At 70.3% G+C, this 49,845-nt stretch carries 40 protein-coding genes (1 of these 40 cut by a window edge); 17 read left to right on the forward strand and 23 right to left on the reverse strand.

Annotation, left to right across the window (positions count from 1 at the left end; genetic code table 11):
* The 3 genes from CS062_RS07220 to CS062_RS07230 all read left to right on the forward strand — a co-directional run.
* Positions 1-474: the 3' portion of an ABC transporter permease gene (locus CS062_RS07220; RefSeq protein WP_099860791.1), read on the forward strand. Its footprint begins 213 nt before the window's first position; the window shows 474 of its 687 coding nt (coding positions 214-687); its start codon lies beyond the left edge, outside the window; it ends in the stop codon at positions 472-474.
* Between the two features lie 79 nt (positions 475-553).
* Positions 554-1,681, forward strand: coding sequence for a succinylglutamate desuccinylase/aspartoacylase family protein (locus CS062_RS07225; protein ID WP_099860793.1), 1,128 nt, complete (start codon positions 554-556; stop codon positions 1,679-1,681).
* Entirely contained in the window at positions 1,681-2,451 is a 771-nt protein-coding gene (locus CS062_RS07230) for an ABC transporter ATP-binding protein (RefSeq protein ID WP_099860795.1), read from the forward strand. The genes CS062_RS07225 and CS062_RS07230 overlap by 1 nt, the downstream gene beginning before the upstream one ends.
* 83 nt (positions 2,452-2,534) lie before the next feature.
* Here CS062_RS07230 and CS062_RS07235 read toward each other — a convergent pair whose 3' ends face one another.
* Both CS062_RS07235 and CS062_RS07240 read right to left on the reverse strand, forming a co-directional pair.
* Positions 2,535-3,776, reverse strand: a complete 1,242-nt coding sequence (locus CS062_RS07235; RefSeq protein ID WP_099860796.1) for an NAD(P)/FAD-dependent oxidoreductase — start codon at positions 3,774-3,776, stop codon at positions 2,535-2,537.
* Positions 3,777-3,830: 54 nt separating this feature from the next.
* Entirely contained in the window at positions 3,831-4,247 is a 417-nt protein-coding gene (locus CS062_RS07240) for a nuclear transport factor 2 family protein (protein ID WP_099860798.1), read from the reverse strand.
* A 106-nt stretch (positions 4,248-4,353) separates the two neighbouring features.
* Between CS062_RS07240 and CS062_RS07245 the strand changes: the two genes are divergently transcribed.
* Positions 4,354-5,241 carry a LysR substrate-binding domain-containing protein gene (locus tag CS062_RS07245; RefSeq protein WP_158238696.1) on the forward strand — a complete coding sequence of 296 codons (888 nt, stop codon included), beginning with the start codon at positions 4,354-4,356 and terminating at the stop codon, positions 5,239-5,241.
* A 140-nt stretch (positions 5,242-5,381) separates the two neighbouring features.
* Here CS062_RS07245 and CS062_RS07250 read toward each other — a convergent pair whose 3' ends face one another.
* The 10 genes from CS062_RS07250 to orn all read right to left on the reverse strand — a co-directional run bounded on the left by CS062_RS07250 (position 5,382) and on the right by orn (position 20,005).
* Positions 5,382-5,735 carry a DUF1428 domain-containing protein gene (locus CS062_RS07250; protein WP_099860801.1) on the reverse strand — a complete coding sequence of 118 codons (354 nt, stop codon included), beginning with the start codon at positions 5,733-5,735 and terminating at the stop codon, positions 5,382-5,384.
* Positions 5,736-5,998: 263 nt separating this feature from the next.
* Entirely contained in the window at positions 5,999-8,818 is a 2,820-nt protein-coding gene (locus CS062_RS07255) for an ATP-binding protein (protein WP_099860803.1), read from the reverse strand.
* Complete coding sequence (locus CS062_RS07260) at positions 8,818-9,531, reverse strand: hypothetical protein (RefSeq protein WP_233217958.1); 714 nt, start codon at positions 9,529-9,531, stop codon at positions 8,818-8,820. Before CS062_RS07260 ends, CS062_RS07255 begins: the two co-directional genes overlap by 1 nt.
* Complete coding sequence (locus CS062_RS07265; protein ID WP_099860805.1) at positions 9,528-11,141, reverse strand: hypothetical protein; 1,614 nt, start codon at positions 11,139-11,141, stop codon at positions 9,528-9,530. The genes CS062_RS07260 and CS062_RS07265 overlap by 4 nt, the downstream gene beginning before the upstream one ends.
* A gap of 112 nt (positions 11,142-11,253) precedes the next feature.
* Positions 11,254-11,772 carry a GNAT family N-acetyltransferase gene (locus tag CS062_RS07270; protein ID WP_158238697.1) on the reverse strand — a complete coding sequence of 173 codons (519 nt, stop codon included), beginning with the start codon at positions 11,770-11,772 and terminating at the stop codon, positions 11,254-11,256.
* Complete coding sequence (locus tag CS062_RS07275) at positions 11,772-12,536, reverse strand: DUF1294 domain-containing protein (RefSeq protein WP_099860808.1); 765 nt, start codon at positions 12,534-12,536, stop codon at positions 11,772-11,774. The genes CS062_RS07270 and CS062_RS07275 overlap by 1 nt, the downstream gene beginning before the upstream one ends.
* A gap of 36 nt (positions 12,537-12,572) precedes the next feature.
* A complete protein-coding gene (locus tag CS062_RS07280; protein WP_233217959.1) occupies positions 12,573-14,528 on the reverse strand; it encodes a DEAD/DEAH box helicase in 1,956 nt (651 codons plus the stop codon).
* Positions 14,529-14,979: 451 nt separating this feature from the next.
* Positions 14,980-17,469 carry a hypothetical protein gene (locus CS062_RS07285; protein WP_099860809.1) on the reverse strand — a complete coding sequence of 830 codons (2,490 nt, stop codon included), beginning with the start codon at positions 17,467-17,469 and terminating at the stop codon, positions 14,980-14,982.
* A complete protein-coding gene (locus CS062_RS07290; RefSeq protein ID WP_099860810.1) occupies positions 17,414-19,375 on the reverse strand; it encodes a chorismate-binding protein in 1,962 nt (653 codons plus the stop codon). The genes CS062_RS07285 and CS062_RS07290 overlap by 56 nt, the downstream gene beginning before the upstream one ends.
* A gap of 63 nt (positions 19,376-19,438) precedes the next feature.
* Positions 19,439-20,005: an oligoribonuclease gene (gene orn, locus CS062_RS07295; RefSeq protein WP_099860812.1), complete on the reverse strand. Its 567-nt coding sequence runs from the start codon at positions 20,003-20,005 to the stop codon at positions 19,439-19,441.
* A gap of 173 nt (positions 20,006-20,178) precedes the next feature.
* Here orn and CS062_RS07300 point away from each other — a divergent pair, with 173 nt between their 5' ends.
* Complete coding sequence (locus CS062_RS07300) at positions 20,179-21,531, forward strand: M48 family metallopeptidase (protein WP_099860813.1); 1,353 nt, start codon at positions 20,179-20,181, stop codon at positions 21,529-21,531.
* On the forward strand, positions 21,528-22,433 hold the full coding sequence (gene rsgA, locus CS062_RS07305; RefSeq protein WP_099860815.1) for a ribosome small subunit-dependent GTPase A: 906 nt from the start codon (positions 21,528-21,530) through the stop codon (positions 22,431-22,433). Before CS062_RS07300 ends, rsgA begins: the two co-directional genes overlap by 4 nt.
* 11 nt (positions 22,434-22,444) lie before the next feature.
* Here the strand turns inward: rsgA and CS062_RS07310 are convergent, their stop codons facing one another.
* The 5 genes from CS062_RS07310 to CS062_RS07330 all read right to left on the reverse strand — a co-directional run bounded on the left by CS062_RS07310 (position 22,445) and on the right by CS062_RS07330 (position 27,095).
* On the reverse strand, positions 22,445-22,744 hold the full coding sequence (locus CS062_RS07310; protein ID WP_099860816.1) for a hypothetical protein: 300 nt from the start codon (positions 22,742-22,744) through the stop codon (positions 22,445-22,447).
* Between the two features lie 55 nt (positions 22,745-22,799).
* Positions 22,800-23,630 carry an SDR family oxidoreductase gene (locus tag CS062_RS07315; RefSeq protein WP_099860817.1) on the reverse strand — a complete coding sequence of 277 codons (831 nt, stop codon included), beginning with the start codon at positions 23,628-23,630 and terminating at the stop codon, positions 22,800-22,802.
* A gap of 172 nt (positions 23,631-23,802) precedes the next feature.
* Complete coding sequence (locus tag CS062_RS07320; protein ID WP_099860819.1) at positions 23,803-24,078, reverse strand: hypothetical protein; 276 nt, start codon at positions 24,076-24,078, stop codon at positions 23,803-23,805.
* Between the two features lie 206 nt (positions 24,079-24,284).
* Positions 24,285-26,348 carry a M3 family metallopeptidase gene (locus tag CS062_RS07325; protein ID WP_099860821.1) on the reverse strand — a complete coding sequence of 688 codons (2,064 nt, stop codon included), beginning with the start codon at positions 26,346-26,348 and terminating at the stop codon, positions 24,285-24,287.
* A gap of 99 nt (positions 26,349-26,447) precedes the next feature.
* Positions 26,448-27,095 carry a hypothetical protein gene (locus CS062_RS07330; RefSeq protein ID WP_099860822.1) on the reverse strand — a complete coding sequence of 216 codons (648 nt, stop codon included), beginning with the start codon at positions 27,093-27,095 and terminating at the stop codon, positions 26,448-26,450.
* Positions 27,096-27,325: 230 nt separating this feature from the next.
* On the opposite strand from CS062_RS07330, the gene CS062_RS07335 reads away from it, so the two are divergent.
* The 3 genes from CS062_RS07335 to CS062_RS07345 are packed head-to-tail and all read left to right on the forward strand — an operon-like array spanning position 27,326 to position 30,908.
* Positions 27,326-27,886 carry a YaeQ family protein gene (locus CS062_RS07335; RefSeq protein WP_099860824.1) on the forward strand — a complete coding sequence of 187 codons (561 nt, stop codon included), beginning with the start codon at positions 27,326-27,328 and terminating at the stop codon, positions 27,884-27,886.
* Positions 27,887-27,936: 50 nt separating this feature from the next.
* A complete protein-coding gene (locus tag CS062_RS07340) occupies positions 27,937-30,063 on the forward strand; it encodes a prolyl oligopeptidase family serine peptidase (RefSeq protein ID WP_099860826.1) in 2,127 nt (708 codons plus the stop codon).
* Positions 30,060-30,908, forward strand: coding sequence for a DUF924 family protein (locus CS062_RS07345; RefSeq protein ID WP_158238698.1), 849 nt, complete (start codon positions 30,060-30,062; stop codon positions 30,906-30,908). The genes CS062_RS07340 and CS062_RS07345 overlap by 4 nt, the downstream gene beginning before the upstream one ends.
* Before the next feature lie 191 nt (positions 30,909-31,099).
* Here the strand turns inward: CS062_RS07345 and CS062_RS07350 are convergent, their stop codons facing one another.
* Positions 31,100-32,812, reverse strand: a complete 1,713-nt coding sequence (locus CS062_RS07350; RefSeq protein ID WP_099860827.1) for a long-chain fatty acid--CoA ligase — start codon at positions 32,810-32,812, stop codon at positions 31,100-31,102.
* Positions 32,813-33,060: 248 nt separating this feature from the next.
* On the opposite strand from CS062_RS07350, the gene CS062_RS07355 reads away from it, so the two are divergent.
* The 5 genes from CS062_RS07355 to CS062_RS07375 all read left to right on the forward strand — a co-directional run bounded on the left by CS062_RS07355 (position 33,061) and on the right by CS062_RS07375 (position 38,422).
* Positions 33,061-33,600 (forward strand): putative pterin-binding protein, encoded by a 540-nt coding sequence (locus tag CS062_RS07355; RefSeq protein ID WP_233217960.1) that lies wholly within the window; start codon positions 33,061-33,063, stop codon positions 33,598-33,600.
* A gap of 2 nt (positions 33,601-33,602) precedes the next feature.
* On the forward strand, positions 33,603-35,528 hold the full coding sequence (locus CS062_RS07360) for an ATP-binding protein (protein WP_099860829.1): 1,926 nt from the start codon (positions 33,603-33,605) through the stop codon (positions 35,526-35,528).
* Positions 35,529-35,612: 84 nt separating this feature from the next.
* Positions 35,613-37,118 carry an AAA family ATPase gene (locus tag CS062_RS07365; protein WP_099860830.1) on the forward strand — a complete coding sequence of 502 codons (1,506 nt, stop codon included), beginning with the start codon at positions 35,613-35,615 and terminating at the stop codon, positions 37,116-37,118.
* Positions 37,115-37,957: an HNH endonuclease family protein gene (locus CS062_RS07370; RefSeq protein ID WP_099860832.1), complete on the forward strand. Its 843-nt coding sequence runs from the start codon at positions 37,115-37,117 to the stop codon at positions 37,955-37,957. Before CS062_RS07365 ends, CS062_RS07370 begins: the two co-directional genes overlap by 4 nt.
* A 285-nt stretch (positions 37,958-38,242) precedes the next feature.
* A complete protein-coding gene (locus tag CS062_RS07375; protein WP_099860834.1) occupies positions 38,243-38,422 on the forward strand; it encodes a hypothetical protein in 180 nt (59 codons plus the stop codon).
* A gap of 31 nt (positions 38,423-38,453) precedes the next feature.
* On the opposite strand, the gene murB is transcribed toward CS062_RS07375, so the two are convergent.
* Positions 38,454-39,524, reverse strand: coding sequence for a UDP-N-acetylmuramate dehydrogenase (gene murB / locus CS062_RS07380; protein ID WP_099860836.1), 1,071 nt, complete (start codon positions 39,522-39,524; stop codon positions 38,454-38,456).
* A gap of 72 nt (positions 39,525-39,596) precedes the next feature.
* Between murB and CS062_RS07385 the strand changes: the two genes are divergently transcribed.
* The 3 genes from CS062_RS07385 (at position 39,597) to xdp1 (ending at position 44,057) form a co-directional block, all read left to right on the forward strand.
* Entirely contained in the window at positions 39,597-40,091 is a 495-nt protein-coding gene (locus CS062_RS07385; RefSeq protein ID WP_091732977.1) for a YajQ family cyclic di-GMP-binding protein, read from the forward strand.
* 119 nt (positions 40,092-40,210) lie between these two features.
* Complete coding sequence (prsT, locus tag CS062_RS07390) at positions 40,211-43,033, forward strand: XrtA/PEP-CTERM system TPR-repeat protein PrsT (protein WP_158238699.1); 2,823 nt, start codon at positions 40,211-40,213, stop codon at positions 43,031-43,033.
* 190 nt (positions 43,034-43,223) lie between these two features.
* Entirely contained in the window at positions 43,224-44,057 is an 834-nt protein-coding gene (xdp1, locus tag CS062_RS07395; protein ID WP_158238700.1) for an exosortase-dependent surface protein XDP1, read from the forward strand.
* Between the two features lie 150 nt (positions 44,058-44,207).
* On the opposite strand, the gene typA is transcribed toward xdp1, so the two are convergent.
* From typA to infB, 4 genes are all read right to left on the reverse strand, one after another.
* Positions 44,208-46,031 (reverse strand): translational GTPase TypA, encoded by a 1,824-nt coding sequence (gene typA / locus CS062_RS07400; protein ID WP_099860841.1) that lies wholly within the window; start codon positions 46,029-46,031, stop codon positions 44,208-44,210.
* Between the two features lie 88 nt (positions 46,032-46,119).
* Positions 46,120-47,079: a tRNA pseudouridine(55) synthase TruB gene (truB, locus tag CS062_RS07405; protein ID WP_099860843.1), complete on the reverse strand. Its 960-nt coding sequence runs from the start codon at positions 47,077-47,079 to the stop codon at positions 46,120-46,122.
* A gap of 50 nt (positions 47,080-47,129) precedes the next feature.
* The gene (gene rbfA / locus CS062_RS07410) at positions 47,130-47,510 is read right to left on the reverse strand and encodes a 30S ribosome-binding factor RbfA (protein ID WP_091732959.1); all 381 of its coding nucleotides are present in this window, start codon (positions 47,508-47,510) and stop codon (positions 47,130-47,132) included.
* A gap of 76 nt (positions 47,511-47,586) precedes the next feature.
* Positions 47,587-49,845 (reverse strand): translation initiation factor IF-2 (gene infB, locus CS062_RS07415; protein WP_099860859.1); only part of this gene is annotated, 2,259 nt, incomplete at its 5' end.

Genomic DNA, 49,845 nt, shown 5'->3' on the forward strand with positions numbered 1-49,845 from the left:
ATCTATTACGGCCTGGGCCAGTTCGACTGGATGCAGCGCAGCGCGCTGTGGCCGCTGTTCAGCTCGGCCTGGTTCTGCGCCTGCCTGACCTTCGTGCTGAACACCGGCGCGTACACGACCGAGATCATCGCCGGCTCGATCCGCTCGCTGCCGCACGGCGAGATCGAAGCGGCCAAGTCGCTGGGCATGAGCCGCGCTGTGATGCTGCGCCGCATCGTGCTGCCGCACGCGCTGCGCCGGGCGCTGCCGGCCTACAGCAACGAGGTGATCTTCATGCTGCACGGCACCGCGCTCGCGAGCGTGGTGACCATCATGGACGTCACGGGCATCGCCCGCGACATCAATGCCACCTACTACATTCCGTTCGAGGCCTTCATCACCGCCGCGATCTTCTACTTCACGATGACGCTGGTGCTGGTGGGGCTGTTCCATCAGGCGGAGAAGCGCTGGCTCAAGCCCCTGATGCCGCGCTGACCCGCGCGCCCGCGCGCGGACGCCCCACCCTCCTCCCAGCGCGCCGCTCCCGGGCGGCGCGCGCCGCCACGACACTCCGATGCAACTCCGACAACATCCGCTTCCGAGCCCCACCCCGGGCACGCAGCGCGAGCTGGTTTCGCTGCACTATGGCCAGGCCGGCCAGGGCCAGAAGGTCTACATCCAGGCCTCGCTGCATGCCGATGAACTGCCCGGCATGCTGACCGCCTGGCACCTGCGCCGCCACTTCGACGCGCTCGAGGCCGCCGGGCGGCTGCGCGGCGAGATCGTGCTGGTGCCCATGGCCAACCCGATCGGCCTGTCCCAGTGGTGGCTGCAATCCCACCTGGGCCGTTTCGAGAGCCTGTCGGGCGAGAACTTCAATCGCCACTACCCCGAGCACATCGAGGCCGCCGCGCGCCATGCCGAACCGCGCCTGGGCGCCGACGCGGCGCAGAACGTGGCGGTGCTGCGCGCCGCGCTGAAGACCGAGATCCAGGCCGCGAGCGCCGACACCGAGCTCAAGGCGCTGCGCAAGACGCTGATGCTGCTGGCCTGCGACGCCGACGTGGTGCTGGACCTGCACTGCGACGCGCAGGCGATGATGCACCTCTACACCGAGACGCCGTGCTGGCCGCAGTGCGAGCCGCTGGCGGCCTACCTCGGCGCTGCGGTGACGCTGCTGGCCACGGATTCGGGCGACAACCCGTTCGACGAAGCCTGCTCCCAGGTTTGGTGGAAGTGGGCCCGGCATTTCGGGGACCGCTTCCCGATTCCGCAGGCGACGCTGTCGGTCACGGTGGAGCTTCGCGGCCAGCAGGACGTCAGCCATGAACTGGCCGCGAAGGATGCGCAGGCGATCGTCGACTTCCTGATCCATCGCGGTGTGATCGCGGCGGACGGTGCACCGCCGCCGGTGCCCGCGCCGGTCGGCGATGCACGGCCGCTGGCCGGCTCGATGCCGATCCCCTCGCCGGTGGGCGGGGTGCTCACCTTCCTGCGAGAGGTCGGCGAGGAGGTCAAGGCCGGCGACGTGATCGCCCAGGTCATCGACCCGATCACCGCCCAGGTCACCGATCTGAAGAGCCCGGTAGATGGGCTGCTGTTTGCACGCGACACGCTGCGCCTGGTCACGGCCGGGGCGCGTGTGGCGAAAGTCGCGGGCCGCGAGGCGACCCGCACCGGAAAACTGTTGGGAGCCCGTTGATGTCCGCGGCCAGTCTTGTTGTCGACAACCTCCATAAACGCTACGGCGATCGCGAAGTCCTCAAGGGCGTGAGCCTCGCCGCGAAGCCGGGCGACGTGATCACGCTGATCGGGTCCAGCGGCTCGGGCAAGAGCACCTTCCTGCGCTGCCTGAACCTGCTGGAGCAGCCCTACGAGGGCACGCTGAAGCTGGGCGAGGAAGAGCTGAAGCTCGTGCGCGACCGCGATGGCAGCTTCAAGGCCGGCGACGCGGCACAGCTGCAGCGCTGGCGGGCGCGGCTCGCGATGGTGTTCCAGAACTTCAACCTGTGGGGCCACCGCACGGTGCTGGAGAACGTGATCGAGGCGCCGGTGCACGTGCTGAAGCAGTCCCGGGCCGAGGCGATCGAGAAGGCCGAGGCGCTGCTGGCGCGGGTAGGCGTGTCGCACCGCAAGGACGTGTACCCGGCGCAGCTTTCCGGCGGCGAGCAACAGCGCGTGGCGATCGCCCGCGCGCTGGCGGTGGAGCCGGAGGTGATGCTCTTCGACGAGCCGACCTCGGCGCTGGATCCGGAGCTGGTCGGCGAGGTGCTGAAGGTGATGCGCGACCTGGCGGCGGAAGGTCGCACGATGATCGTCGTCACCCATGAAATGGGCTTCGCGCGCGAGGTCTCGTCGCACACGATGTTCCTGCACCAGGGTCGCGTCGAGGAGCAAGGCAACCCGCGCGAGGTCCTCGCCACGCCGCGCAGCGAGCGCCTGAAGGCCTTCCTGAGCGGCGGCCTGAAGTAAGTTAGCGCCGCTGTCGTCGCAGGCCCGGCATGCCCGGGCCTTCGTTCATGGGAACACGGCATCGAGCCCGTGTTCGCGCCTCCTCATCCCCCGAAGCGCCGCGCCGAGAACGGCGTCGCGTCGATGAAGGTCGGCTCGCCCGCCATCAGGTCGGCGAGCAGGCGCGCACTGGCCGGACCGAGGGTGAAGCCCTGGTGGCCGTGGGCAAAGTTGAACCACAAGCCTGGATGTCGGGGGGCCGCGCCGATGATCGGCTTCATGTCGGCGCTGCAGGGACGGCTGCCAACCCACGGCTCCCGCTCCACCGCCTGCCCCAGGTCCAGCAGCCCGCGCGCCTGCGCTTCGGCACCCGTCAGTTGGCGCGGCGTCAGCGGCGCATCGATGGCGGCGATCTCGGCACCGGTGGTCAATCGCAGCCCGCGCCGCTGCGGCGCCAGCACATAGCCCCGTTCCGCGTCCAGCGTCGGCATGGTCACGCTTGCGCCGCCGAGGTAATGGCGGTGGTAGCCGCGCTTGACGAAGAGCGGCAGCCGGTAACCCAGCCCGCGGACGAAACGATCGGACCACGGGCCCAGCGCGACCACGGCCTGCGCGCCTTCCAGCCGGCCCTGATCGGTCTCGAGCACCCAGCCATTAGCGGTGGGGCGCGCTGCCGTCGCATCGGCCTGCACGAAACGTCCGCCGCGCTGCAGGAAGGCCTGCGCGTAGCGCTCGACGAGTCCACCGGGATCGTCGACGCCCCAGGAGGGTAGCCAATGCACGGCGCCGGCCAGGCGCGTCCGGAAATCGGGCTCGGCGGCGGCCAAGGCGCCCGCGTCCATCGCGACGAAACGCACGCCATGCTGACGCTGCACCCGCTCCGCGTCGCGCACCGCCTGGTCGAGCGCGCGCGGCGTGCGGAAGACAAGGCGCAGTCCGTCGCGCCGCACCAGGTGGCCGGCGTCGGCCAGCGCGATGTAGCGGGCGTGCTCGGTGGTCGCGTGAGCGATCAAGGCGGCGTAGTCCCGCGCGATGGCTTGGTGTCGCGCTGGGGCGGAGTGGCGCCAGTACCGCCACAGTTGTGGCAGCGCGGCCAGCAGCGCACGCGGGTGGTAGTGCACGTCCAGCCCGAGTCCCAGGGCAGCGGACAGCAGCGATCTCGCGTCTCGCGGGAAGGCATAGGGTTCTACCGCCTCGCGCTGGATCACGCCAGCATTGCCGTAGGAGGTCTCCTGCCCGGGCGGACGGCGGTCCACCAGCGTGACCGCATGGCCGCGCAAGCTCAACTCCAGGGCGGTGCAGGTGCCGATCATGCCGGCACCCAGGACCAGGATCTCCCGTGTCATCGCCGGTGTTCCTTCCTTCTTGTTTCTTGCCTCTTGCTTCTTCCTCGCTGCGCCTCAGGCGTACTTGTCACCGACCAGCGCGCGCACCGGGTGGGTGTCGTACACGATGGTCATGCGCTGGATCCGGCCCTGTTCGTTGAAGTCGAAGACGTCCACGCAATCGAAGCGGACCTCGGTGCCGTCCCGCAACTGCCAGTGGTATACGAAATACGCCATCGCGCGCGACCCACCGCGGGCGCTGAGCAGGATATCCAGCACCTCGATCCGGCTCTGCCCCGAGGCGTCACGCACTTTCTCGAAGAAGGGCCGCGGGCTCATGCCACCGAGGAACGGCGAGACCACCTGCGCGTCCTCGGTGAACAGGGCCACGATGCCCTCGACGTCGGAGGCCTCGAGGCGGTCGAGGTAGCGCTCGATGACGGCGACGTGCCCAGCGTCCGGGACCGTCGATTCGGAGATGTGATGATTCATGAGTACGACGCATGCCTGCAGTGGGAAGTCGGCTGGATCGTACGAAGCGAGCACCCCTTCGACCAGCGAAAGCTTCTCATGCGAGCCATGCACTAGGATCATGGCAATGTCATCACGTTCCGCACTCCCGCCGCTGCAGAACCTGCAGGCCTTCGTCGCCGCCGCGGAGGCCGGCAGCTTCACCCAGGCCGCGGGCGCGATGCACCTGACGCAAGGCGCGGTGAGCCGGCAGGTGTTGGCGCTGGAGGCGCATTTCGGCTGCGCGCTCTTCACTCGGCAGGCTCGAGGACTCGCGCTGACCTCCGAAGGCGCGGTGCTGCTGGCGGCGGTGCGCGAGGCCCTCGCCGGCATCGGCGCGGCCAGCGAGGCGATCCGTCGGCAGGCGGCCGTGATCAACCTCCAGGTGCCGCCCACGCTTGCAGCCCGCTGGCTGCTGCCGCGCCTGCCCCGCTTGCGCCAGGCGCTGCCCGACCTCGATCTGCGCATCTCCACCAACTGGACCGATGCGCCGGACTTCGCGCGCTCCAGCGTCGATGCGATCGTCGCCCACGGCCAGGGCCGCTGGCCGGGGGTCGACAAGGTCTTGCTGATGCGGGAGCGGCTCACGCCGATGTGCGCCCAGGCGACCGCCGCGCGCCTGAAGACTCCGGCCGACCTGGCCAAGGTCGAGCTGCTGCATCCCGGTCCCGAGCGCCGCGAGTGGCGACGCTGGTTGGAGGGCGCGTCGGTCGAGGGCGTCGACGGCGCCAGCGGCCATGTCTTCGACACCCTGGACCTGGCCCTGTCGGCGGCCATGCGCGGCCAGGGAGTCGCCATCGCCGACCCGCGGATGCTGCACGAGATCGTCGACGACGGCCTGCTGGTGACGCCGTTCGAGACCCAGGTCGCGTCGGGCAACGGCTACTTCCTGACCTGGCCGCCGGCCCACGGATCGAAGCGCGGCCTGGCCGAGTTGCGGGCCTGGCTGTCGAAGGAGTTCTCGAGCCGGCGCTGACCTCAGGACAGGCCCGGGAAGACGGTCGCCACGCCGCGCTCGACGCTGCGACAGCCCGCTCAGTGCCAGGACGTTGCCGGCGCCGTCCTCGTCCGGAAGACGGCCGTCCGATGGGGGAGCACGCCGGCGTCCGAGCGCGCTCAGGCTTCGACGATGACCTCGAAGCCGCCGAAGATCATGCGCTGGCCGTCGAAGGGCATGCTTGCCGGATCGTGGTTCATGCGCGGATCCTCCATCGACTTCTTCATGCCTTCGTCGCGGACCTGGCGGGACGGCCAGACGATCCACGAGAAGACCACCGTCTCGTCAGGCTTGCGCTGCACCGCCATCGGGAACGAGGTCACCTTGCCCTCGGGCACATCGTCCCCCCAGCACTCCACGACCTGCAACGCGCCATGGTCCTTGAACACCGCCGAGGCGTCCTGCGCTAACTGGCGATAGGCCTCACGCTTGGCGGTGGGCACGGCGATCACATAGCCATCCACGTAGTTCATTGCGCTGACTCCGGTTGATTGCGCGGCTCGCGGCCACGTCCTGCACGACGAACGGCGACGCAAGGAATCGACATCCTCGCCGTTCGGGGCCGGGTCCGGAGCGGTCGCCCCATCCGCAACGCGGGGATGCTAACGAGTGCCGCCGGCCGGACGCTCTGCCAAGCTCGGAGACGGCGCCGCGCGGGGCAATAGGGGGCGCGATGGGGGCAATCGCGGGGCCTGCCCCTTCGGGCGACGCGGGCCGGTCCGCGCCACTGGCGCGTTCAGTCGTAGATCGACTTCTCGGGCCGTCGCGCCAGCACCGCGATCGGCGGCGCCCAGCGCTCGCCGCGCGGCTTCTTGCTGGTCACCAGCGTGATCTCCGAAGGCTCGAAGACCTCGACGTTGTGGGTGATCGGCGTCGTCAGCAGGTACTGCGCCCGGGTGCTCTTCAGGAAGTGGCCCACCAGCTGGATGTTGCGCACGTCCAGGTGGGCGAAGGGCTCGTCGATGAAGACGAAGCCGCCCGGCGCGTCGTCGTCCTTCATCAGGCCCACCAGCAGGATCAGGCTCTTGAGCACCTGCTGCCCGCCCGAGGCTTCACCGTCGTTCAGACCCACCTCGCCCTTGCCGTCGAAGTTGAACTTCACATGCAGCCCGGCCTGCGCCAGCACCGTGTCGTCGTTGTCCAGGTGCGGCAACTCGGCCTGCGCATGCACGCCGGCCAGCTCGCCGAGCTCCTGCACATTCTTCTTGTAGCGCCGCACCGTCGCGCGCAGCACGTCGATGTAGCGCTCGCGCGCGTTGAACGCGGCGATGCGCGCCATCTCGTTGCTCGCGCGGCGGTCGTCGAGCTGCGTGGTCTGCTCCAGCACCGCGACCTGCATCCGCGCATGGCGTTCCTGCACGCCCGCATCGGTCTCCCACACGCCGGTGTCCAGCTCCTGCTGCACATGGCGCGACGCGATCTCCGCCTGCTTGGCATTCTCGAACTCGTCGCGCAGCGCCTGCAGCCGCATCGGGTGCACCCAGGCGGCCGGGAACTTGGACCGCGCCTCGCGCGAGGCCTGGGCGGTGGCGATCAGGTCATCGCGCTTGCCGGCCCAGTCACGCTCGGCGCGCAGCACGTTGTCCTCGCTGGCCTTGAGGCTGGCTTGCGCCGACTCGTAGTCGCGCTCGGCGCGGGTGGCCGCGGCCACGGTCCGGTCGTGCTCCTGGTCCAGTGCGGCCATGCGGGTCGCCGCCTCGATCCGCGACTGGCGCAGTCCGGGCAGGCGCGCGCGCGCCTCGGCGAATTCCTCGGCCCGCTCCACCAGTTCCTGCGCCGCCTTGTGACCTTGCGCGGCGCGCTGCGCATCCTTGAGCTGGCGCTCGATCTCGAGCTGCTCCTTGGCCAGCTTGGACAGCTCCAGGTCGTAGCGCGTCAACTCCTTGTCCAGCGAAGCGCGGCGCGCATCGAGCGCCGAGTCGCCGAACTGGTATTCGCGCGGCTCGACCCACAGGCTGCGCCCGCCGCGGCCATCGCGGTAGTAGGCCTCGGTGGTGATCCACTCGCCGCCGACCTGGGCACCCTTCTCGGTGTCCGCGACACAGCGGATCGACGCCAACTGCCGCAGCAGCCAGCCCGGTGCCTTGGCATTGAACTTCAGCACCGACAGCAGGCTGTCCTTCGGGCTCACCGCCGGCGCATGCTCGCCATCGGCGACGACGTAATGCCGGTAGCGCTCACGCGAGGCGATGCGGTAGGCCTGGCCCTCGTCGCTCGAGCGCGCCAGCACCACGACCCAGCGCGACGGCCGCAGGAAGCCTTCGGCCGCGGCGCGCCAGGTGTCGTCGGCGATGTCGATCGCGTCGGCCAGCACGTGGTGCGCGATGCCGGCCTCGTCCAGCGCCTTGCGAAAGCGCGTGACCTCGGCCGGCGGCGGCGGCAGCCGCTGGCCGGTCAGCTCGTCCATCGCCTGCTGCGCCTTGCGCTGCTGGTCGTTCTGGCGCGTGAAGCTCTCGCGCAGCTGATGCTGGCGGGTGCCCAGTTCCTCGAGCTTGGCCGTCAGCGCCGCGCCGTCGGTCTCGACCGCGGCCAGCGCCTTCAGGTCGTCCTCGCGCTTGGCGAGCTGCTCCATCGGCCGCTCGCCGTCGCGCGCGGCCTCGAAGGCCTGGCGCGCCTGCTTGCGCTGCTGCTCCAGGTCGGCCAGCTTGTCCTTGGCCGCCTCCTGCGCCTTGAACAGCGCCAGCAGCTGCGCCCGCTTGTCGCTGATGCCACGCTCGTCCGAGCGCGCGAACAGCCGCTGCCGATGCAGCTCGCGCAACTGCTGCGCGGTGCGCTGGCGCTGCTCGCTCCATTGCAGAACGGGCACGACCTCGGTGGCCAGGCGCTCGCGCTCCTTGAGCCGCAGCTGGTACTGCTGGTAGCTGTTGACGCGGTTGGACAGGTCGGACAGCTGCGCCTGCGCATGCGACAGCTCGTGCTGCGCCTGCTCGACTTCCTTGACCAGCTGCTGCTGGTGATTGCGCGCCAGCTCGTAGCGGTCCAGGACTTCCTGGTCGCCGAAGACCTCGAACACCAGGCGCAGCAGTTCCTTGGAGGACAGCTCGCACAACCGGTCGGTCTGCCCCTGCTCCAGCGCGAGCACGCGGCCGATCGCGCGCGTCAGGCCGGCGGCCTCCAGGCGCTTCTTCCAGGCCTCGATGCCCAGCCAGTCCTTGTCGGCCTTGGTGTCGAGCTCCTCGATCTCATGCACGCCGTCGACCAGGATGTAGCGGCGCACCCAGTCGCCGCCCTGGCGCGAGATGCGGCAGGCCAGCGTCACCTGGTCCGCATACAGCAGCGAGCTGGCGAAGGGCCGGCTGCTGTTCTGGCGGCCGCGCGGGCGGTTGTCCACCAGCGCGCGGAGCCATGCGTGCTCCGCATTGGCGTGGCGGGCGTAGGTCTTGTAGGTCCGGCCGCCGGAGCACTCCAGTCCCAGCAGCGTGCGCATCGCGTCGAGCAGCGTCGTCTTGCCCGAGCCATTGGGCCCGGCGATGGTGATGATGTTGCCGTCCAGCGGCATCGAGACGCGGCGGCAGTAGTCCCAGTGCAGCAGTTCCAGGGATTGCAGGTGAAACATCAGGCGTCGCTCAGGTCGGATTCTTCGTTGTGGCGGGCGGCCAGGATGGCATTGAGCATCGGGCCGGATTCCGCGTCGGTGCTGCGCGCGAGCACGTCGGCCAGCGCGCCGTCCAGGATGCGCGGCGCGAGCGTGTCGTAGTCCAGCAGCAGGTCCAGCAGCGGACCCTCGCAGATGTCCTCGCCCTTGCGCGTGATGAAGCCCTGGCGCTCGAGCAGCTTGAGGTTGGCGTCCAGCCGCATTTTCTTGCCGAGCTGGTTGCCGAAGTCGGCCAGCAGGCTGCGGTAGGACAGCGTCGGCGCGCTGCTGGCGGCGCTGGGCAGCGGCTTGTCCTTGGCGAACATCTCGCCCTGCCCTTCGGCCGCCTCCTCGGCGCGCGCGAGCTGGCGCTGGCGCTTGGGCAGCACGATCAGCGCCCACACCACCACCAGCAGCGCGACGCCGTCACGCGGCAGGTCCAGGTTGTTGTTGGAGGCCAGGCCGGTCTCGCCGAACACGGCGACCTCGGCCGGGCGCAGCATCGCCAGCGTGATGTGGTCGGCGTAGACGTTGTCCACCACCCGCAGGCCCACGGCGGCGACGCGCTCGTTGACCGCACGCCAGAGTTCCTGGTCGATCAGCGCGCGGCGCACCAGCGGCTGGTTCCGCGGCAGCCAGCGGCGCGCCAGCAGTTGGGCCGCCAGTTGGGCGGCGTCGTCGAGTTGATGGCTCATGGCAGGGAAGTGGGATCGGCATCGGCGCCGGCGGCGTGCGGCGTCGCATCGGCGCGCGCGGGCGTCTGCGGCGTCATGGGCGTCACGGGCGCTTCGGCCGATGCAGTGGGGTCAGGGGAATCGGAGGCCGCGGCGTTGGCGGCGGCGGCTTCCGGCGTCAAGGAAGGGGCGGCGGCATCCACGGCAGCAATCGCGGCGGCGGTCTCCACGGACGCGGCCTTGCGCCGGCCGCGCCGGGGCGCCTCGGGCTCGGGCGGCCGCCACCTGGGTTCGGGCTCGGGCTCGGCGGGCGGTTCGACTTCGGTCGAATGCAGCACGCCCTGGCTCATCCAGCGGACATATTCGTCGTCGATCTCGCCTTGCGCGGCGGACCAGCGCACCCGCCAGGGCTGGCGCGCCATGTCGCCGGTCGCGCCGGCCAGGTGCTGCGCCTGCGGGTCACCCAGCAGCGGCAGCAACTGCGCACGGTAGGCGGCGCGCGCGTAGCTGCCGCCCAGCACCGCCGGCCGCAGGTCGCTGAGCTGCACCTGCTCACCGCTCCAGCGGCCCAGCAGCGCCTGCAACTGGCCCATCTCGGGCGGCAGGCTCATCACCGCCAGCTCGCCCGGCGGCGCGGCCAGGCCGCTGGGCAGCGGCTCGGGCGTCGGGGGCACCGGACGATCGCGCTCGAACTCGGCCTCGCACCCGTCCAGCAGTTCATGCTGCGCGACGAAGACCGGATGCACCGGCCGCGACAACGCGCCCAGTGCCAGGTTCTCCAGGAACGGCACGTCCTGCAGCCAGCGCCGCACGTCGGTCGTCGTGATGCCGGTGGAGCCCAATGTGACGCGCTGCCGGTCGGCCTGCTGCAGCGCGCGGTTGAACTGGCTGGCCATTGCCAGCAGCCGCGCCTGCGCCAGGCCCAGCTCGCGCGCCAGGCGCTCCAGGCGCGCGTTTCCATCGTTCTCGGCCTGCCGGATGATCGCGGACAGCGCCTCGCTGGCCCGCTCGACCAGCTTGAGCGCCCGCTCGAAGCGCATGCGCGCGCGGCGCAGATGGAACTCGGAGCCCGAGGCGATCGCATCGGCGAACTCGTTGTACAGCCGCGAGAGCTGGGCCAGCAGATGCTGCAGCTGGGCCGGCTCCAGCGTCCCCAGCTGCTGCGCGCCGGCCACGTTGGCGAGCAGGCCGGCCAGGTCGCCGTCCTCGTCGGCGGCCTGGCCCTGCGTCAGCGGCGAGACCATCGCCATCAGTTGCTGCGCCAGCGGCGTCACGCCGTACTGCTGGTTGGACGCGTCCCAGGCGAGCAACTGCGCGTCGCGCAGGCGCTTGAGCACCAGCTCCAGGGCCTCGTCGCGCAGCACGTGGAAATGGCGATTCAGGTCGTCCCGGGAGAGCCGCGAGTGCGGCAGGCTCATCAGCTCGATGAACACCCAGACGCGCAGCCGCACCAGCGTGGACGGGCCGTGGAACAGCGCGCGCTGCGCGGCCAGCAGGGCCTCGTTGCGTTCCAACTGCCACCACAGGATGGAGTCCTGCGGGAGCTGGCCTTCGCGGAAATGGTCTTCGAAAGAGGGTTCGGGGAGATCGTCGCGCAGAGCATCGTCCGCGCCTCCCGGGGTCAGGGTCATGGGGCGCGATTATCCCAGCCCTCGCTCCCCTCCCCGCCCCCGCCGAGGCGGGATAACCCGCAGTCCGGACACATGCGGTGGATCGTGCGTCCGGAGGTGGGACCGAGCGAGGTCACGCCGGCGTCAGCGCGCGACGCATCAGCGTTGCGCCGGGGCCGAAACTCGCCAGCTTTTCGGCCACGACCGGGGCCAGCGGCGACGGGGCCGCGACGAAGCCTTGATGTTCCCAATAGCGCCGGGAGCCCTGCACCGCCACCAGCGCGACCTGCGTCAGGCCCATGTCCTGGGCGCGGTGCACCACCTGCCGCACCAGTTGGTGGCCCAGGCGCCGGGTCCGGCCCGCGGGCGAGACCGCCAGGTCATGCAGGTAGAGGGTGCGCGGCGCGCGCGCCGGCGACACCGACGGCGCGTCGAGCGCCGGCAGTTGCCCGTCGTCGACCGGCAGGCTGACGACATAGGCCAGCGGCTCGCCGGCCACGACGGCCAGGTAGGAGCAATGCAGGTGGCGCGCCGCGCGCAGCTTGGCCTCGAAGGCCTCGGCGCTTTCCAGGAACTCGGGCCCATAGCACTGGGCCTGCAAGGCGAGCACGGCGGGAAGGTCCGCCGTGCCGATCACTTTCAACTGCAGCATCAAACGAGATCGCCGGCGGCGCGCGTCCCCCAGTGGTCGGAGAGGCCAGAGAAGAGCGGCGACAGCAGCGGCGTGAAGAGACAAACGAAGGCCAGGATGTTGAGCGCGACGCTCAACCAGAACACCCGCCGGAAGCCCAGCTTGGCGCTCTTGTGGCGTAGCAAGTGCTGGGCCAGCAGCGCGCCGGGCCATCCGCACAGCAGCGCGAGCGCATGCAGCGTGGACTCCTTGACGCGCCACTGGCCCAGCCGGGCGGCGCGCTTGTCCAGCGCATAGACGATGAAGGTCGCGAAGCTCATCGCGACGTAGACACCCCACAAACCACGCGGCAACGGCCACGCCAGGTGCGTGAGCAGCACCAGCGTGGCGAATCCGGGCACCAGCCAGAGCGAGGCGCCGGTGTCGGCCGACGAGGAGGAGGACGAGGAAGAAGCGGAAGCGGCGCGCGAGGTCGACGCCGCCCGGAAACGGCCACCCGCGCGGGTGGCGTTGGCGGCCGAGGCGCTCGAGCGGCCCGTCCCTGCGGCCGGCGCGGGACCGGCGGGGGCCGGCTTGGGCTCCAGGCTCTTGACCTTGAGCGCCCGAGGCTTGCCCTGCGCGTCGGCGCCGGGCTCGTAGCTCACCCGCTCGCCGACGAACGGCCGGCGGGCGCGCATGCCGAAGGCGCTGATGTGCGCGAAGCGCTTCGGGCCGCCGTCGGACGGCGCGATGAAGCCGTAGCCCTTCGCGTCATCCCACTGGACGATCCGACCCTCGACGCGCATCCCTCAGCGTTCCCCTTCAGCCTGAGCCGCGAGGGCTCAGTAGCCCTTGCGCGGGCCCTTCTTGACGAAGCCGCCGCGGTCGTCGCCGCCCTGGCGCGGCCCCTTGAAGGCCGGCTTGGCTGGACGGCCTTCGAAGCTGTCGTTGCCCTTGAAGGCCGGACGCTCGGCGCGCGGGCCGTAGCGGTCGTTGTTGTCGGCCGAGCGATCGAAGCGCGGATCGAAGCCGCCACGGCGCTGCTCGAAGCCGCCGCCATTGCCGCCCTGACCGCCACGCGGGCCGCCGAAGTCACGCTGCGGACGGTCCTGGAACTGGCCCTCGCGACGCTCGAAACGGTTGCCGCCGCCGAAGCCCTGGCCGTCGCGCTGCGGACGATCGCCGAAACGCGGGCGGTCGCCGAAGGGACGATCGCCTTGCGGGCGGTCACCGAAACGCGGACGGTCGCCTTGCGGGCGCTCGAAACGGTTGCCACCGCCGAAGCCGCCCTGGCCGCCCTCGCGACGCTCGCCGAAGGCCGGACGGCCTTCCGGACGCTCGAAGCGGGCGCTGTTGTCGAAGCGGTTGTCGCCGCCGCCGAAACCGCCGCGATCATTGCCGCGGAAGCTGCCGCCCTGCGGACGGTTGCCGTAGCCGCCGCGGTTGCCACCGAAGCCGCCCCGGTTGCCGCCGAAACCGCCGCGATCACCGCGGTCGAAGCCGGGACGCGACGGGTAGATGCGCGGCTCTTCGTTCTTGGGCTCCAGGCCTTCGATGCGCGAGACCGGGATCTGCTGCGTCGTGAACTGCTGGATGCGCTTGATCATCGAGATGTCGCCGCGCTCGGCCAGCGTCACCGCGATGCCGGAGCGGCCGGCGCGGCCGGTGCGGCCGATGCGGTGGACATAGTCCTCGGCCTTCATAGGCAGGCCGAAGTTGATGACGTGCGAGATCGTCGGCACGTCGATGCCGCGGGCGGCCACGTCGGTGGCGACCAGCACGCGCAGGTCGCGGCGGCGCAGCGCCATCAGCGTGCGGTTGCGCTTGCCCTGCGGCATGCCGCCGTGCAGCGCGGCGACGCGGTGGCCGATCGCCTCCAGTTGCTCGGCCAGCCACTCGGTGTCCTGCTGGGTGCTGGTGAAGACCACGGCCTGGTCGACGTCGCGCTCGCCCAGGATGTGCTCCAGCAGCTTGCGCTTGTGCTGGCCGTTGTCGGCCCAGTGCAGGCGCTGCGAGATGTTCTCGTGCGTCTCGGTGTGGCCCGACACGTCGATGCGCTGCGGGTCCTTCATCAGCTGGGCGGCCAGGCGGCCGGTGTTGCCGGCGAAGGTCGCGCTGTACATCAGCGTCTGGCGCGTGGCCGGGATCTGCTCGGCGACGAAGTTGATGTCGTCGATGAAGCCCATGTCCAGCATGCGGTCGGCCTCGTCGAGCACGAACATCGTGACGTTCTCGAGCTTGCAGCGGCCGCTGTTGATGTGGTCCAGCAGGCGGCCGGGGGTGGCGATCAGGATGTCCAGGTGGCCGCTCAGCGCGCGCAGCTGGTGGGCGTAGGGCATGCCGCCCAGCACGGTGGCGACGCGCAGGCCCTGGATGTGGCGGCCGTAGGTCATCGCGGACTTGGCGACCTGCATCGCCAGTTCACGCGTCGGAGCCAGCACCAGCACGCGCGGGCCGATGGTCTTGGTCTTGTTGCCGGCGGCGCGCTCGGCGCGGGCGGTCAGCACCTGCTGCAGCGCGGGCAGGATGAACGAGGCGGTCTTGCCCGAGCCGGTGCGCGAGGACACCATCAGGTCCGCGCCGGTCAGCGCGGGGGGAATCGCCTGGGCCTGCACCTCGGTGGCGTTCTCGTAGCCGGAATCCTTGACGGCGCGCAGCAGCGCATCGTGCAGGCCCAGCGCGGAGAACGGCGTGCCGCTCGTTTCCGCGTCGTTGCCCAGTTCGCCGGCTTCGATCGCCTGGTCGAGCTCGTCGTTCTGGTTTTGGGCGTCGGCGTTCATGTCGTGGTCGAAACTCATCTGTCTTGCAATCCAAAGGCACGCGCCGCCGCCGACACCGAAGGACGGCGTCCGCGCTGGCGCGCTGTGGCCTGTCTTGCGATCTGGATCGGATCGCGGCAGGACCGTGATGTCGCTGGGAGAAAGCTCGCGTCGATCACCGGGCAAGAGAGACACGCGCAGCGCGGCCGCCGAAGCAGCCCACGAGCGGGTGGAAGGGCCTGGTGAGGCGCCGGGGAACAGTCAAAGCGACGGCATCGCCGCCGACCGAACCCGAGGGCATGCAGGGCGCGCTTCCCATGGCGGGAAACCGCTCCGGAGGAGATCCGGAGCCTGCGTGGGCATCCATTCGGATGGCCGGCGCAGCGGTCTGCAAGAGGTCAGAGGAGACGTACGAAGCACCGTCTGAAACGGTGAAGACCGCGACTATAACAGCTTTTCGGGTTTTCACCTAGCCCATGACTGCTGGCGCTCAGAGCCCCTGCAGCAGGCGCGGCAGCACCGCCATCAGCGCGTCGAGCTGATCGCCGTCCAGCCAGGCCGGCGCGGCATCCAGCCAGTCGGGGAAGCTCACGCCGTCGCGCTGCGCGCGCAGCACGGCGGCATCGAGCGAACCCTCGATCAGCAGCAGCGCCGCCGGCACGCCGCAGGCGTCGTCGCCGCAGACGGCCTCGACGCGATGCGCCAGCACGGCCGGCTGCCAGGGCAGGTCCGCATGCACGATGGCGACGCGATCCTCGGCCAGGGCCCCGTCCGGCAGGCTGCCGAGCGCATCGTCGCTGGCCAGCAGCACACCGGCCTCGGCGGACCGCCAGGTCGACAGCGCGGCCGCACGCGCCGCCGGTGCATCGCCCGCCCGCAGGCGCTGCGGCGGCAGGCGCCGCAACTGCGGCGACATCGACAGGCTGTCCAGCAGCGTCTCCGACCGTGCGCACACCACCAGGCGCGCGGCGGCAGGAACGGCGCCCTGGACCCATTCGCGACGCAGCCCGAGCACCGCCTCGGCCTTGGCCGCCAGCGCCTGGCGGGACGCCGGCGGCAGCAGCGACAAGGCCTCCAGCAACTGCTGCTGCTCGGCGCTGGACAGGAAACGCAGCGCGGTCCAGCGCTCGATCAGCTGGCGCAGCTGCTTCAGCGGCGCAGCCGGCAGGCTGGCGCCGTTCGCGCCGGCGCCATCGAGCCACAGCGGCGACAGCAACGCAGCAGGCAACTGGTCCGCCAGTTCGCGCTTGCGGCGCGAGAGCAGCACGGACTCGAGCGCCTCGCGCTTGAGCTTCTTGCCGGCGTCGTCGGGCAGCGCCCGCAGCCGCGCGAGCGGGCCACGGCGCATGTCGTCGAGCCAGTCGATCCATTCGACCAGGCGCGCATCGGCCAGCGGCTCCTGGTGAGCGATCAGCAGCAGCTGCGGGGCAGGCACGGCACGCAGCGCCGCCAGGCGCTCCGAGTCGACCGACTCGATCCCGTCGACGATCAGCAGCGCCGCCTGCGGCTTCGCCGGCGGCGTCGCGGCGACGGTCACCGACTTCGCCTCGTCGCCGAGCCAGCGCGTCAGGTCTCGCCGCCAGGCGGCATGCGCGGGCTCCGGAGCGATGACGACGGCCGGCTTCACGCCGAAGCATTCGCCCCACAGCCGGATGGCGGCGATGGCCGCGCCGCGCTGCCCCAGTCCCAGGTCGTCGGCCACGAGGGCGCGGCCAGCGCAGACGGCGAACAGCGCCGCCTCCCAGGCATGGACCGGCAACTCGTCGCGCAGCAGCGCGCGCATCGCGGCGCCATCGGACATCGCGGCTTCGATCCGTTGCACCCGCGCCTGCGCATCGCGACCGCAGGCCAGCTGCGGCCACACCGGCGCATCCACGCGCAGCGCGACGCCCAGCGACCGCGCCTCGCTCAGCAATCGCTGCAGCCAGGCATGACCGCCCTCGGCGGAGCGGCGCAGTTGCTCGTCCAGACCCTCCTGCTCACGCAGGCGATCGGGCACCTCACGACCACACACCCATTGCAGCAGCCGCTGCGGCCCGGGCACCAGCCAGACCTCGGCCTCGCGCGCGGGCCAGCCGGCGTCGAGCGCCTCCTGCTGGGCCGCGTCGAACAGCGACAGCAGGTGCTCGCCGTGCTCGCAAGTGCCCTGATCGAGATAGCCCGCGCAATCACAGCGCCAGGTCTGGCGGCCGAGCAGGCGCAGACGGCAGGTCGTGCCGGTCAGGCCGTCGCGCAGCTCGTAATCGCCGAACACGCCGTCGTCCTCGCGCGCACCGAGCGTGAAGCGCGGCGGCTCCGCCGGCATCGCCTCGACCTCGGGCTGGACCTTCGACCTGCGACGGCCCTTGTGGGGAGTGCCGCTCTCGCCGTTCTCCGTGGCCACGACTTCGGCTTCGGCTTCGGTCGAGGCCTCGGCGTCGGTCGGAACTGCGGCTTCGGTGGGAGCTTCGGCCTCGGTCGAAGCTGCGGCTTCCGTCGAGGCTTCGGCGTCGGTCGGAGCTGCTGCGCCGAAAGGGACTTCGGCGCCGGTGGGGGCTACGGCGTCGGTCGAAGCTGCGGTGTCGGTCGAGGCTCCGGCATGGCCCTCGGCGACGGCCACGCGCTTGCGGGCCGGTCGCTTCTTCGGCGCGGGCGCGGGATCGGCCGGTTCGGCAACGGCTTCAGCTGCAGCCTCGCCGTCCGCCACCGGCTCTGGCACTGGCTCGATCGCAACCGGCGCCGGCGCCGCTGCCGCCGCCTTGGCGCGGGCGGCGCGCTTGCGCGCGGGCTTCGGCGTCATCGGCTCGGCAGGCGCCACGGCGGGGTCGGTCTCGTCGGGCGCAGTCCGCGTGACCGCATCGGTCGCGGCATCGGTCACCGCTTCGATCACTGCATCGGCCGCCAGATCGGCTGCCGCATCGGTCACGGGCGGCGTCGCCGCCTCGTCAACCGCTCGGGTCTTGCGCGCCGCCGGGCGGCGGCGTTGGGTTGTCGTCGTCATGAAGGTCCTCGTGCCGCAGCCGCGCCTCGCGCCAGCCCCGGACACCGTTGAAGATGGCGAGCGCATGCGCCCGCCGCAGATCGTGCAAGGTCAGCCGCGCCTCGCGCAGCCGGCCTTGCTCCAGCAGTTCCTCGCGCAGCGTGCCGGGCAGCAGGCCGGCCTCGGCGCGCGGCGTCAGCCACGGCCCGTCCGGCGCCAGTTGCAGCGCGAGGTTGGTCAGGCAGCCCTCGGTGAGCTCGCCCTCCCGGTTGAACAGCAGCACGTCGAAGCAGTCCGCCGGCTTCGCGTCCAGGAAGGCCTGGTACACCTCGCGGCGCGTCGTCTTGTGCTGGATGAATTCGGCCTCGGGACCGCGGGCGTCGATCGGGCCGCGCGCGAGCGCCACCACCAGCGGCCCCTCCCCCGCGCCGTCGTGACCGGCGGCCGGCAAGGCCTGGACCGCGTCGGTGAAGCTGCCGTCGCGCGCCAGCGTCAGCCGCACGCGCCACACGCCGCGCGGATGCCGCTGCGCGATCTCCACCAGCCGCGCCTTGGCCGCGTCCGCCGACCAGGCCAGCCCGAAGTGGCGCGCCGTGCGCTGCATGCGCGCCAGATGCCGCGCCGCACGCTCGAACTCCCCTTCCTCGAGCCGCATCGTCTCCAGCGCCTCGATGGGCGCACGCGCCCGGGTCAGGAAGCGCGACTTCGCGCGCCACTCGTCGATCTCGCCACGCGCGAGGGAATCGAGCGTGATGCCGCTGCCCACGCCGCAGCGCAGCGCGCGCCCCGTCTGCTCGACGGTGCGGATCGGCACGTTGAAAGTGACCGCCCCACCCGGCTGCAGCATCCCGAGTGCGCCGCAGTACCAGCCGCGCGGGCCGGGCTCGAGCTCGTCGATGACCTCCATCGCGCGCTTCTTGGGCGCGCCGGTGATCGAGCCGCAGGGGAACAGCGCCGCCATCACCTCATCCAGCGCGAGCCCGGCACGCGTGACCGCGCTGATCGTGGAGGTCATCTGCCACACCGTGGGCAAGGCATGCAGCTCGAACAGCCGCGGCACCCGCACCGAGCCGGGCACCGCCACGCGCGACAGGTCGTTGCGCAGCAGGTCCACGATCATGAGGTTCTCGGCGCGCTCCTTGGCGCTGGTGCGCAGGTAGGCTTGTGCGGCTTCATCGCCGGCGCGGTCGCGGCCGCGCGGCGCCGTGCCCTTCATCGGCTGGGCCGACAGCAGCCAGGTGTGGCTGGCCTGCGGCGCCTCGGGCAGCGGGCGCCAGTCGAAGAACAGCTCCGGCGAGACGCTGGCGACGCTGCTCGAGTCGCCGCCCTCGCCTGTGCGCAGGAACAGGGCGAAACCGCCTGGCTGCGCCGCGTGCAGCGCGAAGAAGTGCAGGACGGGATCGAAGTCGCCTCCGTCGGCTGCGTCGGCTGCGTCGGCGCCGACCGTCTCCGCGGCCAGTCGCGTCGTCAGGTTGACCTGGTAGCAGTCGCCGGCGCGGATGTACTCGCGGATGCGCTCGACCTGCGCCTGCTCGTCGGCATCCGCCTGCGCGTCGCGCCAGGCGGTCATCGGATGCGCGCGTCTCGCACCCGCCGCGGCAAGCGCCTCCGGCCACGGGACGGGCGGCTCCTGCCAGACATGGAATTCCGCCAGCGGCGCCTCCCCGGCCGGGCGCGTGCGCAGCACCGGATCGAGCGCGCCGGCCGCCTCGTAACGCAGCCCGCCCAGCACCCATGCGCCGGCACGCGCCGCGGCATGCGCCAGGCGCAGCACGGCGCGCAGCCGGTCGGCATCATGGGCGACCAGCCGCTGCGCCGGCGGCGCGAAGAAGGCGCCACGCAGGCGCTCGCCGTCCTCGCGAGCCAGCGGATGGCGCGGAAAGTCGAAAGCCGCCCACAGGTCCTGGGGGCGGAGCGGGATGTCCATCGGAGCCTCAGCCGCGCGCGGGCGCGTTCCTCGTCGGGGGCGTCGACATGCCAGTCGCGGCGCTCAGTCCAGCTTCAGGAACTGCTCGCGGTAATGGATCAGCTCGTCGATGGACTCGTGGATGTCCGCCATCGCGGTGTGCTTCTGGGTCTTCTTGAAGCCCTCCAGCGCAGCGGGCTTCCAGCGGCGCGCCAGTTCCTTGAGCGTGGACACGTCGAGGTTGCGGTAGTGGAAGAAGTCTTCCAGCTTGGGCATGTAGTTGGCCAGGAAGCGACGGTCCTGGCAGATCGAGTTGCCGCACATCGGCGACTTGCCGGCCGGCACATAGGCCTTCAGGAAATCGATGACCTGCTGCTCGGCATCCGCCTCGGCGATCGTCGACGCCTTGACGCGGTCGATCAGGCCGCTCTTGCCGTGCGTGCCCTTGTTCCAGGCGTCCATGCCGTCCAGCGTGGCGTCGGACTGATGGATGGCGAAGACCGGGCCCTCGACGCGCACCGTCAACTGCGCGTCGGTGACCACCACGGCGATCTCGATGATGCGGTCCTTGTCCGGGAACAGGCCGGTCATCTCCAGGTCGATCCAGATCAGGTTCTGGTCGTTCAGCGGCAGCACGGGGTTCTCGCTCATGGCGATGTCCTTGTCTTGTCGGGTCGGGTGGGCGGCGACGGAAGCGGCGCCTGCGCCGGCCGTCGGCCATCGGAATGGCGCGGATTGTCGCAGCCTTGGCGCGCTTCCCGGCAACTTCCCCAACGGGGGCAACGGCGTCACCGGCCGGGCCCGTGGACCTACACTCCCCGCCCATGCAGATCTCTCCCGCGGCGCTCGCCGCCGCGCCGGCGCCTTCCGCGCTGGCTTCCTCCCCGCTCGCGCTGACCGCGGCCTTCGTGGCCGCGGTGATCGTCTCCTTCCTGGTCAAGCTCTGGCTGTCCTCGCGCCAGATGCGCCACGTCGCCCGCCACCGCGGCACGGTGCCGGCGGCCTTCGTCGGCACCGTGCCGCTGTCCGCGCACCAGAAGGCCGCCGACTACACCATCGCCCGTGGCCGCTTCGGCATGCTGCACCTGGCCTGGGACACGGCGCTGCTGATCGGCTGGACGCTGCTCGGCGGGCTGGACCTGCTGAACCAGTGGGCCCTGTCCTGGCGCGAGGAACTCGGCCCGATGGGCTACCAGCTCGCGCTGCTGGCCCTGTTCGGGCTGCTGTCAGGCCTGCTCGACCTGCCCTGGTCGCTCTACAACACCTTCCGCCTGGAAGAGCGCTTCGGCTTCAACCGCACGACGCTGCGGCTCTTCATCGTCGACGGCCTCAAGGGCCTGGCCGTGGGCGCGCTGCTCGGGCTGCCGATCGCGGCGCTGATCCTGTGGCTGATGGCACAGGCGGGCAGCCTGTGGTGGCTGTGGGCCTGGGGCGCCTGGATGGGCTTCAACCTGCTGATGCTGGTGATCTATCCCACCGTCATCGCGCCGCTGTTCAACAAGTTCCAGCCGCTGGAGGACGCCGCGCTGCGCGAGCGCGTCCAGACGCTGATGCAGCGCTGCGGCTTCGCGGCCAAGGGCCTGTTCGTGATGGACGGCAGCCGGCGCTCGGCGCATGGCAACGCCTACTTCACCGGACTGGGCGCGGCCAAGCGGGTGGTGTTCTTCGACACCCTGCTCGCGCGGCTCGATCCCTCCGAGGTCGAAGCGGTGCTCGCCCATGAACTGGGCCACTTCAAGCGCCGCCATGTGCTGCAGCGCATGGCGCTGATGTTCGCGCTCAGCCTGGGCGGCTTCGCGCTGCTGGGCTGGCTCAGCGCGCAGGCGGGCTTCTACCTCGGCCTGGGCGTGCGCCCCAGCCTGGAGGCGCCCAATGACGCGCTCGCGCTGCTGCTGATCATGCTGGCGCTGCCGCCGTTCGCCTTCTTCCTGACGCCGCTGATGTCGCTGTGGTCGCGCCGCCACGAGTTCGAGGCCGATGCCTATGCCTGCGCCCAGGCCAGCGGCGCCGACCTGTCGCAGGCGCTGCTCAAGCTGCACGAGGACAACGCCGGCACGCTGACGCCCGACCCGCTGTTCGCGCGCTTCTATTACTCGCATCCGCCGGCCAGCGAGCGGCTCGCGGCGATCGCGTCGCTGTCGGGCTCGCCGGCCGCGCCGACAGGACAAGCCGCATGAGCAAGGCCCCGCAGACCGGCCTGGTGGTGCGCGGGCATGGCCGTCACTACGTCGTCGAAGATCAGGACGGGCAGCGCATCCACTGCCTGACCCGCGGCAAGAAGAGCGATTGCGTCGTCGGCGACCGGGTGCGCTGGATGCGCAGCAGCGAGCACGAGGGCGTGATCGAGAAGGTCGAGCCGCGGCGCAACCTGCTGTTCCGCCAGGACGAGTGGAAGACCAAGAGCTTCGCCGCCAACCTGGACCGGCTGCTGATCCTGGTGGCGGTGGAGCCGCAGTTCTCCGAATCGCAGCTCACCCGCGCGCTGATCGCGGCGCAGAGCGCCGGCATCACCGCCGACATCGTGCTCAACAAGACCGACCTGCCCGGCGCCCAGGCCGCGCGCGAGCGGCTCGCGCCGTACACGGCGATGGGCCAGCGGGTGCTGGAGCTCAGCCTGAAGGGTCGCCCGGACGAATCGCGGGAGGTACTGCGCCCGCTGCTGCACGGCCAGGCGACGCTGGTGCTGGGCCCCAGCGGCACTGGCAAGAGCACGCTGATCAACCTGCTGGTGCCCGATGCACAGGCGCAGGTGGGCGAGATCTCGCAGGCGCTGAACTCGGGGCGCCACACGACGACCACGACGCAGTGGTACTGGATGGACGCGGGGCGTGAGGACGCGCTGATCGATTCACCGGGCTTCCAGGAATTCGGCCTGCGCCAGATCGCCGCGCCGGACCTGGCGAGCTACATGCCCGATTTCAAGCCCTACCTGGGCGAGTGCCGCTTCCACAACTGCAGCCACCGGCATGAGCCGGGCTGCGCGGTGCTGGTGGCGGTCGAGGCGGGAGCAATCAGTCCCTCGCGCTATCGCATCTACGACGAGCTCTGGGACGAGCTGAGCGCGCCGCCGAAGTATTGAGCGCCGCGCGGTCAGCGCTCCAGACGGGGATCGCCGTTGGGGACCTCGCGCACCTCGGCATCGATGATGTCGCCTTGCGGCTGATGAGCACGCCCACCGGCCGCGCCACGGAAGGCCTGCGAGCGGAACTGCGCCGCGCGCTGGAACGCCGCCGTGTGCAGCGTCGGCCTGCGGCCGCGGATCAGGCTCCACAGCAGCACCCCGCCGAAGATCACCAGCCCGGCGGCCAGCACCACCAGGAACAGCACCAGGGAAGCCACCGCCAGCATCAGGCGGGCGGCGATCGAGACAAGCGTGGAGAGAGCGTTCATCGGTCCTTCAGATCGGGGCGATCGCACGGATTCAAGTCTTCGAGGAGGTCGGCAATCAGCCGCGGCCAATGTAGGGCATCTTGGTCGCCATCACCGTCAGGAAAGGCACGTTGGCCGACAGCGGCAATCCCGCCATGTAAAGCACGGCGCTGGCGGCATGGCCGACGTCCATCACCGGTTCCACCATCGTGCCGCCATGCGCCTGCGGCACGCCCTGCTTGAAGCGCTGGGTCAGGTCGGTCTCGGCGTTGCCGATGTCGATCTGGCCGGCGGCGATGTCGTGCCGGCGGCCGTCCAGCGCCAGCGTCTTGGTCAGGCCAGTGATCGCATGCTTGGTCGACGTATAGGCGATCGAGCCTGGCCGCGGCACATGCGCCGAGATCGAGCCGTTGTTGACGATGCGCCCGCCACGCGGCGATTGCCGCTTCATCAGGCCGAAGGCCGCGCGGGCGCAGAGGAAGCTGCCGGTCAGGTTGACGTCGACGACGGCTCGCCAGGTCTCCAGGCTCATCTCGTCGATGTCGGACGCAGGCGCGCCACGACCGGCGTTGTTGAACAGGAAGTCGAGCCGCCCCCAGCGGCGCTCGATCGCGTCGAAAGCGGCGGTGACCTGCGCCTCGTCGGCGACATCGGCGGGCAGCACCAGCGCGCGTTCCGGCGCGAGCGCCGCGGTCTCGCGCAGCCTCTCCTCCCGCCGCCCGAGCAGGGCGACCTGCCAACCGGCCTGCATCAGCGCCTGCGCGGCCGCACGGCCAATGCCCGAGCCAGCGCCCGTCACGGCGGCGAAGCGGGTCTGCTGGGGAGAAGCCGCCGCGAGCGGAACGACTTCAGGCGAGGGCGTCACGTGGGCAGCGACGGGATCGAGGGCGGCGTGGGCAGAGTCCATCCCCGCATCATAGGGAGCGGGGAGGAAGCCGGCAGCCACGCGAGGGACGCGCCCGCGCGATCCGCACCCGCCGCATTCAGCGGTGCTGGCCAGGACAGGCGGATGCCCGAGGCCGGATCCAACTCGACGGCCGCGTCGGCGACGCGGCGCGCCAGGAAGCTCGCCAGGCCGCTCATCGCGCCGCCACCTGTTCACCGTCCAGGCCCGGGTCGGCCCGGCGGCCGGTCACCACCACCGTCGGCAGCGTCTGGACCTCGCCAGCGGCGCGCAGCGCGGCCAGCGTCGGCGCGGACTTGCCGTTGATGACCACCGTCGGCAGGCGCTCGGGCTGGCCGGCGCGGCTGGGCAGCGCCATCAGCAGGCCGGCGGCGATGCCGGCCCCGATCCCGATCAGGGCGGCGAGGCGCTTCAGGCTCGCGAAACGGTCGTGGCAGCGAATGGTGTTCATCTTGTCCTCCAGGGGCCGCGGGCTTGTTCTTGCGGCATGGGGCGAACTGTCGCAGGGGTTTACCCCTAGCAAAAGTCTGCTGCGACCAACACGTTGTTGCTAGCGACGAACTGCGGCGGAGCGCGATGAACGGCGCCCGGGAGCAGGGTTTACCCGAAACGGCGAGGGCCCCTTACGGGGCCCTCGTCCGGGGGGCTCGGCCCCATTCAGGCGGGCACCAGTCCCCGTCCCTTGAGCATCGGCTCGACCCGCGCGTCGCGGCCGCGGAAGGCGCGGTAGGTCGCGCCCGGCTCGCGGCTGTTGCCCACCGACAGGATGTTGTCCAGCAGCGATCGGGCGACCGATCGGTCGAACGGATCGCCGGCCTCGACGAAGGCCTCGAAGGCATCGCAGTCCAGCACTTCCGCCCACAGGTAGACGTAATAGCCGGAGGCGTAATAGCTGCCCGAGAACAGATGCTGGAAATGCGTCAGCCGGTGATTCATGCCGATCGCCGGCGGCAGGCCCAGGCGCTCCAGCGTCTCGCGCTCGAAGGCGACCGGATCCGGCACCTCGGCCGCTTCCCGGGCGTGGATGGCCAGGTCCACCAGCGCCGACGCGCAGTAGCGCACCGTCTCGTAGCCCTGGTTGAAGGTGGCGGCGGCCTTGAGCCGCTCCAGCAGCGCATCGGGCAGCGGCTCGCCGGTCCGGTAGTGGCGCGCATGCTGCTTCAGCACCGCCGGCTCCGCCATCCAGTGCTCCATCAGCTGCGAGGGCAGCTCGACGAAGTCGCGCAGCACCTGCGTGCCGGACAGGCGCTCGAACTCGACGTCCGACAGCAGGCCGTGCAGGCCATGGCCGAACTCATGGAACAGCGTGCGCACGTCGTCGAAGGACAGCAGCGTCGGCTCGCCCGGCGCGCCCTTGGCGAAGTTGTTGTTGTTCAGGATGATCGGCAGCGCGTCGATGCCGTTGCGCGCCTGCCAGCGCAGCGCGTTCATCCAGGCACCGCTGCGCTTGGTCGGGCGCGCGAAGTTGTCCTGGATGAAGACGCCACGCAACGTGCCGTCCTCGCGCCGCACCTCATGGACCTTCACGTCCGGGTGATAACCGGCGACCTGCGGCTGCTCGACGAAGCGCAGGCCGTAGAGGCGCTCGGCGCAATCGAACATCGCGCGCACCATCGCATCCAGCGGGAAGTAGGGCTTGACCTCCGCCTCGTCGAGCTGGAAGCGCTGCTGGCGGACCTTCTCCGCATACCAACGCCAGTCCCAGGCCTCGATGGCCAGGTCATGACCGAGCTGCTCGCGCACCTGGTCGAGCATCGCCCGCTCGCGCGCGGCCGCGGCCTTGGCCGGCTCCCAGACCTGGTCCAGCAGCGCCTGCACGGCCGACTGGCGGCCCGCCATGGTGTCGGCGAGCGCATAGTCCGCGAAGCTGCGATGGCCATGCAGCACCGCCTGTTCATGCCGCAGCGCGAGCAGCTCCCGCACCAGCGTGCGGTTGTCGGTCTCGCCGGTCGCGTCGCCGCGGCCGACCCAGGCGCGCCAGGCCTGCTCGCGCAGGTCCCGCCGTTCGCTGAAGGTCAGGAAGGGCACGATCAGCGAGCGCGACAGCGTCACCACATGCACGCCCTCCTCCGCCTGCCCGCGGTCCAGCGCCGCCTGGCGCGCCGCGGCGCGCACGAAGTCCGGCAGGCCGGCCAGGCCGCGTTCGTCGCGCAGCACCAGCTGGTAGCTGCTCTCGTCGGCCAGCACGTTCTGCGCGAAGCGGGTGTTGAGCTCGGCCTGCCGCTCCATGTTGGCGGCGTAGCGGTCCCGGTCCGCACCCTGCAGCCGGGCCCCGGCGCGGACGAAGTCCAGATGCACGCGTTCCAGCAGCCGGAGCTGCTCCGGCGTCAGCGCCAGCGCGGCGCGCTGCTCATGCAGGGCCTCGACGCGGGCGAACAGCGCGGCGTTCAGGTAGATCGCATTGGTGTGCGCGGCCAGCGGCGCGGCCATGCGTCGCTGCACCGCCTGCAGCTCGGGCGAACTCGCCGAGGCGCTCAGCGTCGAGAACAGGTGTTCCAGCGCGGTCAGCGCGCGGCCGGCGCGGTCGAGCGCGGCAAGCGTGTTGTCGAAGGTCGGCGGCGCCGGCTGCGACGCGATCGCGTCGAGCTCGGCGCGGTGCGCGGCGAGCGCCGCATCGAAGGCCGGTTCGAAATGTCCGGCCTCGATCGCCTCGAAGGGCGGCAGGCCGTAGGGGCCGGTCCAGGTGGACAGCAGCGGATTGGCAGCAGGGGCGGCGCTCATCGTGTCTCCAGGGGCCATCAACAGGGCGCCGATTGTAGGAACGGCGCCGGACCGCGATCGGTGCCGGCGCCGTTCCCGAGGCGTCGAGAGGGGAACGCCTTACTTCTTGTTCATTTCCTTCTTGATGGCGATCTCGTCGGCCTCGTCGTAGGAGCGGTTGCCGCACTTGAGCTTCCACTCGTTGCGCTTGTCATTCAGGTCCTCGACGGCCTCGTTGAAGTCGTCGGCGACCTTCTGGTGGGCATCGACACGGGCGTTGAAGGCCTTGTTGACCTCGACGCGATCATTGCGCGACTTGTTGAAGGCGTCGATCTTGGGCTGCAGGGCGTTGGCGCGGGCCTGGTACTCCTCCTGCTTGGCCTTGAGCTGGTCCTTCTCCATCTTGGAAGCACCGGCCTCGATCTCGGCACCGAAGGCCTTGACCGACTCGATCTCGGCCTTCAGCGCGGTGCCCTGCGCCTGCATGTCCGACTCGAACTTGTCGGACTCGGCCTTGGCCGCCTTCAGCTCGTCGCGCTCCTTCAGAACGACGGCCTTCTTCTTGTCCAGCTCGGCCGCGGCGGCCTCGTTCTGCTGGTTGCTGACCATGCACGCGCGCAGCTCGTCGCGGGTCATCAGCTTGCCCTTGCCGCCCTTGGCGGCGGCCGGTGCCGCCGGCGTGGCGGGCTTGGTGCCGCTGGTTTGGGCGACGGCCAGACCGCAGGCCAGCAGCGCGGCGACGGCGAGGGAGGTGCGAAGAGTGTTCATGTCGTCTCTCAGGTCATTGCGCCGGGTAGGCGCTGTCTCGTCGGCACGGGCTCGCCGGTGGCACCAGGCGGCCCGCAGTCTCGTGGGGCGGCCGCAGCGGGCCGCCATGCGGGTCGGCATGATGCCACGACCGGGATAATGCGCCGCTTCAGATCGTTTCCGGCCCGCGTGCAGCCCGCACGCCGGGTCGTCCACCCCGCACCCCGGCCGCTTCGGGCGGCCCTTCGACCATGGCGCTCAAGGCCACCATCCACAAAGCCCAGCTGCAGCTCTCCGACATGGACCGCCACGTCTACGGCGAGCATTCCCTGACCGTCGCCCGCCACCCGTCGGAGACCGACGAACGCATGATGCTGCGCATCCTCGCCTACGCGCTGCACGTGCCCGCCGACGACCTGCGCGGCCGGCTCGAGTTCAGCAAGGGTCTGTCCGACGTCGACGAACCGCCGCTGTGGCAGCTGGACCTGACCGGCGAAGTGGTCCACTGGATCGAACTGGGCCAGCCGGACGAGCGCCGGTTGCGCCAGGCCCACGGACGCGCCGAGCGCGTCACCGTCATCGGCTACGCGTCCAGCACGCCGGTGTGGTGGAGCGGCATCCAGAACAAGCTGCAGCGCACGCCCCGGCTGGCCGTGTGGCAGATCCCGGCGGACCAGTCCCAGGCGCTGGCCGCCCTGGCCGAACGCGGCATGCAGTGGCAGGTCAACATCCAGGACGGGACGGCGTACGTCAGCACCGAGAAGGGCGCTGTGGAGATCACGCCGCAGCTGCTGAAGGAAGCCGAGCAGTGACTTGTGGGGTAAGGTGACAAGTCGCCCGCGCCGTTGATCAGGAGACCGTTGTGTCGCATTCCGAGCCGTCCGCATCCCTCGATCCCTCCACCGCCGGGGACGATCCGTTCCTCTGGCTCGAGGCGCTGGAAGGCGCCGAGGGCGAACGCGCGCTGGCCTGGGTGCGCGAGCGCAACGATGCGACGCTGGCCGCCCTGAAGGCCGAGCCCGAGTTCGAGCCGATCCGGGAAGAGCTGCTGCAGATCCTGAACGCGCGCGACCGCATCCCGCATGTGGCGCGTCGCGGCGACTGGTTCTACAACCTCTGGCAGGACGAGGCCCATCCGCGCGGCCTGTGGCGGCGCTGCACGCTGGAGGACTACCAGCTGGCCGAGCCGCCGTGGCGCCTGGTGCTGGACCTGGACGCGCTGGGCCGCGACGAGGGCCGCAGCTGGGTCTTCCACGGCGCGACGGCCCTGGCGCCGGATTACCGGCGCTGCCTGGTGTCGCTGTCCGACGGCGGCGCCGACGCCCACGAGCTGCGCGAGTTCGACCTCGAGGCGCTGCGCTTCATTCCCCCCGCCGAAGGCGGCTTCTTCGTGCCCGAGGCCAAGAGCGACGTCGAGTGGCTCGATGCCGACACCCTGCTGGTCGGCAGCGACTTCGGACCGGACTCGCTGACCGAATCCGGCTATCCGCGCCAGATCCGGCGCTGGGCGCGCGGCACGCCGCTGGACGCCGCGCCGGTGATCTTCGAAGGCGAGAAGGACGACGTCTCGGTGTCGGTGTCGGTCGATCGCACGCCGGGCTTCGAGCGCGTCGTGTTCAGCCGCGCGCTGGACTTCTACAACGAGTCGCGCTTCCTCTGGAAGAACGGCGAGTTCGTGGCCATCGACCTGCCCAGCGACATGAGCGTCCACCTGGAAGGTCCCTGGATGCTGCTGCGTCCGCGCACCGACTGGGCCATCCCGCATGGCCCCACCTATCCGGCGGGCTCCCTGCTGCTGATGGAGGAAGCCGCGTTCTGGAAGAACGAGCGTCACGACAAGCACCTGCGGGTGATGTTCTCGCCGACGGCGGGCCGCTCGCTGGAGGACTACACGCTCACCCACCACCACCTGCTGCTCAACGTCAGCGAGCATGTGGCCAGCCGGCTCGAGGAGTGGGACCTGTCGCACCGGCCGCCGATCCTGCGCCAGGTCAAGGCGCCCTTCCCCGGCACGCTCAGCGTGCAGAGCCTGCACGATCCGGAGCTGGCCGAGGACCGGCTCGGCGACCACTACCTGCTGCACTACTGCGACTTCCTGACGCCGGACATCGTCTGCCTGGCGCAGGCGGGCACCGACGCGCGCGAGACGCTCAAGCAGCGCGGCGCGCAGTTCGACGCGCATGGCATGACGGTGGAGCAGCGCTTCGCCACCAGCGCCGACGGCGAGAGCGTGCCCTACTTCGTCATCGGCAAGGCCGGTCGCGGCGCCGACACGCCGACGCTGCTCTACGGCTACGGCGGCTTCGAGGTGTCGCTGCAGCCCTGGTACTCGGGGGGCAACGGCCGGGCGTGGCTCGCGCGCGGCGGGCGGCTGGTGGTGGCCAACATCCGCGGCGGCGGCGAGTACGGCCCGCGCTGGCACCAGGCCGCCACGCTGGCCCACAAGCAGCGCAGCTTCGACGACTTCATCGCCGTGGCCGAGGACCTGGTCGCGCACGGACTGACGCGGCCGGCACGGCTCGGGATCATGGGCGGCAGCAACGGCGGGCTGCTGGTGGGCGCCTGCATGGTGCAGCGGCCCGAGCTCTTCGGTGCGGTCGTCTGCCAGGTGCCGCTGCTGGACATGAAGCGCTATCACCTGCTGCTGGCCGGCGCGTCGTGGGTGGCCGAGTACGGCGATCCCGACGAGCCCGAGGACTGGGCCCACATCGCCGCGTACAGCCCATACCAGCAACTCAAGGCCGGCGTGCAGTATCCGCGGGCGCTCTTCGCCACGTCGACGCGCGACGACCGCGTGCATCCGGGCCATGCGAGGAAAATGGCGGCCCGCATGCTTGCGTTGGGGCAAGCCTGCTTCTATTACGAAAACATCGAGGGCGGCCATGGCGGCGCTGCGGACAACCAGCAGCGCGCGCTGTTGCAAGCGCTCGAGTTCGCCTACTTGTGGCGGCAACTCGGCAGGGAGGCCAGTAGTGGAGACGCAGCGTGAATTTCGTCATCCAGCATCATCCCGACGCGAGATGCTTTCTTGCACAGCCGCAACCCGGACTGCAATGCCGGCTCGACTATGAGCGCCACGGCGAACAGCTGATCATCACCCACACCGGCGTGCCGGCGCAGTTGCGCGGGCAAGGCCTGGCCTCCCAACTGGTGGAGACGGCGGCGCGCTGGCTGGCAGAGTTCCCGTTGCAGCTGGTGCCGGGCTGCAGCTATGTCCGCCACTGGCTGCTGCGTCATCCACGCTGGCAGCGACTGTTGACGCCGGCACCGGCGCAGCGCGTGCTCAACGAATGGTTCGGCCCACCCGGCTCGGCGCTGGACGGGCAGATCCAGGTGAAGTGGTTCAAGAAGGATCCCGCCTTCGACGATGCGCTGCGCGAGCGCTTCGGCGCGCTCGTCGACCAGGCCCTCGCTGGCGGATGGCGCGAGTGGGACTCGACCGCCTGGGGCGCCCTGGCGCGCATCGTCTTGCTGGACCAGTTCACCCGCAACATCCATCGCGACACGCCGCGAGCCTTCGCCGGCGATGCGCTGGCGCTGGAGACCGCGCTGGCCCTGCGGCCGCGCGCGCAGGAACTCGGCACCCTGGAACGCTGGTTCGCCACGATGCCTTTGGAACACGCCGAGGACCTCGCGATGCAGGACCTCAGCGTGGCCACCTTCGAAGCCCTCACCCTCGAGGACCCACGGCTGGCGGACGCGCTGGAATACGCGCGGAAACACCGCGACGTCATCGCGCGCTTCGGTCGGTTTCCTCATCGCAATGACGTGCTCGGGCGGGCAAGCACCGAGGAAGAAATCCGGTTCCTGGAACAGCCGGGGTCACGGTTCTGACAGGTGCTCGGGCCGGGCCGGGGCAGGCGACTCGCGTCGTGCCTCGGCGCTCAACTCCCGCCGCTCGCCTGCGGCTCGCTTTGGTCAGACAGAACGCGCCCAGTCAGTCTGGACGGCACGACACGAGTCGCCTGCCCCGGCCCGGCCCTCGAAGGGGTGGGGTGCACCGCGGGGGGCGTGGGGCGATGGCGTCATTGGGATTCCTGTTCTTGCAGCAGGCGCCACATGACCTTGCCTGAGCCGGACTTGGGCAGGCTGTCGACGAACTGCACGATGCGCGGCGCCTTGTAGGCAGCCATGTGCTCGTGAGCCCAGTCGATGATGTCCTTGTCCGTCGTCTTGCCTCGGGCCTCCGCACGCAGCACGACCACGGCCTTGACCGTCTCGCCACGGTAGGCATCCTTGGCCGCAATGATGCACGCCTCCTGCACCGCCGGATGGCGGTACAGCAGCATCTCGACCTCCGAAGGCCACACCTTGTAGCCGCTCGCGTTGATCATCCGCTTGAGCCGGTCGGTGATGAAGAAATAGCCCTCGTCGTCCATGCGGCCAAGGTCTCCCGTGCGGAAGAAGCGCCTGCCGTCGAGCTCGACGAAGGCCGCGTCCGTCGCCTCCGGCTGCCGCCAGTAGCCCTGGAACACCATCGGGCCATGCGTGATGATCTCGCCCACTTCGCCGACAGGCAGCTCCTCCAGCGTCGTCGGATCGACGATGCGTGCGTCGACGCCAAAGATCGGAATGCCCAGGCATTGCAGCTTGGCGCGCTCGGGCGGGTTGCCATGGCTGGGCGCCGCCGTCTCCGTCAGGCCATAACCCTCGGCGAAGGTCAGGCCGAACTCCTCCTGCAGCCGCTCCGCCACCGCCTTGGGCATGGCCGCGCCACCACCGCTGAGGTAGCGCAGGCTGCGCAGGTCGAAGGACCTGTAGTTGGGGCTGGCGAAGAGGTCGATGATCATCGTCGGGATGCAGGTCCAGTGCGTGACCTGGTGGCGCGAGATCAGGCGCCCGCAGAGCTCCCGGTCCCAGCGCGGCATGATCACCAGCGTCATCCCGGTGAAGACCGGCCCGAGCACGCCATACAGCGTGCCGGTGATGTGGAACATCGGCACGACGGCCAGGCCCACCGATTCGGCGCTCGCGTAGCCCCACTGGCACCCGCCGCAGCTGTTGGCCATCAGCGTCGCGTTGGTGTGCATGCAGCCCTTGGGCAGGCCGGTGGTGCCCGAGGTGTAGGGCAGCATCGCCAGGTCGTCCGGGCCGGCGGTATGCGGTCCCGGCACATGGCCGGCGGCCAGCGCATCGCGCCAGTCGGTCGCGCCGGGCGGCAGCTCATGGACAGCGGTCAGCCAGGCGCGCATCGCCTCGGGCGCGTCGCAGGCCGGATCGGGGCCGGCGGGCGGCAGCATCTGCCAGTACTGGGTCACCAGCACGGCGCGGGGGCGCTGTGCCGCCGGCAGCTTCGCGGCCGCCTTGGCGACGATGCCTGACAGCTCGCCGCTGCAGATGACCACCCGGGTTTCCGGATCGGTCAGGTAATGGCCGAACTCATCCTCGCGGTTCATCGGGTTGACCGGCACCACCACCGCATCGGCGCGGTTGATCGCGTAGAAGGCGATCAGGTACTGCGGGCAGTTCTGCATGAAGAGCGCGACACGGTCGCCCTTGCCCACGCCCTGCGCGCGCAGCCAGCCGGCGAGCGCCTCGGCCTGCCGGCGCAGCTCGCGGTAGCTCAGCGTCGCGCCGAGGAACTGCGTGGCCGCCTTGTCCGGATACCGCGTCGCGGCGACCTCCAGGTTGAACCACAGCGAGGTCCGTGGAATCGCCAGTCGCCGGGGCAAGCGCGCCGGCCAGTGGCTGTACTGCACATCGGCGTTCTCGGGACGGGGGGTGACCACGCGCGTCATCGGGGCTGTCTCCTGTCTGTTGTTCCGGCGATCTTCAATCCACCGCGTCGCCGGCCTTGTCTCGACAGCGACATCGGGGCCGAGCGCCCACTGTGGCGGAAACCCGACTGGCCCCTGTTATCGGGGTGGTCCCGGACATGCTCCTCCCCGCGCCCCCGCGTAGCATGCGGGCTTTCACCAATGCCCGCGCGGCATCCGCCCTTCCCTCGAGGCGTCGATGCGTGGCCGGGTCGTGCCTGCTCCCGTTCATGCTGATCGTGCGACGTACCGCCCTTCAGGGCCTGCTGACCTGTGCCATGGCCCTGGGCGCCGGAGCCGCCCCGTCCGTCCGGGCGGCGCCGGTCGAGCCGCCCCTGGCGGCGCCCGTCGGACCGGTGGTGCTGACCGTCGGCGGCGCGCTGCGCAACACCAACCGCGACGGCCGCGCCGCCTTCGACATGGCGATGCTCGAGAAGCTGCCCCAGGTCAGCTTCAGCACGCAGACGCCCTGGTACCCCCAACCGCGCAGGTTCACCGGCCCGCTGCTGCGCGACGTGCTCGCCGCCGCCGGCGCGCAGGGGCGCACGATCGAGGCCCGCGCGCTCAACGACTACCGCGTCCAGATCCCGATGACCGACAGCCATCGCTATGACGTGATCGTCGCGCGGATGCTCGACGACCGGCCGATGGCGGTGCGCGACAAGGGGCCGCTCTTCCTGATCTATCCCTTCGACCAGGCACCGGAGCTGCGCAACAGCGTCTTCTACGGGCGCTCGGCCTGGCAGCTGACCCACCTGGAGCTGCGCTGACCATGCCGCGCGACGCCAACCGCACCGTGGCCGCCCGGCAGCGCCGCTGGCGCACCGGCATCGCCGCGATGGGCCTGCTGCTGGTGCTGACGCTCGCCGGCGTCGCATGGCTGCAGGCGCGCCAGTACGAGGCGCTGAACGGCACGCGGCGCTACCAGGACGATTACCTCGTCTGGAGCCTGTTCCAGTTCGAGACCGAGTACCTGAAGCTGCGCCTGGCGCTGGAGCAGGCAGCCGGGCCGAGCGTCGGCGTCGATCCGGACCAGGTGGCGCAGCGCTACGAGATCTTCGTCAGCCGGCTGAACCTGGTGGAGAGCGAGCATGCCGCGCAGGTGCTGGCCCATCACCCCGACTACCAGCGCACGGTGGCGCGCGCCCAGGACTTCGTGCGCTGGGCTGACGCATTGCCGCTCAACGGCGCGCTGATCCGCGAGCATCCACAGCGCATCCCCGAGATCGTTGCCCGCCTGGAACCGCTGGCCGATCCGATCCGCGACCTGTCGCTGACCTCGACCCACCACGTCGCCCAGGACGTCACCCGGCGCAACGAGATCATCCGCAACCAGAGCCGCGTCAGCCTCGGGCTGACGGCCGCGCTGTCGGCGATGACGCTGCTGTTCGCCGCAGTCATCTACCGCCAGTTCCGCGGCCTGGAGCGCTACGGCGACAAGCAGAAGGCCCTGGCCGCGCGGCTCAACGAGGCGCAGCGGGAGGCCGACGCCGCCAACCGCGCCAAGACGGTCTTCCTCGCCAACATGAGCCACGAGCTGCGCACGCCGCTGCAGGGACTGCTGGGCATGCTGGGGCTGATCAAGGAAGCGCCGCTGACCGCCGCGCAGCAGGACCAGCTCAAGGCCGCCAACGACTGCGCGCGCCACCTGCTGGCGGTGCTGGGCGACATCCTCGACGTGACGCGCATGGAGGCCGGCGGGCTGTCGATCGCGCCGGAGCCGCTGCAGCTCGGCGCGCTGGTGAAGGAACTGGAGGCGCTGAGCCGGCCGCAGGCGGCGGCCAAGCGACTGGCGCTGCACTTCGGCATCGACGACGACGTCCCCGGCTGGGTGCTGGCCGATCCGACGCGGCTGCGCCAGATCCTGCTGAACCTGCTGAGCAACGCGCTGAAGTTCTGCGACCGCGGCCAGGTGGGCTGCCAGCTGAGACGGGGCGTGGGGCCGCTGGGCGAGGACCTGCTGATGTTCGAGGTCAGCGACACCGGACCGGGTATCGACGCGGAGACGCAGGCCCGGCTGTTCCAGCGCTTCAGCCAGGGCGACGCGAGCACCTCGCGGCGCCACGGCGGCGCGGGGCTGGGACTGGAGATCTCGCGCCGGCTGGCCCGCGCGATGGGCGGCGACATCCATGTGCAAAGCGCGCCGGGCCAAGGGGCGCGCTTCACGCTGGCGCTGCCGCTGCGCGCGGGTGCCGACCAGCCGCCCTGCCGCATGGTGCCGGCCAGCGAGCCGGCTCCCCACCTTCCCGCGGCGATCGCCGCATCGACGCCATCGTTGGCGCCGTCGGCCACCGATGCGACGCCGACGGGGCTGCGCGTCCTCGTCAGCGAGGACAACCCGACCAACCGCATCGTCATCGAGGCGATGCTCGAGCGGCTCGGTCATCGGCCGACCCTGTGCGAGAACGGACTGCAGGCGCTGCACGCGCTGCGACAGCAGCCCTTCGACGTCGTGCTGATGGACCTGCACACGCCGCAGATGGACGGCTTCGAGGCCACCCGGCTGATGCGGGAGCTGCCGCCGCCGCGCGGGCGGCTGCCGATCATCGCGTTCTCGGCCGACGCGTTTGAGGAGTCGCGCCAGAAAGCCGACGACGCCGGCATCAGCGCCTTCCTGGCCAAGCCGGTCGAGCTCGAGACGCTGCGCGCCTGCCTGCAGTCGCTGGCGCCCTCGCCGGCCCGGCCGGAAGCGGCTTGAGCCTGGCGCGCCAGCCGCCGCGGTTCGATCCCGGGCGCCTCAAAGGCCATTAAAGTCCCTCTCCGCAACGGAGAGCCCCGTCCCATGTATCTGTCCCGCATCGCGCTGACCAATGTGCGCTCGATGGAGTCGCTGGCGATCGACTTCGGCATCAGCCCGGATGCGCCCGCCGGCACGAACCGGCGCTGGACGCTGCTGCTCGGCGAGAACGGCTGCGGCAAGAGCACGGTGCTGCGGGCGATCGGCCTGCTGCTGGCGGGCAGCGACGCGCTGCCGGAGTTGCTCGGCGACGCCGATGCCTGGATCCGCAACGGCACGCGGCAATGCCGCATCGCCGGCACGCTGGTGACGGCCAAGGGCGAGCCGCGCGAGATCGCGCTGGAACTGCACCGCGGCGATGGCCTGCGCGACGTCTTCGAGCGCAACGCGCGGACGCTGGATGCGCTGGACGCGGCGATCCGGCATGCCGACCGCAACTACTTCGTGCTGGGCTATGGCGTGTCGCGCCGCCCGCCCGAAGGCGGCAAGCGGCTGAGCGCGCCGCTGGACGACAGCGCACGCTCGTCGCGCGCGCGGGCGCTGGCCTCGATGTTCTCGCCCGACGCCTCGCTGGTCTCGCTGCAGCGCTGGGCGATGGACCTCGACTACCGGCGCGGCGCGAGCGCACTGGCGCCGATCCGCGCGGCGCTCAACCAGCTGATGCGGGGCATGAACTTCTCGCGCATCGACAAGGCCTCGGGCCAGCTGATGTTCCACACCGTCGACGGCGAGGTGCCGCTGAACCAGCTGTCCGACGGCTACCAGAACATGGCCGCCTGGTGCGGCGACCTGCTCTACCGCATCACCGAGGCCTTCCCCGATCGCAAGGACCCGCTCGCCACCCGCGGCGTGCTGCTGATCGACGAGCTCGACCTGCATCTGCACCCGGTCTGGCGCCGGCAGTTGGTCGACTTCCTGTCGGCGCTGCTGCCGCATTTCCAGTTCATCGCGACGACGCATTCGGCGCTGACCGCGCAGCAGAGTGGCGAGGGCGAGCTCTTCGTCATCCGCCGCGAAGGGCCGAAGCAGCGGCCGAAGCTGGTGCCCTTCGTCGGCGAGCCGCGCCTGATGGGCGTGCATCAGCTGCTGATGAGCCCGATGTTCGGCCTGGCATCGATGGACTCGGTGGTGGTCGAGCAGGCGCGCGACACGGCCCGCAAGCTGCAGGCGAAGTCGACGGGCAAGGGCAAGGCGCTGACCGCGCGCGAGCGCACGCAGTTGCAGCGCAGCACCGAGGTCCTGCGGGCCGCACCGGCGTGGGACGCGGTGCCCGCCTATGCGCGCCAGCAGGCGACGCTGCTGAGGGAACTCAAGGCGACGATCGCGAAGCAGGCGGCCCGGTCCGCGAAGCCCGCGGCGCCCGAGCCGGCGGCGAAGACGCGGGCACCGACGGCGAAGACCGCAAAAGTGACGAAGACGGCGAAGTCGACGAAGACCTCGAAGGCCGCGGCGCCAACGCCATCGGCCACCGCCGCGATGCCGGCGTCCGCGCCGGCGCTGTCGCCGGGCAAGCTCAAGGCCGCCGTGAAGCGCGTGGAGCGGTCCAAGTGATCCGCCTGCGGCGGCGACGCGACGCGGCGAGCCTGGGCGCCTTCACCGGCGTGAAGCTGCAGCAGCGGCTGCTCCGGCTCGAGGGCTATTTCTACGACGACGGCCGCCGAGTCGACTTCAAGCCGAAGTCGCGTCAGATCTGGTCGGCCGCGAAGCCGGCGCTGCGGCGCGAGACGGCCGGCAAGTGCGCCTACTGCGAGGCCGACACGGCGGTGGTCGCGCATGGCGACGTCGAGCACTTCCGGCCCAAGGACCCGTACTGGTGGCTGGCGTACTGCGTCGACAACTACACCTTCAGCTGCCAGGTGTGCAACCAGGTCCACAAGGGCAACCGCTTCCCGGTCACCGGCGCGCGGCTCAAGCCGCCGCGCATGCCGGCGGCGCGACCGGTCGATGCGGCCAAGGCGGCGGCGCTTGCCGAGCGCTTCTGCCCCGATCCCGCGTCCGCGACGGACGCCGCGCTGAAGCGGTTCTTCGCGGGCGAGCGTGCGCACCTGCCCGACCCCTACCTCGACGATCCGGAGCGGCTGTTTTCCTGGAATGCGATCGATGCGACGCAGGAGGTGTGGCTGATCGCCCGTGGCCGCTCCGCGAGGGCGAAAACCGCGGTGAAGGCGGCCGAGGAGGTGCTCGGCCTCAATCGCAGCGAGCTGCTGCGCCTGCGCTACCAGCGCTACGAGTTCCTCTACACCGCCGCGCTGGCTTTCCAGGAGATGGATCACGACGCGCCGAGCGCGGCGAAGGTGCTCGCGCAACTGCGCCGCCAGGCGGACGACGACCAGCCGTTCGCGGCGATGTCGCGGCACTTCCTCCGCACGTGGGGCTTGCTCGAGACTTGACCGACACCCCCGAAAGCACGTCGCGTCATCCCCTCCTCCGAGGGCCGGCTTCCGACTCGCGCCTAGCGGTCTTGCGGCGCAAACTCTGCAGGTCCCAGCAGCGCCGTCGTGCGACCTCTCATGTGCAATTCAGCATCAAGCAGGAAGAAGGGCCCGGGCCTTGCCCAGTCACCGCCCAGGACTTCCCTGCACAAGCCTGCCCCTCAAGTCGAGGTCATTGACCGCCATGGACCTCCGGCCCAGCATTCGACCCTTCCCATCAAAGTCGCTGTACTGGAGACCAACGTGGACCGACTGCAGATCGAGATGAATGAACTCAAGACAGAGTTCCGGGAATTCCGCAAGGAGATGCGCGCGGAGATCATGGCCATCCGCACGCATGACTTCCGCCTTCTGTTCGGCGCCATCATCACGGTGGCGATCGGCGTGGCGGCATTGATGGCGAAAGGATTCCACTGGATCTGATCGAGCCGGCGAGCCCTTGGGGCAGGCCGGCTCAGACCACCACCGGCTCGGGCTCCAGCCGGATGCCGAAGCGGCCGTAGACGCTCTCCTGGATCGCCCGCGCCAGCGTGACGACCTCGGCGCCGCGGGCTTCGCCACGATTCACCAGGACCAGCGCCTGCTTCTCGTAGACGGCCGCGCCGCCGACGCTCTTGCCCTTCCATCCGCAGGCATCGATCAGCCAGCCGGCGGCCAGCTTGAAGCTGCCGTCGGGCATCGGGTAATGCACGATATGCGGGTCGCGGGTGATGATGTCGCGGCATTGCTCCGCGCTCACCACCGGGTTCTTGAAGAAGCTGCCCGCATTGCCGATGCGCGCCGGATCCGGCAGCTTGGCGCGCCGGATCTCGCAGATCCAGTCGAACACCTGCTTCGCGTCCGGCGCGGAGATGCCGGTCTCGGCCATCTTGCGCTCGATGTCCAGGTAGCCCAATTGAGGCTGCCACGGCTTGGGACAGCGCAGCCGCACCTTGGTGATCACGCTCTTGCCGGCCAGACCGCCGTAGCCGGTCTGCTTGAACACGCTGTCCCGGTAGCCGAAGCGGCACACCTCGGCCGGCAAGGTGACGCGCCGGCCGGTCGTCAGGTCCACGACATCCACGTTCTCGAGCCGATCCTTCAGCTCGACGCCGTAGGCGCCGATGTTCTGGACCGGCGCCGCGCCGACGGTGCCGGGGATCAGCGCGAGGTTCTCCAGGCCCGGCACGCCCAGCGCCAGCGAGCCCGCGACCGCCTCGTGCCAGGCCACGCCGGCACCGGCCTCGACGATCCAGCAGTCGTCGCGTTCCTCGACACGCAGGCCCGGGATCTCCATCTTCAGCACGACCGCGTCCACATCCCGCGTCAGCACCAGGTTCGAGCCGCCGCCGAGCACGAACTTCGGCGCGCGGCCGAGTTCGGGGTGATCGACGACGCGGCGCACGTCCAGCTCCTCGCGGATGCGCACCAGCCGGCGCGCCGTCGCCGGCAGGCCGAAGGTGTTGTAGGGCTTGAGGTTGACGTCGGTCTCGATGACGACGCCCTCGCGTCGCTCGGTCGAGGGGGGGATGGCGGGAGACTGCATGGCTAGAATTCTCGCCCATATCCCCCGAAGGCCCGATCCGGGCCTTCGCTCCTTTGAAAGAGATGTACGCACATGCCCAGCTTTGACACCGTCCTCGAGCCCGACATGGTGAAGGTCCGCAACAGCGTGGACGCCAGCGCCAAGGAAATCGCCACCCGCTTCGACTTCAAGGGCACCAGCGCCGCCATCGAATGGAAGGACAAGGAGAAGGAAGTCCACGCCACCGGCGACGCCGAGTTCCAGCTCGAGCAGATCGAGGCGGTGCTCTATTCGAAGCTGACCAAGCAGGGCGTGGTGCTCGGCTTCGTCGACAAGCAGGACAAGATCGAGAAGCTCGGCGGCGATCGGGTCAAGCAGGTCTACAAGATCAAGAACGGCCTGGAAGCGGCCGAAGCCAAGAAGGTCGTGGCCGCGATCAAGGAGAGCAAGCTCAAGGTGCAGGCGCAGATCGAGGGCGACATCGTGCGCATCACCGGCAAGTCGCTCGACGACCTGCAGGCCGCGCAGGGCGCGCTGCGCAAGGCACTGCCCGACCTGCCGCTGAGCTTCGACAACTACCGCAAGTGAGCCGGGCCGGGTCCGCCCCGGCCTGAGCCTCGCGCCGGAGCACGACCAGGCGCCCTGCCCGCTCCCGCGCACCGACGGCCCCAGGCCGCGGCTGGATGACAACACATCGGGGGGACGAGATGAGCACTCTTGGCAGGCCGGGCAGCCCCGGCTGGCGCGGTCCCGCGGCCGCCGCGTTGCTGGCGCTGTGCGCCGCGTCGGCGCAGGCGGACAGCGTCAAGGCCGCGCGCTATTACGAGGACGCGCTCAAGCGCTTCGAGCGCCAGGACATCGACGGCGCCGTCATCCAGCTGAAGAATGCACTGCAGCAGGACGCCCGCATGCTCTCCGTCCACGTGCTGCTGGGCAAGGCGCTGCTGATGCGCAGCGAGGCCGCGGCCGCCGAGGTGGAATTCAACGAGGCCCTCTCCCAGGGCATCAACCGCGCCGAGGTCGCCGTGCCGCTGGCGCAGGCGCTGGTCGCCCAGGGCAAGCAGCCCGAGGTCTTCAAGCTGCCGGCCCTGGTGCCGGACGGCCTGCCGGATCCCGTCCGCAAGGCTCTGCTGCTGGTGCGCGCCGCGGCGGCCTCGGACCTGGGCGAGCCCTCGCGCGCCCAGGCGCAGATCGACCTGGCCCGCGCGATCCCGCCCGACAACGCCGATACCTGGCTGGCCGAGGTGCCGCTGCGCCTGCGGGCGCGGCAGTTCGACCTGGCCAACACCGCGGCGGAGCAGGCGCTGCGCCTGGCGCCGGGCAACGGCGAGGCGCTGTACCAGAAGGCCACCGTGCCGCACGTGCAGGGCCGGCTGCAGGAGGCGCTCAAGGGCTACGAGCGGGCGATCGCCGCCGACCCTCGCCATCTGGAGGCGCAGTTGGCCCGCGCCGGCCTGCTGATCGATCTGGGCCGCGACGCGGACGCGCTGGCTCAGGCGCAGTCCGCGCTGAAGCTGGCGCCAAGCGAGCCGCGCGCGCTCTACCTGACCGCCGTGCTGGCGGAGCGCCGCGGCGACGCCGCCAGCGCCCGCACCGCGCTCAAGGCCGTCACCGAGGAACTGGACCCGGTACCGATCGAGTTCATCCGCTACCGCCCGCAGGCGCTGATGCTCAACGGGCTGGCGCACTTCGGCCTGGGCGAGATGGAGAAGGCCAAGCCCTACCTGGAGTACGCGCAGCGCCAGACGCCCAACAGCCCGCTGTCCAAGCTGCTGGCGCAGGTCTATGTGGCGGAGCCCAATCTCGACCGGGCCGCGGACGTCCTGGACACCTACCTGCGCGCCTATCCGGGCGATGGCCAGGCGCTGGTGATGATGGCCACGCTGCAGATGGCGCAGGGCCGTCATGCCCGCGCCACCGCGCTGATGCAGGAGGCGCTCAAGGCCAAGGACGCGCCGGAGTTCCGCACCGCGCTGGGCCTGTCGCTGCTGCGTGGCGGCCAGTCCGGCGACGCGATCGGGGAACTGGAGAAGGCCTTCCAGCGCGACCCGCGCCAGACCTATGCCGGCATGGCGCTGGTGTCGCTGTACCTGCGCGCCGGGCAGACCGCCAAGGCCGTCGCGATCGCGGACCGGCTGGTCAGGCAGGAGCCCGCCAATCCGACCGCCTGGGTCCAGCTTGGCGTGGCGCGCCGCTCGGCCAACAACCTGCCGGGTGCGCGCGAGGCCTACCAGAAGGCGCTCCAGCTCGATCCCCAACTGGCCGAAGCCCAGCTCGGCCTGACGCGGGTGGACATCGCCGAGCGCAAGTTCGACGCGGCGCAGGCGCGCCTGGCCGCGATGCTCAAGGCCGACGAGAAGAATGCCGACGCGCTCTACGAGATGGCGCTGCTCAGCGAGGCCCGTGGCCAGGCCGCCGAGGTGCAGCGCTGGCTGACCAAGGCGACCGACGTCAGCACCTCGCGCAACACGCGGGCGGACCAGGCCCTGATCGCCTGGCTGCTCAAGCAGGACCAGGCGGGCGCCGCGCTCGAGGCCGCCAAGCGACTGCTCGGCAAGGCGCCGGATGATCCGCAGACCTTGATCGCCTATGCGCGGGCGCAGCTGGCCAACCGCGATGCCAACGGCGCCCGGGCCACGCTGACCAGCGCGGCGCGGCGTTCCGGATTCGGCGCCGATCCGCTGGCCCAGATCGCCGCGCTGCAGCTGGACGCGCGCGACCCGGCGGGCGCCGCCTACAGCCTGGACAAGGCGCTGCAGACCGCACCGCAGCATGTGGGCGCGCTGGCGCTGTCCTCGACCGTGGCGCTGCAGCAAGGCAATCCCGCGCTGGCGGAGAAGCAGGCGCGGCAGGTGATTCAACTGCGACCGCAACTGGCCCTGGGCTACACGCTGCTGGCTGACGTGGCGCAGGCGCGGCGCCAGCCGGCCCAGGCGCTGGACGCGCTGCGCAAGGCCCACGAGTTGCAACCCACCAGCGGCAGCCTGCTCGCGCTGATGCGGGCGCTGGGACAGCAGGACGGCAACGGCAAGACGGCGCAAGACCTGGCCGAGCGCTGGCTGAAAACCCATCCGTCCGATCTGGCGGCCTGGAAGGCCCTGGGCGACGCGCAGGCCCGCGCGGGAAGCTTTCCGGCGGCACGCCGCAGCTACGAGACGGCGCTCAAGCTTCGGCCGAACGAAGTGGAGACGCTCAACAACCTGGCCAGCGTGATGATCCGCCAGGGCGAGGCGGCGGCGGCCGCGGCGACGGCCGAGCAGGCGCTGTCGCTCGATCCCCGCAACGTGGCCGTCATCGACACCGCCGGCTGGGCCTACCACCTCGCCGGCAATCCGGACCGTGCCCTGCAGCTCCTGCGCGACGCGCGGCTGCGGGAGCCGGGCAACCCGGAGATCCGCTATCACCTGGCCGCCGCCCTGGCCAAGGCCGGCCGGAAGGCGGAGGCGAAGGAGGAACTCGACGTCGCGCTGCGCAGCACCGCCTTCGACAGTCACAAGGAGGCGCTGGCCTTGAGCCAGACCTTGCGCTGAGCTGCCGGAGCCCCGCTGGTGAGGGGTGCCGGTGCCTGTCAGAAAAACTTACAGTCCCGCTCCAAGGAACGACCGCTTCACGCTCAAGTGCTTGTGTCGTAAGGAAATCATGTCCTTGGCCCGGAGCTTGCTGATACGGGCCCGAACGAATCAGATGCTCCGACCGGGTCGGGGAGACCGAGGGGAAACCATGCGAAAAGTTCAACAACGCCTGATGGGCCTGGCCGTGGTGGCGCTGGCGTCACTGCTGCCGCTCAGCGCGCATGCGCTTTCGACCTGGACGGCCAGCAGCTGCGTCACCAACTGCAGCGAGACTGGCGATGCCGCGCCCAACGTCAGCTACTCCGCCTACTCCGCGTCGATCAACACCTCGGGCGGCGCCTACTCGAGCACCAACGGCTTCGCGCAGAGCACGCTGGCCTACTACAGCGGCGGCGGCTTCGGCGTGGTGGCCCCGAGCGGGGATGCGCAATCGCCCAACCACGCGCTGGACAACTACGGCTACCAGGACCTGATCCTGCTGAAGTTCGACGCCGCCGTGAACCTGACCCAGGTGAAGCTGGGCTGGTGGCAGTACGACAGCGACATCACCGTGCTGGCCTACACCGGCCTGACCGCGGGGGTCAACGTCGGCAACACGATCGCGGGCAAGACGGCGGCGACGCTGAAGTCGGCCAATGGCTGGTCGCTGGTCAACAGCTACGCGGATGTCGGCACTGCCGCCAACGCGACGGTCAACCTGAACACCAACGTCAGCTCCAGCTGGTGGATCATCACCGCCTACAACTCGCAGCTGGGCGGCGCGCCGACCGGCGGCGACGGCTCCACCAGCGGCCTGACCCGCGGCACCGGCACGAGCTACTCCGGTTATGACTTCGTCAAGCTGTTCTCCGTCGCCGGCAACAAGTCCGGCAGCGGAGGCGGCACGGGCGGCAACGTGCCGGAACCCGCCTCCCTCGCCCTGGCCTCGGTGGCCCTGCTCGGCCTGGTGAGCGTGCGCCGCCGCAAGCAATCCCAACGCTGAGCCTCCCTGCTCCGCGAAAGGCGACCCGATGGGTCGCCTTTCTTTTTTTTCGAGGGCCCTCAAGGCAAAACGCCCGATGCAGGCATCGGGCGTTGTCGTTGCTCGGGCCGACGCCCGGACCGTCGCAGTCCAGGCGTCTTCCGGTGCCGCTCAGCTGCGCGCAGCGCGCTTGCGGTCGTTTTCCGACAGGTGGCGCTTGCGCAGGCGCACCGACTTCGGCGTGATCTCGACCAGCTCGTCGTCCTCGATGAACTCGACGCCGTACTCGAGCGTCAGCTCGATCGGGGGCGTGATCTTGATCGCGTCTTCCTTGCCGCTGACGCGGAAGTTGGTCAGCTGCTTGGTGCGGGTGGCGTTGACCACCAGGTCGTTGTCGCGGCTGTGGATGCCGACGATCATGCCTTCATAGACCGGATCGTTCGGCTTCACGAACATGCGGCCGCGGTCGTCCAGCTTGCCTAGCGCGTAGGTGAAGATCTCGCCCGCGTCCATCGAGATCAGCACGCCGTTCTTGCGGCCGGCGATCTCGCCCTTGTGCGGCTCGTAGCCGTCGAAGATGTTGGAGATCAGGCCCGAACCGCGCGTCAGGTTCAGGAACTCGTTCGAGAAACCGATCAGGCCGCGGGCCGGGATCCGGTACTCGAGGCGCACCCGGCCACGGCCGTCCGGCTCCATGTTGACCAGCTCGCCCTTGCGCTCGCCCAGCGCCTGCATCACGCCGCCCTGGTGGGTTTCCTCGACGTCGGCGGTGACCAACTCGATCGGCTCGCACTTCTCGCCGTTGATCTCCTGGAAGACGACGCGCGGCTTGGACACGGCCAGCTCGTAGCCCTCGCGGCGCATGTTCTCCAGCAGGATGGTCAGGTGCAGTTCGCCGCGACCGGACACCTCGAAGATGCCGTCCTCGTCGGTTTCCTTCACTCGCAGCGCGACGTTGTGCTGCAGTTCCTTCTGCAGGCGGTCCCAGATCTGGCGGCTGGTGACGAACTTGCCTTCACGGCCGGCCAGCGGCGAGGTGTTGACGCAGAAGTTCATCGTCAGCGTCGGCTCGTCGACCTTGAGCATCGGCAGCGGAGCCGGATTGGTCGGGCTGGTGACGGTCACGCCGATGCCGATTTCCTCGATGCCGTTGATCAGCACGATGTCGCCGGGGCCGGCTTCATTCGTCTGCATGCGGTCCAGGCCCTGGAAGGTCAGCACCTGGTTGACGCGGCCCTTGGTGACCTTGCCGTCCGGACCTTCCATCACGACCACGTCCATGGCCGGCTTGAGCGTGCCCTGGCTGATGCGGCCCACGCCGATGCGGCCGACGAAGGTCGAGAAGTCCAGCGCCGAGATCTGCAGCTGCAGCGGGGCGGCCGGGTCGCCGCTCTGCGGCGGCACATGCTTCAGGATGGTGTCGAACAGGGCGGACATGTCCTCGCCCCACTTGCCGCCGGGCTCGCCCTCCTCCAGCGAGGACCAGCCGTTGATGCCCGAGGCGTACACGACCGGGAAGTCCAGCTGCTCGTCGGTGGCGCCGAGCTTGTCGAACAGGTCGAAGGCGGCGTTGATGACCGCGTCCGGCTTGGCGCCCGGCTTGTCGACCTTGTTCACGACGACGATCGGCTTGAGGCCCAGGGCCAGCGCCTTCTTCGTCACGAAGCGGGTCTGCGGCATCGGGCCTTCCTGCGCGTCGATCAGCAGCACCACGCCGTCGACCATCGACAGCGCGCGCTCGACTTCACCGCCGAAGTCCGCGTGTCCCGGGGTGTCGACGATGTTGATGTGGGTGCCCTTCCAGCTCACCGCGCAGTTCTTGGCCAGGATGGTGATGCCGCGCTCGCGTTCGATGGCGTTGTTGTCCATCACCGTGTCGACGACCTTCTCGTGCTCGGCGAAGGTGCCGCTCTGGCGAAGGAGCTGGTCCACCATGGTGGTCTTGCCATGGTCGACGTGGGCGATGATGGCGATGTTGCGGATTTGCTTGCTCATGGGGCGGCTTTCGCTTGGAGGGCTTTCTCGGATTTGGAGGAAGTCGGGAACTCGGGGATGTCTCGGGTCTTGTCGGGGCGATGCCGGCTCAGGCGGCCTGCATCAGCATGGAAGCGATCTCGGTGGGGCTCAGCAGCCGGTCGGCGATCAGCTCGCCGCCGGCCACATGGGCGCTGCCCAGGAAGGCGCGCGGCATCTGGCCGTACACCCGCACCTGCGGCAGGTCGCCGAGCGCCACCCGCCGGCGCATGCCGGACAGGAAGCGGCCGGCTTCGTCGTTGCTGAGCTCGACCTCGGGCCATTCGCCCAGCAGGCTGTCCGGGGCCGTCAGCTGCGCCAGACGGCCGGCATCGTCCATCGCCTCTAGCTGCTCCAGCGTCACCGCCTGGTCGATCGAGACCGGACCGCTGGCGGTGCGGCGCAGGCCGGCCAGATGGGCGCCACAGCCCAGCTTCGCGCCGATGTCCTCGCCCAACGTGCGGATGTAGGTGCCCTTGGTGCAGCGCACGTCGATCACGAGCAGCAGCTCGTCAGGCTGCCAGTCGACGATGTCCAGCGCGTGAATCGTCACGTTGCGCGGCTGGCGCTCGACGGTCACGCCCTCGCGGGCCAGCTCGTAGAGCGCACGGCCCTGGTGCTTGAGCGCCGAGTACATCGGCGGCAGCTGGGAGATCGCGCCCTTGAAGGCTTCGCAGGCGGCGCGGATCGCGTCCAGGTCCAGCGTTCGCGCGATGGCGTCGCGCTGCTCCAGGATCTCGCCCTCGCCGTCGCCGGTGGTCGTTGTGATGCCCAGCCGCAGCGTCGCGCGGTAGCCCTTGTCGGCCTCCAACGAGACCTGGCTGAACTTGGTCGCCGCGCCGAAGGTCAGCGGCAGCAGTCCGGTCGCCAGCGGATCCAGCGTGCCGGTGTGACCGGCCTTCTCGGCGCGCAGGAGGCGCTTGACCTTCTGCAATGCGTCATTGCTGGTCAGGCCGAGGGGCTTGTCCAGCATCAGCACGCCATGCACGGCGCGCTTCACGATCTTGGGGCGGGGGGCTACTGCGCTCATCACGGTGCGACGCCCCTCGCGGGGCGCCGTCTGTCGGTCTCGGAGGACGCTCAGTCCTCGGTGGTCTCGTCGTCCTTGGCTCGGTCGGAATTCGCCTTGGCGATCAGGGCGCTCATCTCGGCGGCGCGTTCGGTCGTGCGGTCGAAGTGGAAATGCAGGCTCGGCACGGTGTGGATCTGCAGGCGCTTGAACAGGCCGTTGCGGAGGAAGCCCGCCGCCTCGTTCAAGGCCTCGCCGGTGGCCTTCTGGTCGCCGACCAGCAGCGAATAGAACACCTTGGCGTGCGCATAGTCGGGCGTGACCTCGACCGCGCTGATCGTCACCATGCCGATGCGCGGGTCCTTCAACTCGCGGATCAGCTCGGCCAGGTCGCGCTGGATCTGGTCCGCCACGCGCAGACCGCGGTTGGGGATCGATCGCTTGTGACGCATGGCTCTTTCCTCACTCTCTCAAACAACAAAGCCCGGCGGGGGTGACCCGCCGGGCGTGGAGCGGCGGCAGGCTGGGTTACAGCGTGCGCGCCACTTCCTTGATTTCGAAGACTTCCAGCTGGTCGCCTTCCTTGATGTCGCTGTAGTTCTTCAGCTTGATACCGCACTCGAAGCCCTCGCGGACTTCCTTGACGTCGTCCTTCAGGCGCTTGAGCGACTCGATCTCGCCGGTGTAGACCACGACGTTGTCGCGCAGCAGGCGGAAGCGCGCATTGCGCGTCACGTGGCCGCTGGTGATCATCGAGCCGGCGATGGTGCCGATCTTGGTCGCCACGAACACGGTGCGGATCTCGGCGGTACCGATGATCTCCTCGCGCTGCTCCGGTGCCAGCATGCCGGCCATCGCCGCCTTCACCTCATCCACCGCGTCGTAGATGATGTTGTAGTAGCGCAGGTCGACGTCGTTGTGCTCGGCCACCTTGCGCGCGCCGGCATCGGCCCGCACGTTGAAGCCGATCACGACGGCCTTGGAGGCGATCGCCAGGTTGATGTCGGACTCGCTGATCGCGCCGACCGCCGCGTGGACGATCTGCACCTTGACCTCGTCGGTCGACAGCTTGAGCAGCGAGGACGCCAGCGCTTCCTGCGAACCCTGCACGTCGGCCTTGATGATCAGCGGCAGCGTCTGCACGTCGCCGGCGGTCATGTCGGCGAACATGTTCTCCAGCTTCGCGGCCTGCTGGCGCGCCAGCTTGACGTCGCGGTACTTGCCGGCGCGGAAGGTCGCGATTTCACGGGCGCGGCGCTCGTCGGCCAGCACCATGAACTCGTCGCCCGCCTGCGGGACTTCGGTCAGGCCCTGGATCTCGACCGGGATCGACGGACCGGCTTCGGTCGCCGGCTTGCCGTCCTCGTCCAGCATGGCGCGGACACGACCGTAGGTCGAGCCGGCCAGCACCACGTCGCCACGCTTGAGCGTGCCCGACTGCACCAGCACCGTCGCGACCGGGCCGCGGCCCTTGTCCAGCTTGGCTTCGATGACCAGGCCCTTGGCCAGCGAATCCTTCGCCGCCTTCAGTTCCAGCACTTCGGCCTGCAGCAGCACCTGCTCCAGCAGATCGTCGATGCCCTGGCCGGTCTTGGCCGACACCGGGACGAACGGGGACTCGCCGCCGAATTCCTCGGGCACGACCTCTTCCGCCACCAGCTCGCTCTTGACGCGCTCCGGGTTGGCATCGGGCTTGTCGATCTTGTTCATCGCCACCACGATCGGCACGCCAGCGGCCTTCGCGTGGTGGATGGCTTCCTTGGTCTGCGGCATGACGCCGTCATCGGCGGCCACGACCAGGATGACGATGTCGGTCGCCTTGGCGCCGCGGGCCCGCATGGCCGTGAAGGCCTCGTGACCCGGGGTGTCCAGGAAGGTGACCATGCCGCGCGGCGTGTCGACGTGATAGGCGCCGATGTGCTGCGTGATGCCGCCGGCTTCGCCTGCCGCCACGCGGGCGCGGCGGATGCTGTCCAGCAGCGAGGTCTTGCCGTGGTCGACGTGACCCATGACGGTGACGACCGGCGCGCGGGGCAGCAGTTCGTGCTGGCCTTCGGCGGCGGCGCCCTCTTCCTCGAGGAACGCATCCGGATCGTCCAGCTTGGCGGCGAACGCCTTGTGGCCCATTTCCTCGACCACGATCATGGCCGTTTCCTGGTCCAGCTGCTGGTTGATGGTGACCATCTGGCCCAGCTTCATCAGCTGCTTGATGACCTCGGACGCCTTCACCGACATCTTGTGCGCCAGGTCGGCGACCGAGATGGTCTCGGGGATGTGGACTTCCTGGACGACCGGCTCATTCGGCGCCTGGAAGTTGGACATCGTCGCGCCGCGATCGTCGCGGCCGCCACGGCGACCCGCCGGGCCACGGCCCGGCGCGCGCCAGCCGGCGCCACCACCCGGACGCGCACCGGCGCCCGCGTCGCGGCCGCCCGGCTTGCCCGGCGTGCCGCGCTTCTTGTCGTCGGCCCAGCTGGAAGACAGCTTCTCCGACTTGACCGACTTCTTGTCGCCCGGCTTCGCGCCGGCGCCCGCGGCAGCGGTCGTGCCGGTGGCGCCCGGGGCACCGCCCGGCTTCTTGTGGATCGTGCCCTTGATGCCGGCCGGAGCGGCCTCGGGCTTGGGCTCTTCCTTCTTCGCGACCAGCACCTTCTTGGGCGCGTTCATCATCGCGCGGATGGCGGCGGCCTCGGCCTCGGCGGCCTTGCGGCGACGCTCGAGCTCGGCCTGGCGCGCCTTCTCGTCGGCGGCGACATCGGCGGCCTTGACCACGCGCAGCACGGGCTT

The sequence above is a fragment of the Roseateles chitinivorans genome (assembly GCF_002761755.1).
GTDB classification, from domain to species: domain Bacteria; phylum Pseudomonadota; class Gammaproteobacteria; order Burkholderiales; family Burkholderiaceae_C; genus Roseateles; species Roseateles chitinivorans.

Excerpts from the sequence above, each read along its gene's own strand:
- CS062_RS07225 (WP_099860793.1), top strand. The coding sequence starts at position 554 with ATGCAACTCCGACAACATCCGCTTCCGAGCCCCACCCCGGGCACGCAG.
- CS062_RS07230 (WP_099860795.1), top strand. The coding sequence starts at position 1,681 with ATGTCCGCGGCCAGTCTTGTTGTCGACAACCTCCATAAACGCTACGGC.
- CS062_RS07235 (WP_099860796.1), bottom strand. The coding sequence starts at position 3,776 with ATGACACGGGAGATCCTGGTCCTGGGTGCCGGCATGATCGGCACCTGC.
- CS062_RS07240 (WP_099860798.1), bottom strand. The coding sequence starts at position 4,247 with ATGAATCATCACATCTCCGAATCGACGGTCCCGGACGCTGGGCACGTC.
- CS062_RS07245 (WP_158238696.1), top strand. The coding sequence starts at position 4,354 with ATGTCATCACGTTCCGCACTCCCGCCGCTGCAGAACCTGCAGGCCTTC.
- CS062_RS07250 (WP_099860801.1), bottom strand. The coding sequence starts at position 5,735 with ATGAACTACGTGGATGGCTATGTGATCGCCGTGCCCACCGCCAAGCGT.
- CS062_RS07255 (WP_099860803.1), bottom strand. The coding sequence starts at position 8,818 with ATGTTTCACCTGCAATCCCTGGAACTGCTGCACTGGGACTACTGCCGC.
- CS062_RS07260 (WP_233217958.1), bottom strand. The coding sequence starts at position 9,531 with ATGAGCCATCAACTCGACGACGCCGCCCAACTGGCGGCCCAACTGCTG.
- CS062_RS07265 (WP_099860805.1), bottom strand. The coding sequence starts at position 11,141 with ATGACCCTGACCCCGGGAGGCGCGGACGATGCTCTGCGCGACGATCTC.
- CS062_RS07270 (WP_158238697.1), bottom strand. The coding sequence starts at position 11,772 with ATGCTGCAGTTGAAAGTGATCGGCACGGCGGACCTTCCCGCCGTGCTC.
- CS062_RS07275 (WP_099860808.1), bottom strand. The coding sequence starts at position 12,536 with ATGCGCGTCGAGGGTCGGATCGTCCAGTGGGATGACGCGAAGGGCTAC.
- CS062_RS07280 (WP_233217959.1), bottom strand. The coding sequence starts at position 14,528 with ATGAGTTTCGACCACGACATGAACGCCGACGCCCAAAACCAGAACGAC.
- CS062_RS07285 (WP_099860809.1), bottom strand. The coding sequence starts at position 17,469 with ATGACGACGACAACCCAACGCCGCCGCCCGGCGGCGCGCAAGACCCGA.
- CS062_RS07290 (WP_099860810.1), bottom strand. The coding sequence starts at position 19,375 with ATGGACATCCCGCTCCGCCCCCAGGACCTGTGGGCGGCTTTCGACTTT.
- orn (WP_099860812.1), bottom strand. The coding sequence starts at position 20,005 with ATGAGCGAGAACCCCGTGCTGCCGCTGAACGACCAGAACCTGATCTGG.
- CS062_RS07300 (WP_099860813.1), top strand. The coding sequence starts at position 20,179 with ATGCAGATCTCTCCCGCGGCGCTCGCCGCCGCGCCGGCGCCTTCCGCG.
- rsgA (WP_099860815.1), top strand. The coding sequence starts at position 21,528 with ATGAGCAAGGCCCCGCAGACCGGCCTGGTGGTGCGCGGGCATGGCCGT.
- CS062_RS07310 (WP_099860816.1), bottom strand. The coding sequence starts at position 22,744 with ATGAACGCTCTCTCCACGCTTGTCTCGATCGCCGCCCGCCTGATGCTG.
- CS062_RS07315 (WP_099860817.1), bottom strand. The coding sequence starts at position 23,630 with ATGGACTCTGCCCACGCCGCCCTCGATCCCGTCGCTGCCCACGTGACG.
- CS062_RS07320 (WP_099860819.1), bottom strand. The coding sequence starts at position 24,078 with ATGAACACCATTCGCTGCCACGACCGTTTCGCGAGCCTGAAGCGCCTC.
- CS062_RS07325 (WP_099860821.1), bottom strand. The coding sequence starts at position 26,348 with ATGAGCGCCGCCCCTGCTGCCAATCCGCTGCTGTCCACCTGGACCGGC.
- CS062_RS07330 (WP_099860822.1), bottom strand. The coding sequence starts at position 27,095 with ATGAACACTCTTCGCACCTCCCTCGCCGTCGCCGCGCTGCTGGCCTGC.
- CS062_RS07335 (WP_099860824.1), top strand. The coding sequence starts at position 27,326 with ATGGCGCTCAAGGCCACCATCCACAAAGCCCAGCTGCAGCTCTCCGAC.
- CS062_RS07350 (WP_099860827.1), bottom strand. The coding sequence starts at position 32,812 with ATGACGCGCGTGGTCACCCCCCGTCCCGAGAACGCCGATGTGCAGTAC.
- CS062_RS07355 (WP_233217960.1), top strand. The coding sequence starts at position 33,061 with ATGCTGATCGTGCGACGTACCGCCCTTCAGGGCCTGCTGACCTGTGCC.
- CS062_RS07360 (WP_099860829.1), top strand. The coding sequence starts at position 33,603 with ATGCCGCGCGACGCCAACCGCACCGTGGCCGCCCGGCAGCGCCGCTGG.
- CS062_RS07365 (WP_099860830.1), top strand. The coding sequence starts at position 35,613 with ATGTATCTGTCCCGCATCGCGCTGACCAATGTGCGCTCGATGGAGTCG.
- murB (WP_099860836.1), bottom strand. The coding sequence starts at position 39,524 with ATGCAGTCTCCCGCCATCCCCCCCTCGACCGAGCGACGCGAGGGCGTC.
- CS062_RS07385 (WP_091732977.1), top strand. The coding sequence starts at position 39,597 with ATGCCCAGCTTTGACACCGTCCTCGAGCCCGACATGGTGAAGGTCCGC.
- prsT (WP_158238699.1), top strand. The coding sequence starts at position 40,211 with ATGAGCACTCTTGGCAGGCCGGGCAGCCCCGGCTGGCGCGGTCCCGCG.
- xdp1 (WP_158238700.1), top strand. The coding sequence starts at position 43,224 with ATGCGAAAAGTTCAACAACGCCTGATGGGCCTGGCCGTGGTGGCGCTG.
- typA (WP_099860841.1), bottom strand. The coding sequence starts at position 46,031 with ATGAGCAAGCAAATCCGCAACATCGCCATCATCGCCCACGTCGACCAT.
- truB (WP_099860843.1), bottom strand. The coding sequence starts at position 47,079 with ATGAGCGCAGTAGCCCCCCGCCCCAAGATCGTGAAGCGCGCCGTGCAT.
- rbfA (WP_091732959.1), bottom strand. The coding sequence starts at position 47,510 with ATGCGTCACAAGCGATCGATCCCCAACCGCGGTCTGCGCGTGGCGGAC.